Here is a 54659-nt window from a genome sequence, read left to right as displayed (position 1 = left end):
AAACGGCGGCAGCCAGGCCTCGCGCCGGATGGTCCACAGCTCATAGGTCGGCACGAACTGGTCGGGCGCGTCAAGTGTGCCAAGATGCACCTCGACCTCGCCCGGGCTGACGGAAAATACAGATGACCCGCATCGGGGGCAAAAATACCGCCCCCGGTAATCATGGGTTTCGCCCGCGACCGTTACCGCATCCTGCGGAAATATGGCCGAAGCGTGAAACAGCGCGCCATGATGCTTGCGGCAATCCAGACAGTGACAGACCCCAACGCGCAACGGGCGTCCCGATGTCGCGATCCGAACATTGCCGCACAGACATCCACCTGCATGTCGCTCCATGATCCGGTACTCCGCAGCCAGAAAGTCAGAAAAAGCCTCCCCGACGGATCGGAGAGGCTCTGTTCAGCGCCGTGCGCGCAGCTCAGGTGTACTTCTTGATCTCACCCGACTTCAGCCGCGCCAGATAGCTGTTCAGCTCGGCCTTCACGATCGGCATCAGGAAGTAGAGGCCGATGATGTTGACCACCGCCATGGCAAAGATCGCCGCATCCGAGAAATCGATGACCGGGCCAAGATTCGCCGCCGCACCGATGATCACGAAGATGCAGAAGATGACCTTGAACACCAGCTCCTTGGTGTGCCCTTCGCCGAACAGGAAGGTCCAGGCCTTGAGGCCATAATAGGACCAGCTGATCATGGTCGAGAAGGCGAACAGGATCACCGCAATGGCCAGAATGTACTGGAACCATCCAAAGGCGGACGAGAACGCCGCCGAGGTCAGCGCCACGCCGGACACGCCGCCGACGGTCTGGATGGTGGTGCCATCCTCGTTCAGCAGGTAAAGCCCGGTATTCGGGTCGGATACCAGTTGCCCGGTGATGATGATCACCAGTGCGGTCATGGTGCAGATCACGACGGTATCGATGAACGGCTCCAACAGCGACACGAACCCTTCGGTGATCGGCTCCTTGGTGCGCACCGCCGAGTGGGCAATGGCGGCAGAGCCCACGCCCGCCTCGTTCGAGAACGCCGCACGCTTGAAGCCCTGGATCAGCGCCCCGGCCAGACCGCCGGCAACGCCAAGCCCGGTGAACGCACCTTCAAAGATCTGGCCAAAGGCCCAACCGATCTTGTCCCCGTTCATCGCCAGAATGACCAGTGCGGTCGCGACATAGAGGATACCCATGAACGGAACCACCTTTTCGGTGACGCGCGCGATGGATTTCAAACCGCCTACGATCACCGCGAACACGATGGCCGCAAACAGAATGCCGGTGATCCAGCCCGGATACTCACCCACCACGTTCGAGATCTGCGCATGCGCCTGGTTGGCCTGGAACATGTTGCCGCCACCCAGCGCGCCAAGGATACAGAAGATTGAAAACAGCACCGCAAGGATCTTGCCTGCCGGGATGCCGCGTTCCTCGAACCCCTTGGTCAGGTAATACATCGGTCCGCCCGAAACGGTGCCGTCCTCGTATTCGTTGCGGTACTTCACACCCAGCGTACATTCGGTGAATTTCGACGCCATGCCCATCAGACCCGCAAGGATCATCCAGAACGTGGCGCCCGGCCCGCCGATGCCGACGGCAACCGCCACACCGGCGATGTTGCCAAGGCCCACGGTGCCCGACAGCGCCGTTGCAAGCGCCTGAAAGTGGCTGACCTCGCCCGCGTCGTTGGGGTCGGAATAGTCACCCTTGACCAGCGCGATCGAGTGCGGGAATGCCCGGAACTGGATCAGGCCGAAATATACCGTGAAGATCGTCGCGGCCACCACCAGCCACGCCACGATCCACGGAAAGTTTGTGCCCGGAAACGGGCTGAAGATCAGGTTGACGAACCAGCCCGTGGAACTGGCAAACACCTCGTTGACCTTTTCGTCGATGGTCTGCGCCTGCGCCGATGCGGCCATGGCCAACATCGCGGGCGCTGCAAAAGCAAAAGCTTTGAACACGTTTTTCATGACTGTCCCTTTTCTCGCGCTTACGGAACAATTGTGACCGGGACCGGCGCCGCCTGCGCCAGACTTCCCGCGACAGAGCCGAAAAGCCGGGATGACAGGGATGAATGCCCCGTTCGGCCAATCACAAGCTGCGTCGCACCGGTTTCGTTGATGATATCGCACAGCGTTTCCGCGACCTGACCGTATTTCAGGACGGTCGACACAACCACGCCGCTGTCCTGCAAGCTTTTGCGGACAGGTTCAAGCAGCGCATCTTCGGCCCGCTTGAGCTCCTGAGACCGGCGCTTGTGACGCTCTTCGATCTCTTCCGGTGTCAGAAACGAATAGGGCGACCATTCCAGCACGTGGGCGACGACAAGCTCGCATCCACGCGCCTTGGAAAGGTCGACCGCGAAATCAAGAGCCGACTTGGCGCTTGCGCTGTCGTCGTATCCAAGGACGATTTTTTGTGACACTGTTCCCTCCTGTTTGCCACACTTCCACAAGGGAAGTCTTGGCATGATACTCGCAATTCCCCGAAAAACATAAGTTTTCTTGCTTCGGTAGAATTTTCCTGTGCGATACCCTTCACCTGTCGCGCGGCTTTTCCACAACCGCGCCCGGATGGGCAAGCCGCAAATTCGGAAAATCCGTGCACTGGTGAGTTGGCTTTTTACGTAAGGGGAGGGGCGTTCTTTGTCGCAAGAAAGTCCGCCAGTAAATCGAAAACCAGCCGGATCCGGCGACTGGTGCGCAGCTCGCGGTGCGTGGTCAGCCAGACCGGAAAACGAATGGGGGCCATGTCGGGCAGAACCGGTTCCACCTCGGGGAACTTCGCTGCCACGCTTTCCGACATTGCCATGACGCCAAACCCGCTACGCACATATTCCCAGGCAACAATACCGTTCTGCGTCTTCAGGCGAAAGTTCTGGCCCTGCAGGTCGATGCCCAGCGGGGCCATGTACTCGATCATCCGGCCGGTATCGCCGAAACCCACGAATTCCATGCCGGACAGTTCAGCCTTGGTTGCCGGGCGGCCCACCTGATCCAGATAGGACGAGGCCGCATAAAGCCGCGCATTCGCCTCGCCAACAAGTCGTGCGATCAGGTCGGGCTGATCGGGGCGGATGTGACGAATGGCGATATCCGCCTCGCGGCGCATCAGGTCGCGGATGTCGTTGGCAGCGATAACCTCGATTTCCAGCAATGGCGCCTGTTCGCGGATATCCCGCAACACCTCGGGCAGGTCATAGGCCGACAGGATATCGCTTGCGGTGATCCGGACCCGCCCTTCGACCGATTGCGCCTGACCCGAGGCCGCCAGCGCGATCCGGTTGGCTGCCTCTCCCATCGCTCTTGTGTGATCCAGAAGCTCCAGTCCGGCCTGTGTCAGTTCCAGCGACCGGCCGACCCGTTCGAACAGCATCACCCCCAGATCGGCCTCCAGAGCGGATACCTGTCGGCTGAGAGTCGGCTGTGACTGCCCAAGCCGCCGCGCGGCCGCCGACAAGGACCCGGACTGCGCCGTTTCCAGAAAGGCGCGTATGTGGTTCCAGTCGAACTCGCCACGTTTATCCATGCATAAATGTATAAGCGCCCTGCAAATTTCGGCAATTTCTATTTCATATCCGCATGACTATTTTTGCCGCAAAGGAGATTGGTCATGATCGCAGCCGAAAAATTCTGGGATGGGATTGCCGAGAAATATGCCCGCACGCCGATCCGGGACATGGACTCTTATGAGCGTACCCTGACACGGACGGCATCCTATCTGAAACCGTCCGATCAGGTTCTCGAACTGGGATGCGGCACCGGCACCACTGCATTGCGGCTGGCCCCGCAGGTGGCCGGGATCACCGCAACTGATGTCTCGCCAGGCATGCTGGCCGTTGGCACCCGCAAGGCGGCAGAGCAACATCAGGCCAATGTGCGGTTTGTGCAGGCCGAGGCCGGACAACCGCCCGAGGGGCCTTTTGACGTGGTGATGGCGTTCAACCTGTTGCATCTGGTCGAAGATCTGGACGCCACCCTGCACGAGGCGCGCGAAGTGACGAAAACCGGCGGGCTGCTCATCTCCAAGACCTTTTGCGCCCCGTCAACGGGGAGCAGTCTGAAATACCGGGTGATGCGGCTGATTTTGCCGCTGATGCAGCTTGCGGGCCGCGCCCCCCTCGTTCGCTTCATGTCCGAGGCGCAGCTGGATTCGGCGATCGAACGTGCAGGGTTCGAAATCGTCGAGCGCGACAGCTTTCCCGCCAAGGACGCCCGGCGCTTCATTGTCGCCAGAAAGGTTTGACCCGGGTTTTCAGATTTTGCCGAAACCTGATACGATGGTCCCGTCACGCCGGAGGCGTCTGACCCTCTGGCCATGGGGGGATGCATCATGGACAAGGAACGTATCGGAACATTCGCCGCGCACGTCTATCGCGACATGGCCGGGACGATGGCAATCGGAATGGGCTATCTCGGCCTCAAGTCGGGCCTGTTCGAGGCAATGAAGGATGGCGAACCGGTCACAGCAGCAGAGCTGGCAGACCGGACCGGCCTGACCGCCCGCTATGTCAGGGAATGGCTGCACGGCATGACAGCTGCAGGATGGCTGGAGCATGATGAACAGGCCGGGACCTTTTCGATGCCGCCCGAACACGGTTTTCTGCTGGCCTCCGAAGGAACCGATCACTTCATGGGCGGGTTGTTTCTGGCAGGTCCATCGCTGTTGTCACAGGCCCCGGCGGTCGCGCGGGCCTTTCGCGACGGCGGCGGCGTGAATTTCGACGCCTATGATCAGGACTGGATCGATGCGCTCGACCTGATGAATGGCGGCGCCTATCAGCACCGGCTGGCCAGCTATTGGATGAAACAACTGCCCGAAATTGACGAACGCCTCGCGGCCGGTGGCCGCGCACTGGATATCGGCTGCGGTGTCGGCAAGGTCTCGCTGGCGCTGGCCGCAGCCTATCCCGAGGCGCGGATCACCGGGTTCGACCCCGACGGCCCCTCGATTTCGCAGGCTCAGGCGGCGGCGCTGCAAGCGGGCGCGGACAATGTGCAATTCGTGCAGGGCGTGATCGCTGATATCGCACCAGAGCCGGTCTTTGACTTCGCCGGCATGTTCGACTGCCTGCACGATCTGGCAGAACCAAAAGCGACGTTGCGCAATGTCCGCCAACGCATCGCGCCCGGCGGCGTGCTGATGGTGATGGAGCCTCGGGCCGCGGATCGGCTGGCCGACAACACAAACCCGCTTGGCGCCGTCTATTACGGGTTCAGCCTGTTTCACTGCATGACGCAATCTCTGGCACAGGGCGGGCCCGGTCTGGGCACCTGCATGGGGCCGGACAAGGCGATGGCGCTGCTGCGCGAGGCCGGTTTTGCCGAGGTGCAGGAATTGCCGATCAAAAGCCAGACCAACATGTTCTTTGCCGCGCGCGCGTGACGGGTATTGCCAGCCCGGCGCTGCCGGTTTGTCCTGCGGCCCGTTCCCGTGATACACGCGCAACGAGCAAAGGAGATTGCAATGGGTTTGAACGTTTACCTTTCGGGCGAAATTCACACGGACTGGCGCGAACAGATCATCGACGGCGCGCAGGGGCTGGATGTCACTTTCAACAGCCCGGTGACCGATCACGATGCCAGCGACGATTGCGGCACCACCATTCTGGGGGCCGAGCCGAACAAGTACTGGCACGACCACAAGGGGGCGATGGTCAACGCGATCCGCACCCGCAAGGGCATCGCCGATGCCGATGTCGTGGTGGTTCGCTTCGGCGACAAGTACAAGCAATGGAACGCGGCCTTTGATGCCGGGTATGCCGCCGCGCTGGGCAAGTCGATCATCGTCCTGCACGGCCCCGATCACCAGCATGCGCTGAAAGAGGTCGATGCCGCAGCCCTTGCCGTGGCCGAAGAGCCGCGTCAGGTTGTGGATATCCTGCGCTATGTCCTGACGGGCAAGCTGCCGCGCTGATCGCCCCGGACAGCGGACAAGCCGACAGAGTTACGGGGAAAACCGCCGATTCATACCCCTGGACCGCTTGAAACGGTTCTGGGATATGCCATCGAATTCCGCAATTGGGCGTGGAAATCGCCCGCAATGACAGAAGGAGAGGACAGTGGAAGAGGTCATGACACAGGCCGGAGCGTTCGCTCCGCTATTGCTGAGCGCGGTCAAGGCGCTGATCGTACTGGTTTTGGGCTGGATCGTCGCCGGAGCCATCGGCGGCATGGTCCGCAAGCGCATCAACGCGACACCACAGATCGACCCGACGCTGGGCAACTTCATGGCGAGCCTGGTGAAATGGGCGGTCCTGGCGATGGTGCTGGTCGCCGTCCTGGGCATTTTCGGTATCGAGGCCACAAGCATCGTTGCCATCCTCGGTGCCGCCTCGCTGGCCATCGGTCTGGCGCTGCAGGGCACGCTCAGCGATCTGGCCGCGGGCGTCATGCTGGTGGTGTTCCGGCCCTACAAGCTGGGCCAGTTTGTCGATATCGGCGGCACGGCGGGAACGGTGAAGGATCTCAATCTGTTCACCACCGAACTGGTGACCCCGGACAATGTGCAGATCATCGTGCCCAATGGTCAGTCCTGGGGTTCGATCATCATGAACTACTCCGCCCATGACACCCGCCGCGTCGATCTGGTGTTCGGCATCGACTATGGTGACAGCGCCGACAAGGCGATGGAGATCATACTGGACGTGGCCAGGGCCGACGGCCGGATCATGGCCGACCCCGAGCCATGGGTGAAGGTCACCAGCCTCGGCGACAGCTCGGTCGATCTGACCGCCCGGCTGTGGTGTGCGGCGGACGACTACTGGGACGTCAAGTTCGAACTGACCAAGGCCATCAAGGAAGCCTTTGACACCAAGGGCATCTCGATCCCCTATCCGCATTCGGTGGAAATTCAGAAAGCGGGCTAAAGCCTTTCGGGAACACTCGGTATCGCCAATGCACTGACGCGCCCCGCGCCGCGCATTCCGCGCGGCGCAGTTGGTTCATTGAGATACCGTAAAACCCAAACCCAAACCCAAACCCAAAAGCAAACGCGCCGCGCATGAAGCGCGGCGCGTAACAGGGCAGATGTCGCCCCGGCTAAGTTTATACCAGCGACTTGGGGTCGACCACGTCGAGGCCCAGCGCGGTGCCGACCGCTGCATAGGTCAGCTTGCCGGCGTGCACGTTAAGACCGTCCAGCAGGTGCGGATCGTCGGCACAGGCTTTCTTCCAGCCCTTGTCGGCCAGCGACAGCATGAACGGCATGGTGGCATTGCCCAACGCGATGGTCGAGGTGCGCGCAACCGCACCCGGCATGTTGGCCACGCAATAGTGCATGACGCCGTCAACTTCATAGACCGGATCGGCGTGAGTGGTGGCTTTCGAGGTCTCGAAACAGCCGCCTTGGTCGATGGCGACGTCCACCAGGGCCGCGCCCGGTTTCATCGTCGAAAGCTGTGCACGGCTGATCAGCTTGGGCGCAGCCGCGCCCGGGATCAGAACCGCGCCGATCACCATGTCTGCGGTCTCGATCAGCTCGGCCACGGCGCCCGCGGTCGAATACTGGTTCTTGAAGGTGCCGCCAAAAACGTCATCGAGGTAACGAAGGCGCGGGATCGACCGGTCGAGGATGGTGACATCAGCGCCCATGCCGGCGGCAATCTTGGCCGCGTGGGTGCCAACAACACCGCCGCCGATCACGACGACCTTTGCCGGACCAACACCCGGAACGCCGCCCATCAGGACGCCGCGGCCGCCATTGGCCTTTTGCAGGGTCCATGCGCCGACCTGCGGGGCCAGACGGCCGGCAACCTCGGACATCGGCGCCAGCAGCGGCAGGCCGCCATTGCGGTCGGTCACGGTCTCATAGGCGATGCAGGTCGCGCCCGAGGCCAGCAGATCATGGGTCTGGTCCGGGTCCGGCGCCAGGTGCAGATAGGTGAACAGCAGCTGGCCTTCGCGCAGCATCTTGCGCTCGACGGCCTGCGGCTCCTTGACCTTGACGATCATGTCGGCGGTGGCGAACACTTCTTCGGCGGTGTCGATGATCCGCGCGCCGATGGCGGTATAGGCGGCATCGTCAAACCCGGCACCCAGGCCGGCGCCGGTTTCGATGAGAACCTCATGGCCGCGCACGATGGCTTCGTGCGCTGCGTTCGGCGTCATGCCGACGCGAAATTCCTGAGGTTTGATTTCCTTGGGGCAACCGATTTTCATTTTTGCGATCTCCGTTCACAAACTGCCCAAATTATGTGCACTCTTATCTGCAATTTCTGTGAAACTCTGCTCGCGCTTTGAAGATAATTCGGGATAATCTTCGATATCTTGTCATAAATCTGCAATGGATGTGCGTGAATGAGCTTGGACGCAACAGATAGAAAGATTCTCTCGGCCCTCCAGCGCAAGGGCCGCATGTCCAATGCCGAACTGTCGGAACAAGCGAACCTGTCGCCGTCCGCCTGCCATCGCAGGGTGCAGCGGCTCGAGGCCGAGGGGTATATCCGAGACTACGTCGCCCTGCTGGATTCCCGCAAACTCGGGGTTCCCACCACGGTCTTCGTGGAAATCACCCTGCAAGGCCAGGCCGAAGAGGTGCTTGAAGCCTTCGAAAAGGCAGTGGCGCGCATTCCGGACGTTCTGGAATGCCACCTGATGGCGGGCACGGCGGACTACATCCTCAAGGTCGTCGCCGAGAACACCGAGGATTTCGCCCGCATCCACCGGCAATACCTCTCACGCCTTCCCGGCGTGGCGCAGATGCAAAGCTCGTTCGCGCTGCGCACCGTGTTCAAGACCACCGCTTTGCCGGTCTGACGGAATCAGACCGGGGCGGGATAGGTGAACAGGGCGAGATGGGCAAAGTTGAACCCGAAATGCATCGCCACCGGCACCCACAGCCGACCGGTCGCCCAATAGCCCAGCCCACAGGCCGGCCCCAAAAGCGCGGCGAAACCCGCAAGCGCCACGCCACCGCCGATATGCGCAAGGCCGAATAGCCCGCTGGCGGCCGCCACCCCCGCGACCGGCCCCAGCCACCGGATCAGGCCGGTTTGCAGGTAGCCGCGAAAGAAGGCCTCTTCCCCCAGACAGGTCAGCAGCAGGTTGGACAGCGCAAAGATCAGCCACCAGCCGGGCAGGCCCGGCTCGAACCGCAGGGCGCCGGTCAGCAGGGTCAGCAGGAACAGGGCGGGCAGCAGGGCAAGGCCAAGCATCAGCGCACGCGGCCGAAACGGGCTGCCCTGATGCAGGATCACCGGGCAGGCCAGCACAACGGCAAAGAACACCATCGGCTTGTCGATGTTGTAATACAGGGTGAACGTCGCGCTTGCGGGCCCTGACATCACCTCGTCCAGCACCATCAGGTTCCGCACGCCAGGCAGCAGATGTGCCCCCAAGACGAGGCACCACAGCATCAGTGCCGCATGCCCGGCAATACCGGCCCGCCCGCTCAGCCGCCCAAGCCGCGACGCCCCCGCCAGCCCAAGCGCGATCACCCCAAGCGCCAAAGACGTCAGATAACCGAGCGCCACCACCACGCCGCCAAAAAGGCCCAGCAGCACAAGCGCCAGCCCCATGCGCTGCCTCAGCGCCGCGATGAGGGCCGCGAACAGAATGAACCACGGCCAGATCAACGGCAGAAACGATGGAAAAACGGGCATCGATACCTCTTTGGCAAGTTTGCGCCCTTGGTGGCGGCAAGATTGCGGCCGTTCAAGGGGGCAGGCGCTTGTATCTGCCTGAATTGAGGTCCACATTCAAATTTCCAGACATTACACCTCTCAAACCCACAGCGCGCCTCGCCTGTGCCGACGCGGCCGCTGACATGCCGGGGTCACAGAACCCGTCCAGTGTTTGAAAGACGTGAGCATTGAGGAGCAGAGATTGACCTACGAAAAAGAAATTTCACCCGAGGACTGGCTCGAAGCGGAGCTGCAGGACACCTTTGACGAAGATATCGAGATCGAATTCAACGAACCGATGCTGTCGATGGAGGTGCGCAAGATCTATCGCGATCAGCACCCCGAGATGCTCGACCGCCAGACTTATTTCCGCAACCTGCTGCGTCTGCAGGCGGAACTGATCAAGGTGCAGGACTGGGTCGTGCATACCGGCGCCAAGGTCTGCATCCTGTTCGAAGGCCGCGACAGCGCCGGCAAGGGCGGCGTGATCAAGCGGATCACCCAGCGCCTGAACCCGCGCGTCGCCCGCGTGGTGGCCCTCCCGGCCCCCAGCCGCCGCGAACAAAGCCAGTGGTATTTCCAGCGCTACGTGCCGCACCTGCCCGCCGCCGGTGAAATCGTGTTCTTCGACCGCTCGTGGTACAACCGCGCGGGCGTCGAACGGGTGATGGGTTTTGCAACCGAAGACCAGGTGGAACAGTTCTTTCAGGACGTTCCCGAATTCGAGCGCATGCTGGTTCGCTCGGGCATCATCCTGCTGAAATACTGGTTCTCGATCACCGACGAGGAACAGCAGTTGCGATTCCTCATGCGAATCCATGACCCGATGAAACAATGGAAACTGTCCCCGATGGATCTTGAATCCCGCATCCGCTGGGAATCCTATACCAAGGCCAAGGAAGACATGTTCTTCCGCACCAACATCCCCGAAGCGCCCTGGTATATCGTCGAAGGCAACGACAAGAAACGCGAGCGCCTGAACTGCATCGAACACCTGCTGACCAAGATCCCCTACGAGGATGTGCCGCAGGAAAAGGTCACGCTGCCGGATCGCAGATACAACCCGGATTACGAACGCCGGGTGCTGCCGGACGAGCTTTACGTGCCCAAGATCTATTGAAAGGTCCGGGCCGGCGCGCCCCGAAGTCTGCGCGCCGACCCGCGAGTGGTGTTTTGGCCAGAAAGGCGTACGTGAACTCACTCACGTTCTGCTCGATGGTGGTTGCCTGCAATCTTGTCGACAAGGTGCTGCAGGGTCGGTCTCGCTCGCGTCCAACGTCAGGGGGCGGTCCGTTGGTTGCGTATTTCGCGTCGACCTCTGCCAGCATATGTCGTTCGAAACTGCCTGTTACCGATCCAATATGCCTTTTGACACCCCTTTGTTTCCTTGATTCGTGGCGGTATTGAGGCGATGCCGTGACGGATTTGTTGCGGCGTTTGACGTTTGGGGCTTCCCGTAACAACCTATAATTGCGGGAAAAGCCGGAACCGGCCGCCTTTGTGGCTGGATCAAAACCTCTGCGCTGCGGACTGCCACAGCGCAAAACATATCGCAAAATAGCATTTTTTATTGACCAGGTCTGTCCGCGACCACCCGGTCGCCAACATGCAAGACGCCTGATGGCAACCGGTCATTCTCGATCCGGGAACATGCGGATTTCAGATGACCTCAAGCACGCCTTCGCCCTCGAATACCGGGCTTGCCCACGTTGACAACCATCCTTTGCAGGGGATTGCGTGGTTGTTGCTGGCCACGACATTGTTTCCGGTTCAGGACGTGATCATCAAAAGCCTCAGCGGTGACTTCGCCGTGCACCAGATCGTGTTCTGGCGCGGCCTTTTTGCCTTGCCGATCGTGGTTGCGATTGCTTGGTACGAAGGCTCTCTCTGGCCATTGAAGCTGGGCTCGGTGCCGCTGCAACTGCTGCGCGCGGGGTCGGGTTTTTGTTCTTACCTGGTCTACTACATGGCTCTTGCGGCCATTGGCATGGCCGAAACTGCCGCCATTACATTTTCAACGCCGATATTCGTCACCATCTTCGCGACCTTCTTTCTGGGTGAACGGATCGGGCTGTTCCGCTGGTTCGCGGTCGTGCTGGGGCTGATCGGCGTCGTGGTGATCGTGCAACCCGGCGCGTCCGTGTTCGAGCCCGCTGCCGTGCTGGCGCTGTTGGCTGCCGTGGCTTATGCGGTCTCGATCATCTGCACCCGGCGAATCGGAAGCCGCAGCAACGGCGGCACGCTGACGCTGTTTTCGATCCTGTTCTTTATCACGGCGGGCGGCCTCTTGGGGATCGTCTTTTCGATCGTCGACGTCGCATCGCCACATCCGAGCATTGCGTTTCTCTATCGGCAATGGACCACACCCAGCACGACCGACTGGGGTCTGCTGCTGGCGCTGGGCTGTATTTCGGGCGTCGGGTTCTTTGCTCTCAGCCAGGCCTATCGTCTGGCCGAGGCCAGTGTGGTCACACCGTTTGAATACACCTATCTGCCCTGGTCCGTGTTGTGGGGCTATCTCGTCTTTGGCGCATTGCCGGGGCTGACGACATGGGTTGGGCTGGTCCTGATCGTCGGGGCCGGGCTGCTGATCGTCGTCCGCGAAAGCTTGCAGGGCCGCCGCGTGGTGCGCCGCCGTGGGTTGGGTGTGATGCGACAGCGGTGAAACCACCCGGTTTTCTTTTGTACATTTCGTACAATGGGGGTGTGAAAACCGGTACAAAAACGACAAACCCCCGGGGCGGGGCCGCGGGGGTCGTCAAATAGTGTCATCCAAAGCCGGAGGCGGTTTGCTTACAGCAGACCTTCACGCTGGAGTTTCTTACGCGCCAGTTTACGGGCACGACGGATCGCTTCAGCTTTCTCACGCGCTTTTTTCTCGGACGGCTTCTCGAAATGTTGCTTGAGCTTCATTTCACGGAAAACGCCTTCGCGCTGCAGCTTTTTCTTCAGGGCACGAAGCGCCTGATCGACATTGTTGTCGCGAACACTAACCTGCATGTGGTTGTCACCACCTTTCTAGATAGAGTTGCAATGAAATTTGCAGGAGGTGGCCGTATAGCAAAGCGCAAAGAACTTGTCTAGTACTGGGCCCAAGATAAGGAGGCGGCGATGACCACGGCATATGAAGACGCAAAAGAGCAACTGCTGGACGCGGCCCTGTCGCACGTTCCCTTTGACGGCTGGTCCGAAGCCACCTTTCGCGCCGCCATCGCTGATACTGAAATCGATGAAGGTCTGGCGCGCGCAATCTGCCCGCGCGGCGCGGTGGACCTCGCCTTGGCGTACCATGCGCGCGGCGACGCCGAGATGCTGCAGCGGCTTGAGGTCGAGGACCTTAGTGATCTGAAATTTCGGGAGAAAATCGCCGCTGCAGTGCGCTTTCGGCTGGAGGCGGTCGTCGACAAGGAAGCGGTGCGTCGCGGCGTGACGCTGTTCTCTCTGCCCACCCATGCCGCCGATGGGGCCAAGGCGATCTGGGGGACTTGCGATCTGATCTGGACCGCGCTTGGGGACACGTCCGAGGATGTGAACTGGTACACCAAGCGCATGACGCTTTCGGGGGTCTATTCCTCGACCGTGCTGTTCTGGCTGGGCGACGACTCGCCCGGTCATCAGGCAACGCGGGAATTTCTTGACCGCCGCATCGGCGACGTCATGCAGTTCGAAAAGGTCAAGGCGCAGGTCAACAAGAACCCGTTGCTCAAACCATTTCTCGCGGTGCCAAACTGGTTGGCGGGACAGGTGCGCGCGCCTTCGAAATCCGACTCGGATTTGCCCGGTTCGCTGTCCCCCCGGAAATAGACACAGAACGGTCGCTTGCGGCTATGCGGTGCGGTTGCCGCCTGCTAGGCAAGTGCCAAAGGAGATATGCCGATGACCCAAACAATGCGCGCCGTCGAAATCACCACCCCCGGTGGGCCGGACGTTCTGCAATTGACCGAACGCCCGATGCCCGAACCGGCAAACGGACAGGTGGTTCTGAAAGTGGCCTATGCAGGCGTCAACCGCCCCGACGCCCTGCAACGCGCAGGGGCCTATGATCCGCCGCCGGGGGCCTCGGACCTGCCCGGTCTGGAAGCCTCGGGCGAGGTGGTCGCCGTCGGCACCGGTGTCGAAGGGGTGTCGGTTGGCGACAAGGTTTGCGCACTATTGCCAGGCGGGGGCTATGCCGAATACGTGGCCACACCCGCCGCGCACTGCCTGCCGGTGCCAGCGGGAATGAATATGAAAGAGGCCGCCTGCCTGCCCGAAACATTCTTCACCGTCTGGTCGAATGTATTCACCCGCGGCGGGTTGAAAGCGGGCGAACGGTTTCTGGTTCATGGAGGATCGAGCGGGATCGGAACAACCGCGATCCAATTGGCCAACGCTTTCGGCGCACGGGTCTTTGCCACTGCCGGATCGGACGAAAAATGTGATGCTTGTGTGAACCTCGGTGCCGAACGGGCGATCAACTACAAGACCGAGGATTTCGTCAAAGTGATGCGCGGCGAAGGTGGAGCGAATCTGATCCTCGACATGGTGGGCGGGGACTATATCCCGCGCAACGTCAAGGCACTGGCCGAGGATGGGCGACTTGTACAAATCGCTTTTCTGCAAGGGCCGGTGGTCGAATTGAACTTTGCCCTGATGATGGTCAAGCGCCTGACTCTGACCGGCAGCACCCTGCGCCCGCAAAGCGATCTCGCCAAGGCGCAGATCGCACAAGACCTGCGTGAGGCGGTCTGGCCGCTGTTGGATACGGGCAAGGTGGCGCCGGTGATGGACAGCGAGTTTGATCTGGCCGATGCGGCCAAGGCACACGCGCGTATGGAAAGCTCGGGCCATATCGGCAAGATCGTTTTGAAAGTCGCGGGATAGCCCGGCAGGCGGAACGCACCGGCCAAGGGCCGGTGCGCGCTGCGACCAAGGCTCAGGCGATGGCGCGGCGATAGAGGTGCCAAGTCGCGTGGCCCAGAAGCGGCATGACAAAAATCAACCCCAGCAGCAGTGGGATCGATCCAAGCACCAGCAACGCCGCGACGATGAAACCCCAGGTCAGGATGACCACCGGATTGTGGCGCAAGACACGAACCGAGGTGACAACCGCCACCGGAACACCTACCTTGCGGTCAAGCAACAGCGGGAAGCTGACAACACTGATGGCCAGCGCAATCAACGCAAAGCAAAAGCCGACCGCGGTTCCGATGACGATCATCGCCCAGCCTGCGCCCGTCGTCAGGGTGTCGCGGACAAAGGACGACAAAGAGGCCGGCGTTTCCGGGCCAAGAGTGTGCGCATAGATGCTTTGCGCGGTCATCAGCCATACAAGAAACAGCATCGTCAGATAAAATCCGAGAGCGAGGATGGCCCCGAAAGAGGGAGAGCGGAATACGCCAAAGGCGTCCAGCCAGTACACTTCCTTGCCCATTTCCCTGCGGCGGCTGATTTCATAAAGGCCCACGGCGGCAACCGGACCCAGGATCGCGAAACCGGCGACCAGAGGTGCCAGAAGCGGGACCATATTCTTTTGCAGCCCGAGGCCGAATAGCACGATCCCGGCAAGCGGATAGATGATTGCTATGAAAATGGCATCTGCGCGCGTCGCCAGAAAGTCTTCGCGACCTGCGCGAAGAGACGCCTTGAGATCTTGCATCGTCAGTGTCTGCACCATCGGCGGATGCTCGACATCTGTACTGCCGATCTGACCGATGCTGTCAGTCAGGTGATCGCTGGTTGCGCCGAGATTGCGGGCGGCCCAGCTGATCGGATTTCCGATTGTTTTTGCCATGATCATCCCTTTCCTTGGCGGAGATGCGCCTCGGAATGATCCGGCTGACATGACGCTATTGGCCGGACCGACCGGCAGCGCCTACAAACAGTATATCACGGCCAGGCCCAAAACGCGGATCACCTCTTTGCGATCAGAGGATTGTTCAATGTGCAGGGTATGTTAGCCTGAACAAGAGACAGAGGAGGCAGTCATGAACGATACAGCGCGCACCGTGGTCATTCATCAAACAGGTGGACCGGATGCCCTGCGGATCGAGGATCGCGCCGTCGGCGAGCCTGGTCCGGGTGAGATCCGCATTCGCCACCGCGCCTGTGGGTTGAACTTTATCGATGTCTACCAGCGCTCTGGCCTATATCCATTGGCGTTGCCGCACGCTTTGGGGATGGAGGCCTCGGGCGTGATTGAAGCTGTAGGAGAAGGCGTAACTCATCTTGCGCCGGGTCAGCGCGCTGCCTATGCGGCGACCCCGCCCGGAGCCTATTGCAACGCGCGGGTGATGCCGGCCGCACAGGTCTGCCCGCTGCCGGATGAGGTTGGCTTCGATGAAGCGGCGGCTATGATGCTCAAGGGGATGACGGTCGAGTACCTGTTTCATCGCACCACGCCGTTGAAACGCGGGGATACGGTGTTGTTTCATGCGGCGGCAGGCGGAGTCGGTTTGATCGCCTGCCAGTGGGCCAAGTCAGAGGGGATCACCCTGATCGGAACCGCCGGGTCGGAAGAGAAGTGCAAACTTGCCCGTTTTCACGGTGCCGCGCATTGCATCAATTACCGGACTGAGAATTTTGCCGAAAGGGTTCGGGAATTGACCGGAGGTCAGGGGGTTGATGCCGTCATGGACTCTGTGGGCGCGGACACTTTCGAAGGGTCGCTGGATTGCCTCAAACCTTTGGGCATGATGATTTCGTTCGGTAATGCCTCGGGGCCCGTGCCGCCTTTCAACCTGGCGGTTCTGGGGCAAAAGGGCTCGCTAAAAATCACCCGCCCAACGCTGTTTACCCATATTGCCGATCACAGCGTCTGTCAGGCGATGGCGCGGCGCCTGTTCGGCAAGGTCACCGGTGGTGAGGTCAAGATCCGCATAGATCAGCGCTTCCCGCTTGAGCAGGTGGCGGATGCACACCGGGCGCTAGAGGCGCGGCAGACCACAGGCAGCACGATTTTGGAGCTTTAGGATCTGGCCTGGGTAACGATTGGCTGGCGGATAGAGATGGTCGGTTGAGAAAGCGAACGAGGTTTCCGCTGGTTACAGCTTCTTGGAATGAATGAACCGGCGCGGTGGGCGCGCCGGTTCGGGAGGACACCTGCCCCAAATCGGGGAGAGAAGGGCAGGTGATCGAGTTTTGTCAGCCGAAAACGCGGCCCAGAGCGCCGTCAACGGCATCGGTGATCTGATCGATGTCATCCGGCGTCGCAATCAGCGCGGGCGAGAAACACAGGGTGTTGTTGCGGCCCGGCAGCGACCGGTTGGTCACACCGATGATCACGCCCTGCGACATGCAGTCTGCAACTACTGCCTGCGCCAGTTTCTCGTCCACCGGTTCCTTGGTCGAACGGTCGGCGACCAGTTCGGCACCCAGGAACAGGCCCTTGCCGCGCACATCACCGACAACCTTGTGCTTCTCCATCAGTGCCTGCAGGTTGCCCATCATCCGGGCGCCCATTTCGGTGCAGTTGCCCAGCAGGTTCTCGTCCTCGATGATGCGCATATTCTCGATCGCCGCGGCGGGACCGGCGGTGCAGCCACCAAAAGTCGAGATGTCGCGGAAGTAGCCCATCGGATCGCTGGCGTCTTCCTTGAACATGTTGAACACCTCTTCGGTGGTCACCATACAGGCGATCGCGGCATAGCCCGAGGCAACACCCTTGGCCATGGTCACGAAATCCGGCTTGATTCCATATTGCTGGTAACCGAACCAGGTACCGGTGCGGCCAACGCCGCAGACGACCTCGTCAATATGCAACAGCACGTCGTATTTCTTGCAGATTTCCTGCACCCGTTCCCAGTATCCGGTGGGCGCTTCGATCACGCCGCCGCCCGCCGTCACCGGCTCAAGGCACAGCGCGCCGACGGTATCGGGGCCTTCGCGCAGGATCACCTCTTCGATCGCATCTGCCGCTGCACGGCCGAATGCTTCGCCGGACAACTCCTCTTTACCCAGTTCGTGCTTGCGATATTCCATGCAGTGCGGAACGCGTACGAAATCGGGCGCGAACGGGCCGTATTGTGCGTTGCGTTCGTCCTGGCCACCCGCTGACATGGTGGCAAGGGTCGAGCCGTGATAGTCGCGGTCGCGATAAAGGATCTTGGTCTTTTTGCCGCCATAGCGCTTGTGCGCGATTTGGCGAACCATCTTGAAGGCCTTCTCGTTCGCCTCGGAGCCGGAGTTGGTGTAATAGACCCGGCTCATGCCCGGCATCTTGTCGATCAGTTTTTCGGCAAAGATCGCACCGGGGATCGAACCGGCGGAATTGGCGAAATAACACAGTTTCATCAGCTGGTCATAGACCGCCTTGCAGATCGATTCGCGGCCATAGCCGACGTTGACGGTCCACACACCGCCGGAAACGGCGTCAAGGTGTTCCTTACCCTTCTGATCCCAGACGCGCATGCCCTTGCCTTCGACAATGATACGCGGGTCATTGGTTTCAAATGGTTTATGCTGGATCAGGTGATGCCAGATATGAGCGCGGTCGGCTTCGACCACACGGGAGAGATCGTTTTCGTTGAACGTGCCGTCCATGACATGTCCTTTCAAGATGAAGCGGTGCTCGGTCTACGGGGCACAGCCCGCCAGAGCAGATTGTTTTCCATAAACCAGATCACCGCGAAAGGGCACAATTATATAGGGCCAGTTCGTTTGATCACTTATCTCCAGACCGTCGACGCATGGGTATTATTACAGGTTTGTCAGATGCTGTGCTTTGTGCTCAAACTTCGGTTCGAAGATCAGGGAGGAAACGGGTGATGACTTTGCCAAATATCTATGAGCGCCATCTGGACCAGAACCGGGCCAACTACACGGCCTTGTCACCACTCAGCTATCTGGAACGCACTGCGGCGGTATATCCCGACTATCCGTCCGTCGTGTACGGTGATCGGCGTTATACATGGGCCGAAACCTATGCCCGTTGCCGACGTCTGGCCAGTGCGCTTTCGGTCCATGGGATCGGGCAGGGCGATACGGTATCGATCATCGCCGCCAACATTCCCGAGATGTACGAGGCGCATTTCGGGGTGCCTATGGCTGGTGCTGTTTTGAACGCGATCAACACGCGGCTGGATGCCCCCATCGTCGCCTTCATTCTGGAGCACGCCGAGGCCAAGGTTCTGTTGGTCGATCCCGAGTTTTCGGGTGTTGTAAAAGACGCTCTTTCCCAGATCGACCTTCCCGATCTTCTGGTGATCGACATCGAAGACCCGAGTTTCGAGCGTGGCGAAAAGCTGGGGACGCTCAGCTATGAAGCGCTTCTGGCCGAGGGCAATCCGGATTTCGCGTGGGGACTGCCTGGTGACGAGTGGGATGCGATTGCACTGAATTACACCTCTGGAACCACCGGAAACCCCAAGGGCGTCGTTTATCACCATCGCGGTGCTGCGCTGAATGCTACGTCCAACATCCTCACCTGGGGGATGCCGCAGCATTCGGTCTATCTGTGGACCTTGCCGATGTTTCATTGCAACGGCTGGTGCTTTCCCTGGACTATGGCCGCGAATGCGGGAACATCGGTCTGTCTGCGCGCCGTGCGGGACGAACCGATCTTTAATGCTTTCCGGGAAGAGAAGGTCACCCATTTCTGCGGCGCGCCCATCGTGCTGAACATGCTGGCGAACGCGCCCGATCATCTCAAGAATTTTGATTGCCAGATCAAGGCGATGACCGCTGGTGCACCACCACCTGCGGCTGTGATCGAAAAGATGGAGGCGATGGGCGTAGAGGTCACGCATGTCTATGGCCTGACGGAAACTTACGGACCCTCTGTCGTCTGCGCCTGGAAAGAGGAATGGAATCAGAAAGGCGCCGAGGAACGCGCCGCGCTCAAGGTTCGGCAGGGGGTCAAATATCTGGCGCTGTCAGGTCTGATGGTGGCCGACCCCGAGACAATGGAACCGGTCCCGGCCGATGGCGAGACCATGGGCGAGATCTTTATGCAGGGCAATATCGTGATGAAGGGGTATCTGAAGAACCCCGATGCCACCGATAAGGCATTCAAGGACGGCTGGTTCGCGTCGGGCGATCTGGGGGTGATGCACCCTGACGGGTATATCGCGCTCAAGGACCGGTCCAAGGACATTATCATTTCGGGGGGCGAGAATATCTCTTCGGTCGAGGTCGAGGGTATTCTTTACAAGCACCCCTCGGTCATGGAAGCAGCGGTGGTGGCGCGACCGGACGAAAAATGGGGAGAAACACCCTGTGCTTTTGTCGAGCTGAAACCCGGGCGCGAAGCGACGGAGGCGGAATTGATTGCGTTCTGCCGGGACAACATGGCCCATTTCAAGGCACCCAAAACGGTTGTGTTCGGTGCATTGCCGAAGACATCGACCGGCAAGATACAGAAATTCATCCTGCGGGATCAGGCGCGGGCACTGACTTAGTCGTCAAAGCCGTCGAAGATCGACAAATCCAGGTCCAGCATTTCGCCCATCCAGATTGCCCGATCCCGGTGATCGGCCAGATGGTCGCCGGTTTCCGGGTGTGTGAAAATGGTCAGACCCTGCCGGTCGAGCATCAGCCACGGAATCACCCGGTCGAAGGCTTCGGGGCCGAAAGCCAATTGGCAACTCCATCGCGGGTGGGGTCCGACGTTTTTTGAATGCACGCGGCCCATCTTGACCGGAAACAGGCGCGTAGCCTCTTCGCAGATTTGTCGGGCGGTTTCTTGTGTTTTCTCGTCGAAATAGACGTGGGCATGATAGCCGGTGATGTCGGGCATAACGTTCTCCTGGACCAGGTCAGAGAAGACTATCACCCAAGCCAATTCTGGCAATTCATCGCCACCAAACAGATCGTGTGCAACCGTGCGGGCGCGTTTGGCGACGATAAGAAAACGGTTCACAATGGCTCTATTCTCCCTTAGAACGCACCATTCTCTTAAAGTCTGGCCAAGATCATGTCACAGAACCGATCCGAACTGCTGATGCCTGCGGGCAACCTGCGCAAGCTGAAGATGGCGATCCTATACGGGGCCGATGCCGTATATCTGGGTACGCCGGATTTGTCGCTGCGCACGAAATCTGAGTTTTCGCTGGATGAAGTGATTGAGGGCGTCGAATTCTGCCATGAACATGGTCGGCGGGCGTATCTGACGCTGAACCTGTTTTCGCACAACAAGGATATTCCCAAGCTTGATGAATACATTGACACGGTGCGCAAGGTTAAGCCGGACGGCCTGATCGTGGCCGATCCGGGCGTGTTCCAATACGTGCGCGAACGCGCGCCGGAACTGCCGCTGCATGTCTCTACTCAAAGCAACATCTGTTCGTGGCTGTCGGTAAAATTCTGGCAGGATCAGGGGGCCGAGTTGTGTGTTTTGGCGCGTGAGGTATCCTTTGCGGAACTCAAGGAGATCCGCGAAAAATGCCCGAATATCAAGCTTGAGGCCTTTGTGCACGGGGCCATGTGTATGACCTATTCAGGCCGCTGCCTGTTGTCGAATTTCATGGCCGAGCGCGGTGCCAACCAAGGTAACTGCGCCAACTCCTGCCGCTGGAACTATTCATTCCGCATGCGGATGAAGGACGGCACGGTGCAAGATCTAAACATCACGGACGAGAATGCCGATTTGTTCGAGTTTTTGCTGGAAGAAGGGTGCCGCCCCGGCGAGTTGATGCCCATCGAGGAGGATGGGCGGGGATCGTATATCCTGAACTCCAAAGACCTTTGCATCATGCCCAGACTCAACGAGTATCTTGAGATCGGCGTAGATAGCCTAAAGGTCGAAGGGCGTGGCAAGTCGGAATACTATGCCGCCATCGTCGCGCGGGCCTATCGCATGGCCATCGACGACTATTATGCCGATCCCGAGAACTGGGACCCCAAACCTTACATGCGCGAGTTGGAGGCGGTCGGAAACCGGGGGTACACGCTGGCCTTTCATGATGGGCGCCTGTCAAACTATTCGCATGGCTATGAACACACCGCCTCGCTTGCCCAATGGGAATATGCAGGCGTTGTGACCGAGGTGACTGATGATGCATTCCTTGTTGAGGTGAAGAACAAGCTTGAGGCCGGCGAGGTGCTTGAGTTTGTCTCGCCCATCGCGCGTGAAACGGTATTGTTGAGGGCCTACGATTTTGAACGTGCCGAAGATAGCGAGCGTTTGGATGTGATACACGGAAGCACCAAGACCGTGATCCGTCTGCCGTTCACGTTGTTCGATCACGAGGACATCGACGAACTGCGTGGCCGCTTCCCGGTGTTTTCGGTTTTGCGCAAGGAACGTGCCCTGACAGACGAACAGTGGAACAGGGTGCGTTTCGACAAGTTGACGCAAGGTCTGGAAATATCGGGTCGCGACAATCCGAAAGCTTATGAGCGCCGCCGCGACGCACTGGTCGACAGCATCGGCGAAGGGGCGAATGACCGGCGGTTCAAGACCAACCGGGTCGGTACCGAAGGGTGCTGCGGTCGAGGCTGCAACGGATGCCTGATCTTTTGGCAAGACGATCAATATGCTCAGGCGCGCGAGGTTTTGATGAAGCGCAAACAAGGCGAACAGCTTTCCCGCGCCGAAGCGTCGAGCTTGCGCCAGGTTGAAACCGCACGCTAGAGGCTTTTGATCATTTCCAATGACGTGAATTGGAACCGCTCGGGCATAGTGGCCGAGCGGTTTTTTGTCTGGCCCATGGTAACAGAATTTCATTCTTGACAAAAATAATAAGGAAAAATATCCCCTGCCTTCAGACGGAGGCCGCGATGTTTTTTCACCTCGACAGTTTGAGAGCATTTGGAGACCACCCATGTCTGGTTATGGGCGGGGAAAAGGTGACGACCTATGCCGATCTTGCTGACATGGCAGAGGCATTCGGTCGGCGTTTGCCGACAGATCGTGGCGTGATCGCTATCGAGATGACGGCAACGGCGGAGGTCATCGCGGCCTATATCGGTGCATTGGCGGCGGGGTATGCTGTCATGCCTTTGCCTGATGGCGATCTTGAGACAGCGCGCAACCTTGAGACCCGGTTTCACCCGACGGCGAGCTTTCGCTTGACGGGTGGGCGCAGGCGCCTTTTCATGCATGATTGGCAACTGACCGACCTGCATCCCGACCTAGCATTGTTGTTGCAAACGTCCGGCAGCACCGGACATGGGCGCGGGGTTCGTCTGTCGTTTGGCGCGATCGAGGCCAATGCCAGAGCCATCGCTGAATATCTGGAAATCGGGCCGAAGGACCGTGCGGCGCTGGTTCTGCCGCTGCACTACTCCTATGGCCTGTCTGTCCTGCATTCACATCTGGCAAGCGGGGCCAGTCTGTGGCTTGCGCCGGGTTCAATACTGGACGTGGGGTTTTCCGAGCAATTGTCGCAATCCTGTGCGACTGGCCTGGCGGGCGTGCCGCATCATTTCCGTTTGTTGGAAAGCGCCGGTCTCGGAGATACGCTTCCGTCGATTGTCAGGACCCTGACCGTTGCGGGTGGCGCCATGCCACCTGCGCAAGTGTTACAATGGAACGCCAGGATGCAGCGGCGCGGCGGACGGTTTTTCGTGATGTATGGTCAGACCGAAGCTACCGCGCGTATCAGCTGGCTGCCGCCAAAGCTGGCAGCATCGCATCCTGACAGCATCGGCATGGCCATTCCAGGCGGTCGGATGTTTTTGCGAGATGTTGACGGCCTTGAGGTTTCCGAGGCGGAAACCGAAGGGGAACTGGTTTTTACAGGTCCGAACGTGATGATGGGTTATGCCCGCGATTATTTGGACTTGGGCAAACCGGCAGAGTTGGACGCGTTGGCGACTGGCGACCTGGCATGTTGTGGTGCAGATGGGGTATTCCGAATTACTGGACGGCTGTCGCGCATTTCCAAAATTGCTGGGCTGAGAATTGGTCACGACGCGTTGGAAAATGCGTTGGCGGAACTGGGGTTCGAGGTTGCGGTTTGGGGGGATGACAGCTCAATCCGGATTGCCGTTTGTGGTGCGTCTACAGGAGTTGCCGACAATGCGGCCCGCTTGGCCGGAATTGGCAGTCAGCATTTTCAAGTTGTTCATGTCAGGGCGTTGCCGCGGCGACCGAACGGCAAGATTGACTATCCTGAACTAAAGGCCAAGGCAGCGGCAAGCGATGAACCGCAGGATCGCGGAGTTCTGGTTGCATTCCAGGCTGCATTTGCGCCCAAGATCGTGGGTGGGAACGACAGTTTTGCCTCACTCGGGGGTGACAGCCTGTGCCATGTGGAACTGTCGCTGGCTCTTGACACCTGCCTTGGCGGCGCTCCGGACGGCTGGGAAAAGATGCCGGTCCAAGAGCTTGAGAGAACCAGGCCCAATCGTTCGCCCTACGTGCCGACCGAGATCATGGCCCGCGCGCTGGCCATTCTTGCAGTTGTGACGGCACATCAGACCCTATGGCCGGTCTATGGCGGGGCGGCCGCGATGGTGATGCTGATGGGAATGAGTGTTGCCAGCTATCGCTGGGATGCCTTGAAAACAGGAGACCTGCCCAGTTTCCTGACCCCGATGATCGCAGTTCTGGTTCCGTATTATCTGATCCTTGCAGTCTATGCACTGGTCTGGGGTCAGGTCCCCTGGGCATCGGTCTTTCTGGTCGGGAACTTTGCGTGGACCACACCAGAAACACATCTGATGCTGCCGTACCTTTATTGGTTCGTCGAAGCCTATGTGCAGATGACCCTGTTGCTGGCCGCTCCGTTTCTGTTTCCACCGCTGCGCAACTGGCTGGCACGACAAAGTCGATTTGCGATCGGTCTTGGGTTGTTGGGAATCGCCGTTGGCCTGCGCGTTACGATACCCGAGCTATTCCCGATGCATGGGCGGGCGCAATTCACGGTGCCATGGGTTTTTTACCTGTTCGCGCTTGGGTGGTGCATCGTATCAGCCCGCACAAGGACTCAGCGCCTGATCCTGCTGGTGGCTGCTTGTCTGATCATGCCGCTGGCCGCGTATCTGGGTGGCAACTGGTACGGAGGCTGGATCAAATACTTGAGCCTTCTGGCCCTTGCCGCCCTGTTGGTATTTGTACCGCGCATTCCTGCGCCAAAGGGTTTGGTTCGCCCGATCATGCGGTTGGCGCAAGCGGCGTTCCCCATCTATCTGCTCCACCGCTACGTTCCCGAACTCCTTCTTCCCCTTGCCGGTATTGATGGAGACACGCCGTGGGTCGACGCGCTGGCGATTGCTGGGGGGATCGCGCTTGGTCTGGCGGTTGCAGACCTGCAAAGGCAGATCGGCAATATCGGGTTCGTTTATCGGTCTCGGGAAACCCGCGCCGAGGCGTGAATTCAACGCTCTTTAGTTCGCTGTGGGTGCATTTTCGTCGGGGTGAGCTGCGGCAAAGGCCGGGTGATCCGCGCAGGCGGCTTCGACCGCCAGCAGGCGCGGCAGATCCGAAATCTCAACATCCCAACGGCGGGCGTTGTAGATCTGGGGCATCATGCAGATATCAGCCAGACCGGGTGCAGAGCCAGTGCAATAGGGAGCCTGAGAGTATTCGGACAAGAGTGTATCGAATGCGACCAACCCGGGGCGGATGAAATGGCGCATCCAGTCGCCGGGCATGCCCTCGGCGCCACCGCTCAGCATTGTGGCGTGTTTTGCAACCTGCAGGTTGCAGACGGGATGGATGTCGACCGCAATCGAGTGCGCCAGAGCCTGTGCCTTGGCGCGTTGGGCAGGGTCTTTAGGCAGCAGGTTCAGGCCCCGTGTTTGGTCAAGATAGTCCAGGATGGACAGGGACTGCGTGAGCTTTAGACCATCGATTTCGAGAACCGGGACAAAGCCTTGCGGATTGCGGGCCAGATGTTCGGGGCTACGCTGTTCGCCCTTGGTCAGGTCGATTACAACCGAACGAAAGGCAATCCCCGCCAGATTGAGCGCGATCCGCAGCCTGTAACTGGCTGATGACCGCCAGTAATCATAAAGCACTACATCGTTCATCCTGGTCTCCCAAATGACAAGGCAACCGGTGCGGGGCCGGTTGCCTGTATCGTGTCACCCCTGTCTTCAGAGGTTACTCAGTTCCTTGGCGTGCAGCCAGTCTGCATGTTTGGGTGCCTTCTTGGTCTTTGACCATTCTTCCAGCATCTCCCATTTTACGTCATTCAGCTTGGCCAGCATCTTTTCCTCTTCCGGGTCCGGGCAGGCCAGTTCGATACGGTGGCCGCTGGGGTCGAAGAAGTAGATCGAGTGGAAGATCGAGTGATCGGTGACACCCAGAACTTCGACGCCGTTGGCTTCGAGGTGGTCCTTGAACTTCAGCAACTCATCGCGATCCTTCACCTTGAAAGCGATGTGCTGCACCCATTTCGGCGTGTTCGGATCACGACCCATTTCAGGCTTGGTCGGCAGTTCGAAGAACGCCAGCACGTTGCCGTCGCCCGCATCCAGGAATAGGTGCATGTATGGGTCAGGCTCGTGGGTGGATGGAACGTGATCCTCGGCAATCGCCAGAATGAAGTCCATGTTCAGCATCTTGCCGTACCATTCGACGGTTTCCTTGGCGTCCTTGCATCGGTACGCCACATGATGAATTTTCTCGATTTTCATAGGATTCGCTCCTCCTTGAGCATGGCGGCTTTGATAGCCTCATTCAAAACCGACTGGTCACCGATATGGTTGGCCAGAACCAGAACAAGTCGGGCGTTCAATGCGTCGCTGTCGGCTTTCTCCAGCCCTTCGTGGGCTGCTAGAAGTGCGGCATAGAAATCGTCGGCTTTGTCGATATTGGGTTTCAGGATCAGATCGGCCATGGTCTCACTCCTTGCCGGTGGCCCGGCGGATGGCATGCCGGAACGAGTTTTCTTCGAATGAATCACGACGGGCAGCAACGTGCTGGTCCGGTCGGATCAGGTAGACGCCGCTGTCGGCATCCCCCAGATAGCGGCGTTTGAGTTCCAGCGTCGGATCATCCTTGACCGAAAGCGCCAGACGTTCGACCACGATCCCGTCTTCGTCGATTGTGTCGGGGGCGTCCGCGTCGATGGTGAGCAACGTGAACTTGTCACCGAGCATCGACAGCAAATACCCATCCTTAAGTTTGACGTCCGGGCATGGGGAACCAGGCCGCGTGCGGGCCGGACCGTTCAGCGCATCAGCAGAATTCAGCGGCGAGCCGTCATAGGTGCAGGGCACGCTCAAACGGCCGGAATTTACCAGCGGTCGCGCGAATTCATAACGCTCGCTAAGGTCCAGAACCGCGTCACGCATGATGCGTGACATATCCGATTTCGGTGTGATGAAGTCGGTCGAGCGAGTCGAGTTCATGATGTTTTCGTCAGCACCATGGATGCGTTCATAGTCATAACTGTCCAGCAGGCTTTCGGGGGCCTTGCCCTCAAGCACCAGTTTGAGTTTCCAGATCAGGTTGTCGGTATCCTGCAGGCCCGAATTCGCGCCTCGGGCGCCAAACGGACTGACCTGGTGAGCAGCATCGCCGGCAAAGATCACCCGATCGTGACGGAACTGCTCCATCCGGCGGCATTGGAAGGTATAGATCGAGACCCATTCCAGCTCGAATTTCACATCCTCGCCCAGCATCGCCTTGAGGCGAGGGATCACGTTTTCGGGACGCTTTTCGCGTTCCTTGTCGATGTCCCAGCCAAGTTGCAAGTCGATCCGCCACACATTGTCGGGTTGCTTGTGCAACAGCGCTGATTGGCCTTTGTTGAACGGCGGATCGAACCAGAACCAGCGTTCGGTTGGAAAGTCGGCTTCCATGATGACGTCGGCGATCAGGAAGTTGTCTTCGAACACCCGTCCGACGAAATCCTTGCCGAGCATCGCCCGGATGGGCGAGCCCGCGCCGTCACAGGCGATCAGCCAGTCTGCCTCGAGCGTATAGGAACCTTCTGGAGTTTCCACCTCGACCTTCACGTGGTCGGGATGAGTGCCTACGGCTTCGACCTTGTTACGGCCACGAATTTCGATGGGCGCACCCTCGGCCTGCAACTCGCGGACCCGGTTCACCATGTATTCTTCGAAATAGTATTGCTGAAGGTTGATGAAGGCGGGGCGCTGATGCCCTTCTTCGGGCAGCAAGTTGAAATCATAAACCTGCCGGTCGTCAAAGAAGACCTTGCCGATGTTCCATTCGACGCCCTTGTCGACCATCGGTTGGCCACAGCCGAGCCGGTCGAGGATTTCCAGCGGACGTTTGGCATAGCACACGGCGCGGCTGCCAAAGCTGACCTTGTCGTTGTCGTCCAGCACGACGACCTCGATCCCCTGCTGGGCCAGATCGATGCCGGCGGCCAGACCGATCGGGCCGGCACCGACGACAATCACTTTGTGGCGTACCGGGGCGGACGCATCCTGGTCGGGACTGCGCTCATAGGCATAAAGCGGCACTTCGAAGATTTTGTTCACGGGCTCTCCTCCCATTTGCTCTGCGCAAAAGGCGCAATTCTCCTTTCCTCCGCCACGAGCGCGCCGAAGGGTCTGGTTTATCGTCTCATCGTTTTCAACAGGGCGACACGATCTGGATCAAAGTCGCCCACGACAAGGTCAGCCCTGCAGGGCCTCCCACATCTCCAGATCACGTTGGGCGGTCCAGATGCGTGGGGTATCAATGCCGCGTGCCTCGTCATAAGCGCGCGCTACGTTGAAGGGCAGGCAATGTTCGTAAATCGCGTAGTCGGCGAATTTCGGGTCGCATTCGGCGCGCACTGCGTCCCATGCCTCTTTGAGAGACCCGCCTCGCGCCGCGACCCTGGCTGCCGGGCGGTAGGTGCTTTCGACGAAATCGCGGGTGTTTTCGATGGCGGCATTGACCATGTCCTTGCCAACCAGCGCATCGCCTCGTCCCGGTGCGATGGCGTCGACATCGAACCACTTGATCTCGTCGAGAGTGTCGCCCCAGTCGCTGAAATGCCCGTCGCCGCAATAGCAGGCCGAGTGGTATTCAACGATGTCGCCAGTGAACATCACGTTCTGGTCTGGCACATGGATCACGATATCACCGGCGGTATGCGCGCGCCCCAGATGCATCAGGTCGATCCGGCGGTTGCCCAGATAAACGGTCATCGTGTCGCTGAAGGTGGTTGTGGGCCAGGTCAGGCCGGGGATGCTCTCATGGCCTTCGAAAAGACGCGGGAAACGTTGGAATTCGCTGTCCCAGTCTTCCTGACCGCGTTCGACCACCATGGCGCGGGCCATGTCAGACATCAGGATCTGTTGCGCGCCAAAAGCGCTGGCGCCCAATACCCGCACCGCGTGATAATGGGTCAGCGCCACATGGGTGATCGGTTTGTCGGTCACAGACCGCACGCATTCGATCACCTTGTTGGCTAGACGCGGAGTCGCCTGCGCCTCGACGATCATCACGCTGTCATCGCCGATGATGACGCCGGAGTTCGGGTCGCCCTCGGCGGTGAAAGCATAGAGCCCTTCACCCACTTCGGTGAACGAGATTTTCTTTTCCGACATGTCCCCCTGGGACGCGAATGCTTTGGCCATGGTGAGTTCCTTACCGTGCGTAGGCGTTTTCAAGGGCGGGAAGGATGGTTCCGACGCAATCACCGAAACCGATGGTGTAACCGTCGCCTTTGGCAGAGCCCTTCAGAGTCAGTGTGTCGCCATCCTCGATGAAGCTGCGGGTTTCTCCGGTGTCCAGCGTCAGCGGCTCCTTGCCGCCCCAGCTGAGTTCCAGAAGTGAGCCGCGTTCGGGTTTGGCCGCACCTGAAATCGTACCGGACCCCAGAAGATCACCCGCATTCATCGGGCAACCCGAAGTGGTGTGATGGGCCAGTTGCTGCGCTGCGGAGTAATACATTTCCTTGTAATTCGTCCGCGCGATGGTTGTGGCGTCCTTGCCTTTCGGCGCCATGGTTATTTCGAGATCGATGTCATACAACATCGGGCCACAATCCTTGAGGTGGTCCAATAGCGCGAACTCGCGGGCTGGCGTGTCACAGCGGAACGGCTCAAGGGCTGCTTTGGTCACGATCCAAGGGCTGATCGAGGTTGCGGTTGCTTTGGCTTGAAACGGACCCAGTGGCTGGTATTCCCATGCCTGGATGTCGCGCGCCGACCAGTCGTTCAGCAGGACGTAACCAAAGATGTGGTCATCCGCTTCCTGCACCGTGATCGGGCCATCCGAGGGCGTGCCGACGATCGCGCCCATCTCAAGTTCGATATCGAACCGGCGGCAGGGCAAAAAGGCGGGCAGGTCCTGATCGGGGGATTTCAGCTGTCCCCAAGGGCGACGGATATCCGTTCCGGACACCACGACCGAGGACGCCCGTCCGTTATAGCCAATCGGAATGTGCAACCAGTTCGGCGGCAGCGCGTTTTCCGGGCCACGGAACATGGTGCCCACATTAAACGCATGGTTCCGACCCGCGTAGAAATCGGTGTATTCGCTGACCGCAAAAGGCAAGTGCATCTCGGCTTCGGCCATTGGAACAAGCAGCGCTTCGACCTTGTCCTGTTCTGCTGATCCTTCGCCTAGCAGGGCGATCAGGCGCTCTCGCAGCGCTGCCCAGACGGCGGGGCCTTCTTCCATCAGATCATTCCAGTAGGGCACGTCGAACAGCGGAATCTCGGCCAGGGCGATCAGACCTTCGGCTTCTGCTTCGGTGACGTCCAGGATCATGTCGCCGATGGCGACGCCGCAATGGGGCTCTTCGCTGGCAGTTGAAAAAACCCCATAGGGCAAGTTGTTCAGCGGAAACGGGTGGTTGGCATCATTGGCCGAAGCTACCCAGGATTTCATCAAAGGCATATCATTTCCTTGTCGTGGTGCGACGGAGGCGAACCCGCCGTCCTCATTTCTTTCCAGGTGCGCCGTCGAACTTCTTTTCAAGCGACGTCCAGCAGTCGATATAGTCATCCTGCAGCGGTGCCTCGTTGGCGGCAAATGTTGTCAAATGCTGCGGAAAACGGGTTTCGAACATGAAGGACATGGTGTTTTCCAGCTTGTCCGGCCCAAGGTTCGAATTCGACGCCTTTTCAAAGGCTTCTTTGTCAGGCCCATGCGGCAGCATCATGTTGTGCAGGCTCATCCCGCCGGGCACAAAGCCCTGCGGCTTGGCGTCATACTGACCATAGATGTTGCCCATCAGTTCCGACATGATGTTCTTGTGATACCAGGGCGGGCGGAACGTGTCCTCCATCACCATCCAGCGTTCGCGGAACAGGACAAAGTCGATATTGGCCGTGCCCGGCTGACCTGAGGGTGCAGTCAGGACGGTAAAAATCGACGGATCTGGATGGTCAAACAGGATCGCGCCAACCGGGCAATAGTTGCGCAGATCGTATTTGCATGGCGCGTAGTTGCCGTGCCAGGCCACCACGTCCAGTGGGCTGTGTCCGATTCTGGTGGTGTGAAACTGACCGCACCATTTTATCGTGACTGTGGATGCAACCTCGCGGTCTTCGAACGCGGCGACCGGCGTCTTGAAGTCGCGTGGATTGGCCATGCAGTTGGCACCGATTGGACCTCGCCCGGGCAGTTCGAACTTCTGACCATAGTTCTCGCAGACAAAACCACGGGCCGGACCTTCCAGTATTTCGACACGGTACAAAAGCCCGCGTGGGATGATGGCGATCTCTTTGGGTTCAAGATCGAGGATGCCCAGTTCCGTGGCAAAGCGCAGGCGTCCCTCCTGCGGAACCACCAGCAATTCGGAATCGGCGGAATAGAAATAATCATCGGCCATCGAATCGGTGATCAAATAGATATGGCTTGCCATGCCTACCTGCGTATTCACGTCTCCGGCCGTGGTCATAGTACGCATGCCCGTCAGCCATGTCAGGCCTTCGTCCGAATGCGGGACCGGATCCCAGCGGTACTGGCCAAGGCTGACTACGTCCGGATCTACGCATGGCGCGGATTTCCAAAAGGGTAGGTCGATCTTTTCGTACCGATGCGAATGCTTGACCGAAGGCCGGATGCGATAGCACCAGGTCCGCTCGGGATGCGGCGCGGTAAAGGCCGTTCCGCTGAGCTGTTCACCATATAGTCCATAGTTACATTTTTGCGGGCTGTTCATACCCTGCGGCAGGGCACCAGGCAGGGCCTCGGTTTCAAAGTCGTTTCCAAAGCCGGGCATATAGCCGGGATGCGTGCCCACAGGCGTACTGGCCTGGGTCATTTCGTGCGGGTCAGCCGGACGGTTCATTGCGCGTTCCTCCGTTTACTGCTTGTCGGATAATAGTTGATTTTGTAACTAACAAGCATGACAAACGAGAAAATCACCGAAAAAGATGACTTCGACCTGCGAAATTTCCTGCCTTTCCTGCTGAATCAGGCGGCTGAGGAAAGTTCGTTGGAGTTTCAGCGAGTCTACAAGAATCGCTATGGCATGTTGCGTACCGAATGGCGGGTGCTGTTTCACCTGGGCATTCACGGCGAGATAACGGCCAAGGAAATCGGCGAACGCGCCAAGATTCACAAGACCAAGGTCAGCCGCGCCGTCCACAAGCTTGCACAGAGGCGCTATCTGACACGGGAACGCGACGACAAGGACCGGCGGGTAGAGCGATTGGCGCTGACGACAGCCGGTTTTGCAGTTTATCGCGAGCTGCGCGGAATAGCAGAGCAATATGACGCGAAACTGGCATCTCACTTCACCAAGGGAGAGGCGGCGTTGCTGCGAATGATGCTTCGCAGACTGGCAGGGATGGAGTGAGAGGCTGGCAATATGCTGCTATCGTCACCACATGGGCCGTATCATGCCTGAGTTATTCATGTCAAAATCCCTGCATTCCGGCGATAGCGATCGCCTTGTCCGCTGGCTCATGGATCGGGGCCTGGAAGGCGCAGGGCAGCGAGAGATCCTTGAAGGATATTGCGAGCGGCTGGTCGAATTAGGCATTCCGCTCATGCGCTTTCACGCAGCGCAAAGCGCGTTTCATCCGATTTATGGAGGAACAGGGTTCAGTTGGAACCGCGATCTGGGCAGTGAACTGGAAAACTACGAACACAGTGATACGCCGCAGGAGCGATGGACGCGCAGCCCACTTTATGAGTTGCTCCGGTCCGGCGCCGGCGAATTGCGCGAACGTCTGATTGACCGGAACGAACCCAGCCGGTTCCCTTTTCTCAACGACATGTATCAACGCGGGGCAACTGACTATTTTGCGATGGGGTTGATCCTGGAAAAGACGGAACCGGGTGCTGTCATCGACCCCGAAAACACGCCCGAAGGTGTATTGCTATCCTGGACAACCGACGACGCCGAAGGGTTTCGGGACGCCGATCTGGATGTAATCCGGAGAGCCTTGCCACACTTGGGACTTGCCCTGAAATCCGCCGCAAATCGCAAGATGGCGCAGGATTTGTTGCGGGTCTATCTCGGCCGGGATGCAGGGCAGCGCGTTTTGTCCGGTGAAATCAGGCGTGGATCGCTGCAAGAAATCGACGCAGTGATCTGGAACTTCGATCTGGCGGGTTTCACTAGCCTGTCGGAGCGCATTCCCGGCCCTGACATCATAGCGATGCTGAACGACTATCTGGCGGTGGCGGTTGGTGCTGTGCATGACTGTGGTGGCAACATCCTGAAATTCATGGGTGATGGCCTGATGGCAATCTTCGACGTGGGTGATAGTCGCGAAGATGCCTTGGCGGCACTGCAGGCGGTTGCCCTGTTGCAGAACAGGATGGATGAAATGAACATGGAGCGGGCCGAGGCGGGGCTGCCGACAACTAGTTTCACTCTTGCACTGCATTCAGGACAAGTCCTTTACGGCAACATCGGTGCTGAAAGCCGACTGGATTTTACTGTAATCGGGCCTGCCGTGAACCAGACGTCAAGGATTGCCGGGATGCATCGTGCGCTGGATCAAAGCATTTTGATGTCCGACGACGTCGCCCGTGCCGCCGAAGGTTGCGAGCATGAACTGGTTTCACTGGGCCGCTACATGCTGCGTGGGGTGACCGAGCCGAAGGAACTGTTCACGTTGTTCCGGAAACCGGATTAGAAGTCCACTTCGACGCCGGGCAGGTTCAGTTCTCGCATCATGTCGCGCAGTTCCTGACGCGCAGCGATGTTCGAGATGTTGAGCTGCTTGACGCCAATGTCCTTTAGGTCCAGCAGGGTCAGGCCGCGCGGGAACAATTCGCGGAAAATGACCCGCTCGGAAAAGCCCGAAGCGATGCGGAAGCCGATGCGCTTGGACAGCATCTCGATCGCGCGCTGCATCTTTTCCTTGTTCACCATGCGCTGGGTGCCGACGCGGTTGCGCACCACCACCCAGTCGATGGGTTTCAACCCTGCCTGTGCCCGCAACTGTCGCGCGTTCCACACCATCTCGGAATAAACCGACGGACCGAGTATCTTTTCCCCTTTGCTGTCGATACGCGCCAGAAGATCGAAATCGATGAAACTGTCATTGAGAGGGGTGATCAACGTGTCGGCCAGTGAATGCGCCACTTGGCTGAGACGGGTGTGCGAGCCAGGGCAATCGATCAGAATGAAATCGCTGTCTCCCTCCAGTCTGGATACGGCAGCCGACAGGCGATGGTCATAGATGTTTTCTCCGGGCTTCAATGTGGCCGGGTCGATTTCGGGTAGATCGTGATGGTCCGGGCTCGGCAGCGCCAGCGTCTCGCCGTTCAGAAAGTTGCGCCGGTTTTCGAAATACCGGCCCAGGCTACGTTGGCGGAGGTCAAGGTCCAGTGTCGTGACCGAGTGGCCAAGACGGGCAAGCGCCGTAGCGACATGCATCGAAACCGTCGATTTACCCGCGCCACCTTTTTCGTTCCCGACCACGATAATGTGTGCCATGCCTGTCCTTCTCGTCTCCCACGCCCTTGTCGGCGAATTGTTGCCGCACACTATATGTTGTGTGAATGGCGAAGGGAAGCAGAGTCACCTGTACTTCGTGTCGAATTTCCGCCTTGCGGAAACCTATGCAAGCGCCCCTGCGGCAGGACAGAAACCCTTGGCTCCACGTAACGGTCGGAAAAGGTTTGCCAATGCGGCCATCGCGGGTAGATTTCCTAAATCTTATCGTCAACAAGAAAGGTTTTCAGATCATGGCAGGGAAATTTGAGCTTTACACGGATAAGGCCGGTGAATTCCGTTTCCGACTCAAAGCAGGCAACGGACAGGTCATTCTGGCGAGCGAAGGTTACAAGCAACGCGCCAGCGCTGAAAACGGAATCGAGTCTGTGCAGAAGAACGCACAAGATGACGCGCGATTCGAGCGCAAGGATACCAGCAACGGCAAATGGATGTTCAACCTGAAAGCTACCAATGGTCAGGTCATAGGCACCAGCGAAGTCTATGAAAGCGCTGCTGCGCGGGACAACGGCATCGAGTCGGTCAAGAAAAACGCGCCTGATGCAGACACGGTGGATCTTACCTGAGCCGGGGTCGGGAAAAAGAAAAGGCCGCCTTTTTCGGGCGGCCTTTGTTTTGAGAAGGTGACGGGATTAGAAGCCCAAACCTTCGTATTTCTTCTTGAACTTCGAAACGCGACCGCCCGCGTCCATCAGGCGCGACGAACCGCCGGTCCATGCCGGGTGCGACGAGGGGTCGATTTCCAGGGCCAGGGTATCACCCTCGGAGCCCCAGGTGGATTTCATCTGAACCACAGTGCCGTCGGTCATCTTGACGTCGATGATGTGGTAGTCGGGATGGATGTCTTTTTTCATCTTTCCGCTCCTTACGCCTCGGCGCCAGCCTTGGGCTTGTAGTTGGTAACTTCTGCGATCCGGGCCGATTTGCCGCGGCGCGAACGCAGGTAATACAGTTTGGCGCGGCGGACTTTACCGCGGCGAACGACGGTGATGCTTTCGATGTTGGTCGAATACAACGGGAACACACGTTCCACACCTTCGCCGAACGAGATTTTGCGAACGGTGAACGAACCGGCAATTCCGCTGCCGTTCTTACGCGAAATGCAGACGCCTTCGTAGTTCTGTACGCGGGTGCGCGAGCCTTCGGTCACCTTGTATCCGACGCGGATGGTGTCGCCGGCTTTGAAGTCGGGGATCTCTTTCCCCAGGGCGGCAATCTGTTCCGCCTCGAGCTGTGCGATCAGGTCCATCGCAATTCTCCTATCTGCTCGTGGTTGGTCCACGAAGTTGAGAACGGCCTGAGAGCTCTTGGTCTTCATCGGGTTCCGCGTGTGCAGCCCGCCAGAGGTCAGGTCGAATGTTTCCTCGGTTCAGCCTGCCCGCAAGTGCCCGGGCTGAAGAAAGCCGGACGAAAGGATGCGAAACAAACCAAAACACCGGAGTCGCAAAAAGCGATTCCGGATTGCGGTCGTTTACGGAATTACGCGCTTGGATTCAAGCCCTCATTCGTGGTGGTGGATCGGCGAATTTCCAACTTTCATGAACTTGGAATGTTGTCTTTCCACGCAGAACGCGCATCCTGTCAGCCTGAGGCAAATAGCACTAATAACATTTGAGTCGGAGCAGTCCAATGCGTCTTCTATTGCCGATTTTATTATCTCTTTTTGTCATTGCATCATGTGGGCGGCGCGTACCTGAATCTGAACCCAACCTGCAAACTGACTATTCAGCCATGGCCCTGACCCTGGAGACCTATCCCGAATTCGGCGATGCCGACCCGCATAGTTGGGAAGGACGCGGCCCAGAGTCCTTTCCTATTCATGGCATAGATGTGTCCCGCTGGCAGGGAGATATCGATTGGCCCACCGCCAGATCTGCGGGCGTAAATTTCGTGTTCATCAAAGCGACCGAGGGCGGCGATGTAGTTGACCCTATGTTTGACAACCACAGGCGCGGGGCGCAGGCGGCAGGGGTGCCTTGGGGGGCCTATCACTATTTTTACTTCTGCCGCCCTGCAGCAGAACAGGCGCGTTGGTTCATTCGTCATGTCCCCAAAGGAGCGGATCTGCCGCATGTGCTGGACATGGAATGGAACCACCGCTCGAAAACCTGTCCACTGCGGCCGGATGGCACCAAGATCAGAGCTGAGGCGGAACGTTTCCTGACCATTCTCGAAGCGCACTATGGTCGACGTCCTATTGTTTATACCACTGTCGATTTCTATCGAGACACCGGAATCGGAAAGCTGCATGGAACGGATTTCTGGCTACGTTCCGTGGCTGGGCATCCGCGTCAGGTGTATCCCGGGGCATTCTGGAGGTTTTGGCAATATACTGGAACGGGTCTGGTTCCAGGTGTGAACGGAAAGGTCGATATCAACGTCTTTCGCAGCGGGCCCGAAGTCTGGTTGCGATGGAAGGCGGGAGAGATCGGATAGGGATTCGGGCAAGGCAATTGCATGTTCTGTTGTGCGCAATGCAAGCCGCAAATATGCCGGGGTAAGTCACTTTTTCACGACGGTGTCGAAGTTTCACGCTGACAGCCCTCGTAGAAGCTTGACATAGCTCCGTTTTCACAATGTTAACAAATACGCGTCGTCTTTTTGACACCGGTCGGGCAAAAGTTGACGCCAAGTAAAAGGGAAGGGCAACATGGCAGAAATCTACTGGGCGCGGACCGACAGCAACACGGCCAATAACGCTAACTTGAACCTAACGGGTGCTCCGGCCGTTCAGATCGAGTTTCTCGACCAAACGCTCGGCGGAGCTGATGGGGATTTCGTACTTGAGGGCGATGCCGTGACGCCTGACCCCGATACTGTGGTGTCTATTGGGGGGCAGGTTTACAGTTTCTCGCTGGACATGGTCGCAACGCTTCCCACATTGAACAATCAGGGGGCTGGTCAGGTTCCAGACCAGTTCGAGGGCGATCCGGTCTACACTATCGTCGTTTATGACTATCCGACTGCTGGCGAAACAACCCGTCTGACATTCCTGCCGGAAAGCGACGCGACGCAGGCCGAAATGGATGCTTTTGGCAATGGTGCCATCGAAGTTCAGAACACTGACCTAAATCCGCCTCCGACACCTCTGTGTTTTGCTGAAGGAACGAAGATTCTGACGCCTCGGGGAGAGGTATCGGTTGAGGAAATGCAGGTTGGGGATACTGTTCTGGTCGCAGACGGCGCCCCGATGGCCATCCGTTGGATTGGTGCAAGCCGTTATGAACTGTCGAACGCAGACCAAAACGTGGCCCCGATCAAGATCGAAACCGGCGCATTCGGAGCGGATCTTCCTTCGCGGCCGCTGATCCTGTCACCGCAACACAAGATTGCCGTTTCCGGAGCGGGGCTAGAGATGCATTTCGGTGTGGACGAAGCCCTTGCGCCTGCGTGTGGCTTTGTCGGCCATCCGGGCGTAACGGTTCTGGAAGGGCAAGAAAGCGTGACCTACTACCATATCCTGCTGGAAAAACACGCGCTGGTCTATGCTCACGGGGTCGCGTCGGAGAGCTTCTATCCGGGTGAAATGTCGATGACCCTTGTAAGCGCTAACCAAAAACTACGCCTTTCACGCGTGTTGACCCGGATGGGCGTGCGTGGCGGGGAAGGATTCGGACCAACCGCGCGCGCATCGCTTACTAGGCGCGAAATCGAGCAGCTTGTCGCGACAGGATCAGTTCGTGTGTTGGGGTATGAAGAATACGACGCGCCAAGTGAAGCGTTGAGTGCATAGCAAACCGCAAAAATTTGCATCCGTGGTACTGACGAATAGCTCGGATATCAAAATCAAATGAGGGCAACACGAGGATGTTTGCCCTCATTTAGAACCGGATCAGTTTTTTGCTGGATTTTTCTCCCGTTGGTATGTCTCCCAAAGGTCCGGCCTGCGGGTCCGGGTAATTTCTTTCGACTGATCGTGTCGCCACTCGGCCACTTTACCATGGTGACCTGACATTAGCACGTCGGGGATGGGCCGATTCTTCCATTCGGCGGGGCGGGTGTATTGCGGGTGTTCCAACAGGCCCGAAGAAAAGCTCTCTTCCTCTGCCGAAGCCTGATTGCCCAGAACGCCGGGGATCAGGCGAACAGTGGCGTCGATGAGAGCCTGCGCAGCGATTTCGCCGCCGGTCATCACGAAATCCCCGAGACTGACTTCCTGAACGCCATAGTGTTCTAGAACGCGCTCGTCGACGCCTTCGAACCGACCGCACAGAAGGGTCACGCCTTCGCATCGTGCAAGGTTCTCCATCAGTGGCTGGTCCATCCGTCGTCCGCGTGGGCTGAGATAGATCAGGGGCCAATTACCCCGAACGCCGTCCATCGCATGTTCGATTGCGGCACCCAGAACATCGGCGCGCAACACCATGCCCGCCCCGCCACCCGCTGGTGTATCGTCGACATTTCGATGCTTACCGATGCCGAACTGGCGCAGGTCGATAGTTTCGAGTTGCCACAGCCCTTCCTGCAGCGCCTTACCAGTCAGGCTTTCGCCGAGCACGCCGGGAAAGGCCGACGGGAACAGCGTGATGATCTTGGCCTTCCAGACACCGTGCAGATCGGGTGTCGGCTCGATAAGCTCACGGGGTTTCAGAGACGGGCGAATGGCCTTTCGGCCATGCGAACGGGCGGGAGCGTCGGTCATGTTTCAAAACAACCCCTCTGGCGGGTCGGCAATGATGCGGCCAGAAGTCAGATCCACAGTTGGAACCGCAGCCATTGTGAACGGTAAAAGTACGGTGTTTTTTAACTCCGGCCCCTGAATTTCTAGTAGGTCGGACGCACCGTGGTTCTGGACTGATTTGACCTTGCCCAGTACCGCCCCGCCTGTGTCGACCACTTCAAGCCCGATCAGATCCGCATGATAGAATTCGTCATCCGGCAACGAAGGCAATTGATCGCGGCGCGCGAACAGGCGCAAGCCCTTAAGTGCGTCGGCTTGTTCCTTGGTTTCGACCCCACCCAGACGGGCAGAGAAACCACTCTTGATCGCGCGAGTAATGATGAGGGGGTAACGCTCCGAGCCGCCTTCATCGGTCAGAGGGGAGTAGGTTTCGATATCCTCGGGATTGGCGCAGAAGCTCTTCAGGCGCACTTCGCCCCGCACCCCAAAAGAGCCCGCAACCGTGCCGACGCAAATCAGGTCGCTCATCTTTGCCCTCCTTCACATAGTCTGGACACAACACGCCCCCCGGCATCAAGGCATCTTTCCGCATGAGCATTGCGTTCGTACAATACTCCGACAACAAAGGCGATTGCCATGAACAGAACTAGTCGGATGGGCCTGAACATATGCTTCTACCGTGTTCGGACTGTCAGTTGCTGGTCACGTGCTTCCCAGCCTGCGGTTTCCAGTTCTGGCGTGTCGGATTCTTCGTGCGGCCAGCCCAAACAAAAATATCCGATAAGTCGCCAATTTTCCGGCACGTCCAGATCGCGGTTCAGCCGATCAGGGTCAAGGATCGAAACCCAACCCAGTCCCAGCCCTTCGGCCCGCAAGCTGAGCCAGAACAGGGTGATCGCCGCAACGACGGAATAGTGCCGCATCTCGGGCATCGTGGCCGCGCCCAGTCCCTGTCCCTTGTCAGTCGCATCATCACAGAATACCGCCAATTGAATTGGGGCGTCTTTCATGCCCGACAGTTTCAGCCGACTGTATGTCCGGGCACGTTCGCCGGAATAGCCAGACAGCGCTTCGGCGTTAGCGGTTTCGAAATTCTCAAGTGCAGCTCTGCGAGCCGCTTGGGTTTCGACGCGGATCACGCGCCAGGGTTCGCTCAATCCTACCGATGGGGCTAGCCGAAATGCGTCGAGGCAGTGCGCCAGCACTGCCTCGTCCACAGGATCGGTGCGGAACCGGCGCACGTCGCGCCGGAGCCGCAACAACAGGTCGAACTGCGTGCGGAAATCTGCGCTGAAGACCTGATCCTGCACGCGCGCCCTGCTTATTCTTCGGTCGGTGCGGCGGCTTCAGCGGCCTTCGCTGCTTTCTCTTCGGCACGCTCCTGAGCTTTCTTGCCCGGAGTGCCTTTTTTCGGATTGCTGCGTTCGGCCTTGTCTTTGGCGCCAGCGGCTTCGAGCATGCGCGCGATACGGTCGGTAGGCTGCGCGCCCTGATCCAGCCAGTATTGGACCCGCTCCATATCCATCTTCACGCGTTCTTCGCTGTCTTTCGGCAGCAGCGGGTTATAGGTGCCCAGCTTTTCGATGAAGCGGCCGTCGCGCGGCATGCGGCTGTCAGCCGCCACGATGCGATAGAAGGGGCGCTTTTTCGAGCCGCCACGGGCCAGACGAATTTTCATTGCCATTGTGTGTCTCCTTTGATGGCGTTGACGGGACGCATCCCGTTATTCCTGGTGTTTCTTGTGGTGTCTGATGACTTCCTGAATGATGAAATTCAAGAAAGCCTTGGCGAAATCGGGGTCCAGGTCGGCCGTTTTCGCCAGATCTTCTAGTCGTGCGATCTGTGCCTCTTCGCGGGCTGGATCGGACGGGGGAAGGTCGTGTTCTGCCTTGAGCTTGCCAACGGCCTGCGTGTGCTTGAACCGCTCGCCCAGCGTATAGACAAGTATCGCATCCAGGCGATCGATGCTTTCGCGGTGCTCTTTCAGCAGTTCTGCGGCGCGTGCTACGGGATCGGATATGGGTTCAGTCAAGGGCCCATCCTTTCGGTTTGAACAGTGGGTCGGCATAGTGTCCGATCTCCATCTCGATACCATGCGCCAGCTGCGAGCTGCGCAGCTTTTCCGGCGACGGATGGCGATAGACTGCGTCGCTGCCGTCGATCGTCGCTGCCTCGTGATCCTTTTGGGCCCCGAGCCGTTCCGCAAGACGGATCGAGTCGAGGTTTTTCGGATCGATATAGCTTACGGCGGTTTCCCAGCCGAGTATGTCATAGAAGTAGCGCCGCGCCGCGTGGGTGGCTTCAAGCGCATAGCCCTGACCCGCCGCATCCGGCCAGATCACCCAGGCGATCTCGGCCTCGGGCCAGCCCGCCGGTTTCCATCCGCCGGCCATGCCATAGGTCTTGTCGGTTTTTTTGTCGTGGATCATCCACATTCCATAGCCGCGAATCTGCCAATGGCCGATCTCGGCAGCATAGAGCATCCACGATTCATAAGGGTTCAGCGGTCCACCCATGAAGCGGGCGCGATAGCTGGTGAACGTGGCCTTGAAATTCGGGTAATCCTCGGGCTCGGGTCCGCGCAGAATCAGTCGTTTGGTTTCGAGGGTCGGGATGGAGTTGGTCACGCGTAGGCCTCCACGCCGCCATTCACCAGATCAGCCGGGGCGGGATGTCGCCAGATTTCCGTAGTGCCGAATTTTGGGTGTTCATAGTGGCAATCGAACTCTGCACCCAACCGTTTGGCGACAGCTTTGCTGGCCAAGTTTGCCGGATCGATCAGCGAAATTGCGGTTTCCCAGCCTAATACGTCATAAGCATAGCTGCGCGCGACCAGCGCGGCCTCGGTCGCATAGCCTTTGCCAGTGGCATGGCTCATCAGTGTCCAGCCGATTTCGGGCTCTGGCCAGCCTTCGGGAAACCAAAGACCGATCCGGCCTACGTAAGCGCCGGTGTCTTTTTCTTCGGCACCCCAGAAACCAAAACCGCGAATTGCCCAGTGGCCCAGCAACATGGCAATCGATCGCCAGGTTTCATCCTTGCGCAGTGGCCCGCCGACGAACCTTGCCGCGTCAGAGGCGAAAAACTCGGCCTCCGCTTCTAGATCGTCAACAGACGGCGCGCGCAGGATCAGGCGCTCGGTTGTCAGAGTGGGAATTTGAAGGTCGATCATGCGTATGCCTCCATCCCGCCGTTGGAGTCACTCGGAGAATGGCGATACACATGAATGGGTTCGTCGAAGGCAGTTTCAGCTTGCGTGTCGCGCAATGCCCCGACACGGCGGGCCACTGCCGCAGAGCGGGCATTGTCCGGGTCAACATAGCTGACCAAAGAGGGCAGATCGTGGATTTTCAGCGCAAAGCTGCGCGCGGCGGCAACGGCTTCTGACGCGACGCCCCGACCTTCGGCGGTGGCGGTCAGCATATAGCCCAGTTCATGCTCATGATCGCCAAACTCCATGGCGACCGAAACAAAACCCATGACGATTCTGGTGGTCTTGTCCTCTATCGTCCAAACGCCCGCGCCGCGCAGCATCCAACCTGCAACGTATTGTGTGAAATCCTGCCACGCGCCCTTGCGGTCAAACGGGCCGTCCATATAGCGCGCGCGGTTTGACACCAGAATTTCGGCATAATCCTCGAAATCCCGCAACTCGGGCGCGCGCAGGATCAGACGCGCGGTCTCGATGCGCGGCACCAAAGCACCCAACTGCGCAGCCAGCGCGGCTGCGGGGCCGGTGGCCGGAGCCTCCCAGGGATATGCCGATGGGGCGTTCATTACTTCTTCTTGCCAAACCCGCTCAGGCCCTGAGGAAGACCCATGCCGCCGCCCAGACCGGGCAGACCGCCGGGCATTTTGCCGCCCATCGCCTTGGCCGCCTGTTCCAGAGCCTTGGGGTCCATGCCGGCTGCCATGTCTTCGGGCGAGGGGCCGCCTTTGCCGAACATCCCTTTCATGGCCTGTTTCAGCATGCCGCCCTTACCCATCTTGCCCATCTTTTTCATCATGTCCGACATCTGCCGGTGCATCTTGAGCAGCTTGTTGAGGTCGCTGACCTCCATCCCCGAACCGGCTGCAATCCGTTTCTTGCGGCTGGCTTGCAGCAGTTGCGGGTTGGCGCGTTCGCGTTTTGTCATGGACTGGATCAAGGCGATCTGCTGGCGCAGGATCTTGTCGTCCAGACCCGCCTGATCCATTTGCTTGGCCATTTTTCCCATGCCCGGCATCATGCCCATCATGCCCTGCATGCCGCCCATCTGGATCATCTGTTCCAGCTGCATCTTCAGGTCGTTCATGTTGAACTGGCCTTTGACCATGCGCTTCATCATGCGCTCGGTCTGTTCCATCTCCATCGTTTCCTGGGCTTTTTCGACCAGGGCAACGATGTCGCCCATACCCAGAATACGTCCGGCGATCCGGTCCGGCTCGAAGGTCTCCAGCGCGTCCATTTTTTCGCCCAGACCGACGAAGCGAATGGGCTTGCCAGTCACCGCGCGCATCGACAGCGCCGCACCACCGCGTCCGTCCCCATCCATCCGGGTCAGGACCACGCCCGAGATGCCGACCTTGGCGTCGAATTCTTCGGCTACTTCAACGGCGACCTGACCGGTCAGGCCGTCAACCACCAGTAGGGTCTCGCGCGGGTCAACCACATTGCGGACCTGCTCGACCTCGTCCATCAGCACTTCGTCGATATGCAGGCGACCGGCGGTATCCAGCATATAGACGTCATAGCCGCCCAAAGTGGCCTGCTGCTTGGCGCGCTTGGCGATGTCGACAGGTTTCTGGCCCGGTACAATCGGCAGCGTATCAACGCCGACCTGCGCGCCCAGAACCGCCAGCTGGTCCATCGCCGCCGGGCGATAAACGTCGAGCGAGGCCATCAGGACCTTCTTGCCCTCTTTCTCTTTCAGGCGCTTGGCCAGCTTGCCGGTGGTGGTGGTCTTACCCGAACCCTGCAAACCGACCATCAGGATCGGGGCGGGCGGGTTGTCGATCTTCAGCTTGCCGGGGTCTTCCTCGCCGCGCAGGGTATCGACCAGCGCGTCATGCACGATCTTGACGACCTGCTGACCGGGGGTGATCGACTTGGTCACCGCCTGACCGGTCGCCTGGCCCTGCACTTTCTTGACGAATTCACGCGCCACCGGCAGCGAGACGTCGGCCTCAAGCAGGGCAACGCGGACCTCGCGCAGGGCGGTCTTGACGTCTTCCTCGGACAGGGCACCCTGTTTGGTCAGCCGGTCAAAGACGCCGGAAAGGCGTTCGGATAGATTTTCAAACATGCCTTCGGCCTCCTTAGCCGGTTTAGATGTGGCACTCCCTAGCTAGGTCGCGCCGGTTAAATACACAATTGCCCCCACGGGCGAAACTCGCTGGTGGGGGGCGATCCCTGAATGTCTCAAGGGACCGGAAGGTTTCACACTTCCGGATGTTTGCGCGGGCTTAAGCCGATTTACCGTCTGAGTCAACCTCCCGGGCGGGAAGCCAGTCATTGACGGCCGTGACAAGCCGGTGCGAGCCTTGTCCGCTGGAAAATGTCTCGACAATTGGGTGCCTGCCCTTGCTCATACCGCCGCGTAGAACCAGAACGGGGCGATAAACCGTCGTTGTTCCATTGTCGCGTTTGGCGGTCGTGCTTTCGATCTCTGCATGAGACAGGTTCGACAATATGTGTTCGACCGCTTCGTAGCCAAAAACCGACTGGCGGCGGATGGTGATGCGGTTGCGGTGCCGGTCCAATATCACCTGCACTCGCCGAATAAAGACGCAAAAGGCGGCAATCCCCAATCCACCCCCCATGACGGCAAACGCCAAGCCAAACCAGATGTTCTCACCACCGGTGCTCATCAACAGAATACCGGGGCCGACGAAGGCCAGAATAAAGAAGATCAGCATGATGCCAATGAACCAGGGTGTGTCGGCAAGGATCAGTTGTTCGGGAGTATTTCGCGTGATTTTCATGACCAGAGGTTAACACCGGTTTGACCGCGTGGATCAAGCGGTTGCATTGCGCGACCTGTTGCGTCATGAGCATTTCGCGATTTCAGGAGGGTTTCATGGACGCATCATCAGCATTTCAGGACAGTCTCCCGCTCAGTTCCGACGCGTTGCTGGAACAGCTTGCGGCATGGGAGATCAACTACAAATTGCACAAGCATATTCCCCTGCGCACTGTTGAGGAGTCGAAGGCCGTTGAAGATCAATTCATGGTTCCGGACGAAAACGCCCTTCGGATCAAGAACCTTTATCTGCGCGACAAGAAGAAACGCAACTATTTGGTGACGCTGGAGCAAAACCGCGAAATCGACCTGAAGGCACTCGGAGCTGAGCTGGGCGTCGGGAACCTGTCCTTTGGCTCTGCTGATCGCCTGATGCAGAATTTGGGCATTCGACCCGGAGCGGTCAGTCCGCTGGCGATGATCAACGGCGTTGAAAACGGGGTCAGCTTCTTCATGGACACGGCTGCGAAAGAGGCCGAAGTTATTTATATGCATCCTCTGGTCAATGACCGTACGCTTGCCATGTCCCGAGATGATGTCATGGCGTTCTTTGAGCGGATCGGGTGTACCGTGAACTGGTTGACATGACATGACGCGCCTTTCGGCGCGTGTTTGCGACGGGAGTATCAATTAAAAGATGAAGGCTGGTCGCTCAATCGTCGGCCAGCGCCTCTTGGAGCGCTGATGCGACATGGGCGGCAGAAGGGTTGATGAACAGGTGCCCACCGGCTTGGAAGCTCGGGTCATCCAAGTTTTCGGGAAAGGCCAGTGGCAATTCGGTGCAGGCCAACAGGATTGCAGTGCCTGGTTCGGCGTGGCGGTCGCAATATGCCAAAAGCCTGTCGCGGGCCGTCTTAGACGCGCCGCCGTAGAAATCGCTGTCAATCATCGCCTGCATTTCGGCGATATCAGCGTCGGACAGGGGCGCATTTGCCGAGATGTTTTCCCGCGAGAGCCTGTCCGCGTAATCTCTGGCCTGCATCGTGACGGAGGTTCCAAGAACCAGCGCGGTCTCGGCTTTTGTGGCTGCAGTGGCTTTGGCAGTGGCGTCGAAGATGCTGAGGATAGGGATATCGACACCCCGTCGAATGGCATGCAGCCGGGCGTGTGGTGTGTTCGAGGCGATGATAGCGAAATCACAACTCGCGTTTTGCAAAACCAGCATGGCGTTGCGAAAAACGGCATCGAAACCGGCCCAGCTTTCTTCATCGCCGGGCTGACCGCGCAGCGCACGGGTGTGGGCCTGAGTTACAGATTCGATGGTCATTGGTGGCACCGGAAGCGGCGAGCCATGCCCGAGTTTGGCAAAATGCCGACCTGCTCCTTCGGAAATGGCCCGGTAGTAGTCCACCGTCGAAGCCCAGCCGACGCCGCCGAGAATGCCGATCTTTTTCATGAACCCGTCCAATCCGATTGATGAAACCAGAGTTCAGATTGGACGGTAAAGCCGACCTTGGCCAGCGGAGATATCAGGCCGCCAGTTTTGCAACCGCTTCCTGGGCGGATTTCAAAGCTATTTCCGGAGCAATCGCCATCTTGTCGGCGGCGATGATGTCAATGTCATTTATTCCGATGAACCCCAGAACGTGGCGGATATAACCGGTGGCGAAGTCGATTTCCGAGTCGACAGCGGTGCCACCGGAAGCGATGGCAAGAATGGCCCGCTTTCCGTCCAGAAGCCCACGAGGGCCGGAGTCGCTGTAGGCAAAGGTAAGACCGGCGCGGGCAATCAGGTCTACCCATGCCTTGAAGGCGGCGGGGACCGAAAAATTGTAGATCGGCAAACCTATGACAATAGTGTCAGCGGCCTGCAATTCACTGACTAATTCATCCGAAAGGGACAGCAAGTCTTGCTGAGTTGCGCTGCGATCGTCTTTCGATGTGAAGTTGGCGTCGATCCAGTCTTCGGTCAGAAGCGGCAAAGGTGTCGCCAGATCGCGACGGATGATACGCTGGGCACCGAGGTGCTTGACGATACGGTTTGAAAGATCGCGCGTGGTTGAGCCGGTGCGGCGGGCCGAAGCGTCGATGTGGAGAATTGTGCGGGTCATTTCGTGATATCCAGTGGTTGGCGAATTCATGTGATACGCCTCATATGTTTGTTGCATCAGCGAACAAAACTCAGATATATTAACAGCTATTGTTGGAATTCGCACATTGGAAAGCACGTATCATGGACAATTGGGACGAAGTGCGCACCGCGTATCAGGTGGCTCGCATGGGAACCGTCAGCGGTGCGGCCGATGTGCTGGGTGTTCATCATGCCACGGTTATTCGCCACATAGACGCGATCGAGGCGCGATTGGGTGTCAAACTTTTTCAGCGGCACGCGCGTGGCTACACGCCGACCGAGGCCGGAGAAGACCTGTTACGGGTGGCGCAGGCAACCGAGGATCAGTTCAATCAGCTGGCCGGCCGGATGAAGGGGCGTGGCGATGATGTGTCGGGTGAGTTGGTGGTTACGTCTTTGGCGTCGCTGGCGCCGTTGATCGTGCCGGTTCTTTCAGAGTTCAGGGCTCTGCATTCCGGCCTGATCGTGCGCTATCTGACCGGCGACAGGTTGTTTCGTTTGGAATATGGTGAGGCTCATGTTGCGATCCGTGCAGGGGCGGCCCCGGATCAGCCGGACAATGTCGTGCAACCCTTCATCCCGCAGGATGTCGGCCTTTATGCCAGCCAATCCTATTTGGGTCGCAATGGATTGCCAAAGGATATATCTGAATTTGCAGACCATTCTTTTGTCGGATACGACGATGAAAACAGTCGCGCGCCCTTTGCCATTTGGCTGCGCCAGAACGCGCCGAATGAGGCGATTGGTTTTCGGTGCACGAACAACTATTCGGCTCGTGAGGCAGTGCTGGCCGGGGCAGGCATCGGTTTCATGGCGCGATGGGATGCGGCCCGATATCCTGAGTTGGTCGAGGTCATGGAGCCTCTGCCCGAATGGTCAGGCAAACTTTGGTTGGTCACGCATGTCGATCTGCACCGGACGACAAAGGTTCAGGCGTTCCTGAAGTTCATCAAACAACGGGCCAAGGACTGGAAAACATGAGCCCCGAGACCCGCGGCCATCTGGCCATGCTGGCGTTTTCGGCGCTGGTCGCGGGCAGCTTTTCGTTGGGATCGATGATCGCAAACGAGATTTCGCCTGCCGCTCTGAATGTTGCGCGTTTTGTCATTGCCGCTGTCGTTATCGGAGTGGCGGCCGCAATGACGACCGGCCTTCCGATTGGTGCAGCCAAGGCCCCTTGGCGATATTTCGTTCTGGGCGGGTTGTTTGCGGCGTATTTCGTGCTGATGTTCGAGGGGCTGAAAACCGCGCCACCTGTCAGTGCTGCGGCCGTGTTTACCCTGACTCCGATCCTGTCGGCACTCGCGGGCTGGGTATTGTTGCGGCAGATTACCACAAGCTATATGGCAACGGCGCTCTTGATCGGTGCCATCGGCGCGCTTTGGGTCATCTTTCGTGCGGATTGGCTTGCATTCAAAGCTTTTGAAATCGGGCAGGGCGAAGTCATCTATTTCTGGGGCTGCGTGGCCCATGCGATCTATACCCCAATGGTGCGCAAATTGAACCGGGGAGAGCCGCCGGTGGTGTTTACCTTTGGCATGCTGCTGGCGGGATGCTGCCTTCTCACAGCATATGGTTGGTCGGATCTGGTTGCTACGGATTGGCTGGCTCTGCCTGCCATCGTGTGGATTGGCCTTTTCTATGTCGCCATCTGTGCCAGTGCGGTCACTTTCGTGCTGTTGCAATATGCGACGCTTCACCTGCCGTCGGCCAAGGTGATGGCTTATACATATCTGACGCCAAGCTGGGTGATCCTATGGGAAATTGCTTTGGGCAAAGGCGTTCCGGGGCCGCTGGTGCTGGTCGGAATCGCGCTGACCGTATTGGCTTTGCTGCTCTTGTTAAAAGGACGCACGTCGGTTCAGGCAGGCTCGATCAGTATTCCGGATTGAGGCTTGAATTTGTTGGGGGATATGGCAGCGTTGCGGTCATCATGCGAACAGGCAATCGGGGAAGGGCAAACATGAAGGCATATGGTATGACGCTGATATTGGGCGTCGTTGTGGCGTGTGGATCGACGAGCAAGCAGGAACAGTCGGCGCTGCAGGAAAGTTGTGAGGCGCTGGTCGCAGCAGAAAGCGTTACACGGCCAAGCGGTGTCGAGACTGTTTCGATTGACGCGGATTCAGCGGGAACCTCACTGACTGTGAGTGTTGTGGGATCCACGACGCTTTGGCGGTGTCGGGCGGACGCGTCCGGCGCCATAGTCTCGGTTGAGGCAATTCAAGGCGTATAGCCTAGCCCTGTTCGCCGGGCTGTTTGTCCAGTTCAGTTCTCAGAAAACGTTCAAATGCATCCAGATTCACTGGTTCGAATTGCCCGAACCCTTGCATCCAGACCGAAGCATCGCGCATTGCGTCCGGTTCCAGTTTGCACCATTTCACCCGCCCGCGTTTTTCCTGTGAGATCAGGCCGGCGCGGGTGAGGATCATCAGATGCTTCGAGATCGCGGCGAGCGACATTTCGAATGGCTCGGCCACGTCCGTCACGGCCATGTCGTCCTCTAGCAGCATCGCCAGAATGGCGCGCCGGGTGGGGTCGGCAAGGGCCGAGAATATGGTGTCGAGATCATCGTTCATGCTCTGGCAGAACCACATGCGTGTATTATCGTCAACCATTTGGTTGAATATGTGGAATCCAGGTATTTGGCGCTAACAGAGCGGCGGGCGTCAAAGGTCGACAGGTGCGATTTTTAAAAAAATCATTTAATAATAGTTTGTTATGGTGATTCATCTGCCGCAATCAACAGCGTTGACTCTGCCCCGTCGCGCCCTTAGCACCATGTCCAAGACTGTGCGAAGGAAACGCCTGTGACCGAAGATGACCAAAAGCAGCGTATGGCGCAGCTTGAGGCCAAGATCGACGCGGCAAAAAAGGCCAAACAGCCCAAGCCTCGCGCGGACGCTGACATATCCGGCGGCGAACTTGCCTGGAGGATGGTCATCGAAATGGTATCCGGTCTCGGGATCGGATTTGGCATCGGATACGGGTTGGATAGCCTGTTCGGGACAATCCCGATTTTTCTGGTGCTCTTCACATTGCTGGGCCTTGCCGCCGGGGTGAAAGTCATGCTCCGCAGCGCGCAAGAGGTTCAGGCGAAACAGAAAGCGGCCGATGCTGAGGCCGGCAAGGACGAGAGGGACTGAACGTGGCGACCGAGACCACCACAGCACACGGAGCCGAAGGCGCGGAACACGCCGCAGAAGGCAGCAGCCTGGTTTTCCACCCGATGGACCAGTTTATCGTCAAGCCGCTGTTTGGCGGTGACGCGATTGCCTGGTACACGCCGACCAACGTGACGTTGTGGATGTTCTTTGCGGTTTTGGCGATCATCGGCCTGCTGGTGCTGAGCACTTCCAAGCGCGGTATCGTCCCGACGCGGATGCAGTCGATTGCCGAACTGGCCTATGGCTTCATCTACAAGATGCTTGAGGATATTTGCGGCAAGGAAGGCGTCAAGTACTTCCCTTATGTCATGACACTGTTCATGTTTATCGTCACCGCGAACTTCCTGGGGCTGATCCCGACCTCTTTCACGACGACATCACATTTCGCTGTCACCATTCCGTTGGCACTATCGGTGTTCCTGACCGTGACTGTCCTGGGTTTCGTCAAGAACGGCGCAGGCTTTCTGAGCTTGTTCTGGGTGTCCAGCGCGCCATTGGCGCTGCGTCCGATCCTGGCGGTTATCGAGCTGATTTCGTACTTCGTGCGCCCTGTCAGTCACTCCATTCGTCTTGCCGGTAACGTCATGGCAGGCCACGCGGTGATCAAGGTGTTCGCAGGTTTTGCCGCTGTCGCTGTGATCTCGCCGGTCTCGATTTTGGCGATCACCGCAATGTACGGTCTCGAAATTCTGGTGGCCTTCATCCAGGCCTACGTATTCACCATTCTGACCTGTGTGTATCTCAAGGACGCTCTGCATCCGCATCATTGATCAGGGGCTACCCTGAACACAGGAACGATAACCTAACATCGAAACTTCCAAATCGTAAGGAGAACTCATCATGGAAGGCGATCTCGCACACATCGGCGCAGGCCTGGCAGCAATCGGTTCCGGCGCAGCCGCAATCGGGGTGGGCAACGTTGCAGGCAACTTCCTGGCCGGCGCCCTGCGCAACCCTTCGGCAGCTGCTTCGCAGACTGCAACCCTGTTCATCGGTATCGCATTCGCAGAAGCGCTGGGGATCTTCGCATTCCTGGTCTCGCTGCTGCTGATGTTCGCCGTCTAATCTGCGGAACCTGATCCTTACGCGCAGGTGGGCCCAGGCCATAGCGGCCCACCTGTTGTAAAGACAACGTTCCGACGGAGGACAACATGGCGACTGAACCCATTGCCGAAGAAATTGTAGGCGCATGCGTGGATTCCCATGGCTCGGCCATCGGGATGCCGCAGCTCTGCTTTGACTGGTTCCCGAACCAGATCTTCTGGCTCGTCGTTACGCTGGTCGTCGTCTTTCTGGTCCTGTCGCGCGTGGCTCTGCCCCGTATTGCGGCAATTCTGGCCGAGCGGACGGGAACCATCACCAACGATCTCGCCGCAGCCGAAGACCTGAAGGCCAAGGCGGTCGAGGCTGAAGATGCCTATAACAAAGCGCTGGCCGATGCCCGGACTGAGGCACAGCGTATCGCTGCCGAGGCCCGTGCGGAAATCCAGGCCGATCTGGATGACGCCATCGCCAAGGCAGATGCGGAAATCGCAGCCAAGGCGGCTGAATCGGAAAAGGCGATCGCCGAAATCCGTGCCGGTGCGCTGGAGAGCATTCAGGTGGTTGCCAAGGATACGGCGGCCGAGCTTGTTGCCGCTCTGGGTGGTCAGGCCGATGCCGGCGCTATCGCTGGTGCCGTCGATACACGAGTGAAAGGATAAGAGTCATGCGCAACATTCTTGCCCTTATCCTGACTACAGGCGCAGCCAGCCCGGCCTTTGCTGCCACTGGCCCGTTCTTCTCACTGGGCAATACCGACTTCGTGGTGCTCATCGCGTTCCTTGTGTTCATTGCGGTCCTGTTCTACTTCAAGGTGCCTTCGATGATCGGTGGCGCATTGGATAACCGTGCCGCGGGCATCCAAGCGGAACTGGACGAAGCACGCGCACTGCGTGAAGAAGCCCAGACGTTGCTGGCCTCGTACGAGCGCAAGCAGCGTGAAGTGCAGGAAAAGGCCGACGCCATCGTCGCCGCAGCCAAGCAAGATGCTGTTCTGGCCGCTGAGCAGGCCAAGGTCGATCTTGAGAAGTCCATCGCCCGCCGTCTGGCTGCTGCGCGTGATCAGATCGCTTCCGCCGAGGCCTCGGCCATCAAGGAAGTGCGTGACCAGGCCGTTTCGGTAGCCGTGGCCGCAGCTGGCGAGGTTCTGGCCAAACAGATGACCGCCGCGCAGGCCAACAAGCTGATCGACGCGTCCATCGCGGACGTCGAGGCGAAGCTGCATTGATTGGAAACGGCCTTCGGGCCGTTTCTTTATTGCCAAATCTACCCGCATTGCTAGAGTTTGGCTGTCATAGATGTTGTCGCAATCTTTAAATATTATTGGCGTGGTACGAGACGGTGGTGATGCGCTGGTCAAAACGCTTGCCCGGATCGACGATTTGTGCGGACGACTGGATCAAAGCCGGATAGTAATCGCGACGAATGACAATTCCGATGGAACGGGAAAGGTTCTTGCAAGCTTTGCTAACCGCTTGCCGCAAGCCGAAATCCTCACACTTGATGGCTTGTCGAATGAAATACCGAACCGGGTGGAACGGATTACGTTTGCTCGAAATGCGGTTTTGGAGCGGTTGTTTTCTGTGCAACCTCTCTACGATGCGACGCTGATTCTCGACCTTGATGGACCCAACACGCACCTAAGCGCGGATTCTGTTCTGAGGGCGTTGGAGCGTGGAACGCCAAATTGGGATGGCGTGTTCGGGAACGCTTTACCGGCATATTATGATCTTTATGCTTTGCGATGCGCTGGTTGGTGTGAGGAAGACGTCTGGCAACGTATTCATTCTTCGAGAAAACCGTTGTTTCATCGCCGCCGGTGGCGGCAACAACTACTGAAGGATGTAATTTTCGGTCGCCAGTATCACATACCCATAGAGGCCCAGATGATCCCGGTTCAAAGTGCGTTCGCCGGATTGGGCCTCTATCGCACTAAGAGGCTTGAGGGGTTGAAATACGATTGTCGAGATGGTGACGGCCGTTTAGTTTGCGAACATGTCATGCTGCATCAGCTCATGTTGTCTCGCGGAGCGCGGCTTTATATCGATCCGGGATTGACGACAGTTGCACCCTCTGAACATCTGGGAGAGGGAAGCGGGGCGCCTCTTCCAGCCCATCTACCCATCGAAATGAATGGACAAGACTGAGCATGCCCAAATCTCCGCTGACAGGTCAGGAAGGATCATTTCTGTTCAATCAGAAGGTCATTGGGCGTCACGAGGCGAACTATTTTTTGGATAACAGCTGCGGTTACATCTGGGTCGAAGGCCCGCATTGGCTGGATGAGGCTTATAGCGATGCGATTGCCCTGACCGACACGGGGATTCTGGCACGCAATCTTGCAAACATCCGTATCGTGTCCACCGCCATAAGAGCCAATGGGCTGGATGAAGCCAGAGGAATTGATATTGGAGCCGGCTATGGGCTTCTTGTCCGCGGACTAAGGGACAACGGGTTGAATTTCCACTGGTTGGACCCGTATGCCGACAACTTGCTTGCACGCGGTTTTGAAGCCGATGGAGGGAAGTATCAAGTGGCGGCGGCGTTCGAAGTGCTCGAGCATTTGCCAAACCCGCTGGATTACCTTCGGGATGCGCGCAAGCAGTTTGGTTTCGATACGTTGTTTTTTTCGGCAACTTGTTTTGATCCGACCGCCATTCCTGAGACTGATTGGTGGTACTGGGCTTTTGAAACGGGCCAGCACATCAGTTTCTTTTCTGAACAGTGTCTGGATTTCATCGCCGACGAACTGGGGATGAAAAAAATTCGGATCAAAGGTGATGTCTACGCTTTCACGACATTACCTAGCCTCAAATGGCCGAATGGTTGGAAGCGGCGGAGGTTGGACCGCCAGTTCCGGAAGTCCAGTCTGGGAGAGCAGGACTACAACGAAATGAAAAAGCGCGTTTTTAAGTAAGGGATTGTGTCCAGAGGGTTATGATACTCCGGTCTCATGCTGCAAGCGCTGCCGCGCAATGGCTTCGTTCTGTTCAGCCTTCTGTTGGTCAGCAAGGCACTGCTGCACAAAACTGAGGTGCCGCTCGATTGCGTTGCGTGCACCGTCTGGATCTCGAGCCTGCAGGGCGGCGTTTATGGCCCTGTGCTGGCCCAGGATTGCTTCTCGCGTTGTGCGCTGATGGAACATGATTTTTCGATTATAGAATACGCCCTGGCGCAGCAGATCGAACATTGACCGCATCATGTGCAGCATCACGACGTTGTGGCTGGCCTCGATGATGGCCATGTGAAACTGTGCGTCCAACTGAGCTTCATCGTCGCCCGCGCGGTGTTTGTGAGCGGCTTCCATCTTGTCCAGAATTGTCTGGATCACCTTCAGGTCGCTGTCCGATCCCAGCCGCGCGGCGCGTTCAGCGGCCAAGCCTTCCATATCCTTGCGAAAGGACAGATAGTCGAACACCGCCTCGTCGTGGGTGCCAAACA

62 protein-coding genes (2 of these 62 running past the window's edge) are annotated in these 54659 nt (G+C 58.4%); 28 read left to right on the top strand and 34 right to left on the bottom strand.

Annotation, left to right across the window (positions count from 1 at the left end; all coding sequences use genetic code 11):
- The 4 genes from AC2FLX_RS04770 to AC2FLX_RS04755 all read right to left on the bottom strand — a co-directional run.
- Positions 1-336, bottom strand: the 5' portion of a protein-coding gene (locus tag AC2FLX_RS04770; protein ID WP_496810312.1) for a GFA family protein. The gene continues 42 nt to the left of window position 1, outside the view; 336 of the gene's 378 nt are visible here — the first part of the coding sequence; it begins with the start codon at positions 334-336; the stop codon falls past the left edge of the window.
- An 82-nt stretch (positions 337-418) separates the two neighbouring features.
- Entirely contained in the window at positions 419-1963 is a 1545-nt protein-coding gene (locus AC2FLX_RS04765) for an alanine/glycine:cation symporter family protein (RefSeq protein WP_496810311.1), read from the bottom strand.
- 20 nt (positions 1964-1983) lie between these two features.
- Positions 1984-2418: a universal stress protein gene (locus AC2FLX_RS04760; RefSeq protein ID WP_480750718.1), complete on the bottom strand. Its 435-nt coding sequence runs from the start codon at positions 2416-2418 to the stop codon at positions 1984-1986.
- Positions 2419-2615: 197 nt separating this feature from the next.
- A complete protein-coding gene (locus AC2FLX_RS04755; protein ID WP_496810310.1) occupies positions 2616-3521 on the bottom strand; it encodes a LysR family transcriptional regulator in 906 nt (301 codons plus the stop codon).
- Between the two features lie 84 nt (positions 3522-3605).
- Between AC2FLX_RS04755 and AC2FLX_RS04750 the strand changes: the two genes are divergently transcribed.
- The 4 genes from AC2FLX_RS04750 to AC2FLX_RS04735 all read left to right on the top strand — a co-directional run bounded on the left by AC2FLX_RS04750 (position 3606) and on the right by AC2FLX_RS04735 (position 6861).
- A complete protein-coding gene (locus tag AC2FLX_RS04750) occupies positions 3606-4238 on the top strand; it encodes a class I SAM-dependent methyltransferase (RefSeq protein ID WP_496810309.1) in 633 nt (210 codons plus the stop codon).
- Between the two features lie 87 nt (positions 4239-4325).
- Positions 4326-5378: a class I SAM-dependent methyltransferase gene (locus tag AC2FLX_RS04745; RefSeq protein WP_496810308.1), complete on the top strand. Its 1053-nt coding sequence runs from the start codon at positions 4326-4328 to the stop codon at positions 5376-5378.
- An 81-nt stretch (positions 5379-5459) separates the two neighbouring features.
- Positions 5460-5909 carry a YtoQ family protein gene (locus AC2FLX_RS04740; protein ID WP_480750714.1) on the top strand — a complete coding sequence of 150 codons (450 nt, stop codon included), beginning with the start codon at positions 5460-5462 and terminating at the stop codon, positions 5907-5909.
- Positions 5910-6066: 157 nt separating this feature from the next.
- Entirely contained in the window at positions 6067-6861 is a 795-nt protein-coding gene (locus AC2FLX_RS04735; protein ID WP_496810314.1) for a mechanosensitive ion channel family protein, read from the top strand.
- Positions 6862-7039: 178 nt separating this feature from the next.
- Here the strand turns inward: AC2FLX_RS04735 and ald are convergent, their stop codons facing one another.
- Positions 7040-8152, bottom strand: coding sequence for an alanine dehydrogenase (gene ald, locus AC2FLX_RS04730; protein WP_480750713.1), 1113 nt, complete (start codon positions 8150-8152; stop codon positions 7040-7042).
- A gap of 138 nt (positions 8153-8290) precedes the next feature.
- On the opposite strand from ald, the gene AC2FLX_RS04725 reads away from it, so the two are divergent.
- Positions 8291-8749: an Lrp/AsnC family transcriptional regulator gene (locus tag AC2FLX_RS04725; protein WP_496747349.1), complete on the top strand. Its 459-nt coding sequence runs from the start codon at positions 8291-8293 to the stop codon at positions 8747-8749.
- Between the two features lie 5 nt (positions 8750-8754).
- On the opposite strand, the gene AC2FLX_RS04720 is transcribed toward AC2FLX_RS04725, so the two are convergent.
- On the bottom strand, positions 8755-9594 hold the full coding sequence (locus tag AC2FLX_RS04720; protein ID WP_496810307.1) for a CPBP family intramembrane glutamic endopeptidase: 840 nt from the start codon (positions 9592-9594) through the stop codon (positions 8755-8757).
- A gap of 223 nt (positions 9595-9817) precedes the next feature.
- Between AC2FLX_RS04720 and ppk2 the strand changes: the two genes are divergently transcribed.
- Positions 9818-10735, top strand: coding sequence for a polyphosphate kinase 2 (ppk2, locus tag AC2FLX_RS04715; RefSeq protein WP_480750710.1), 918 nt, complete (start codon positions 9818-9820; stop codon positions 10733-10735).
- Positions 10736-11278: 543 nt separating this feature from the next.
- A complete protein-coding gene (locus AC2FLX_RS04710) occupies positions 11279-12280 on the top strand; it encodes a DMT family transporter (RefSeq protein ID WP_480750709.1) in 1002 nt (333 codons plus the stop codon).
- 128 nt (positions 12281-12408) lie between these two features.
- Here AC2FLX_RS04710 and rpsU read toward each other — a convergent pair whose 3' ends face one another.
- Positions 12409-12615, bottom strand: coding sequence for a 30S ribosomal protein S21 (gene rpsU / locus AC2FLX_RS04705; protein WP_024088814.1), 207 nt, complete (start codon positions 12613-12615; stop codon positions 12409-12411).
- 111 nt (positions 12616-12726) lie between these two features.
- Between rpsU and AC2FLX_RS04700 the strand changes: the two genes are divergently transcribed.
- Together AC2FLX_RS04700 and AC2FLX_RS04695 are read left to right on the top strand one after the other, a co-directional pair.
- Positions 12727-13419 (top strand): COQ9 family protein, encoded by a 693-nt coding sequence (locus AC2FLX_RS04700; protein ID WP_496810306.1) that lies wholly within the window; start codon positions 12727-12729, stop codon positions 13417-13419.
- A 72-nt stretch (positions 13420-13491) separates the two neighbouring features.
- On the top strand, positions 13492-14478 hold the full coding sequence (locus tag AC2FLX_RS04695) for an NAD(P)H-quinone oxidoreductase (protein ID WP_496747357.1): 987 nt from the start codon (positions 13492-13494) through the stop codon (positions 14476-14478).
- A 52-nt stretch (positions 14479-14530) separates the two neighbouring features.
- Here AC2FLX_RS04695 and AC2FLX_RS04690 read toward each other — a convergent pair whose 3' ends face one another.
- Positions 14531-15388 carry a DUF2189 domain-containing protein gene (locus AC2FLX_RS04690; RefSeq protein WP_496810305.1) on the bottom strand — a complete coding sequence of 286 codons (858 nt, stop codon included), beginning with the start codon at positions 15386-15388 and terminating at the stop codon, positions 14531-14533.
- A gap of 193 nt (positions 15389-15581) precedes the next feature.
- Here AC2FLX_RS04690 and AC2FLX_RS04685 point away from each other — a divergent pair, with 193 nt between their 5' ends.
- Positions 15582-16565 (top strand): quinone oxidoreductase family protein, encoded by a 984-nt coding sequence (locus tag AC2FLX_RS04685; RefSeq protein ID WP_480750705.1) that lies wholly within the window; start codon positions 15582-15584, stop codon positions 16563-16565.
- Between the two features lie 172 nt (positions 16566-16737).
- Here AC2FLX_RS04685 and AC2FLX_RS04680 read toward each other — a convergent pair whose 3' ends face one another.
- Entirely contained in the window at positions 16738-18135 is a 1398-nt protein-coding gene (locus AC2FLX_RS04680) for an aminotransferase family protein (RefSeq protein ID WP_480750704.1), read from the bottom strand.
- A 224-nt stretch (positions 18136-18359) separates the two neighbouring features.
- Here AC2FLX_RS04680 and AC2FLX_RS04675 point away from each other — a divergent pair, with 224 nt between their 5' ends.
- Positions 18360-19991 (top strand): acyl-CoA synthetase, encoded by a 1632-nt coding sequence (locus AC2FLX_RS04675; RefSeq protein WP_480750703.1) that lies wholly within the window; start codon positions 18360-18362, stop codon positions 19989-19991.
- On the opposite strand, the gene AC2FLX_RS04670 is transcribed toward AC2FLX_RS04675, so the two are convergent.
- Positions 19988-20452, bottom strand: a complete 465-nt coding sequence (locus AC2FLX_RS04670; protein ID WP_496875384.1) for a DOPA 4,5-dioxygenase family protein — start codon at positions 20450-20452, stop codon at positions 19988-19990. The genes AC2FLX_RS04675 and AC2FLX_RS04670 overlap by 4 nt on opposite strands.
- Before the next feature lie 54 nt (positions 20453-20506).
- Here AC2FLX_RS04670 and AC2FLX_RS04665 point away from each other — a divergent pair, with 54 nt between their 5' ends.
- Positions 20507-22165 carry a U32 family peptidase gene (locus AC2FLX_RS04665; RefSeq protein ID WP_496810304.1) on the top strand — a complete coding sequence of 553 codons (1659 nt, stop codon included), beginning with the start codon at positions 20507-20509 and terminating at the stop codon, positions 22163-22165.
- A 146-nt stretch (positions 22166-22311) separates the two neighbouring features.
- Positions 22312-24852: an AMP-binding protein gene (locus tag AC2FLX_RS04660; protein ID WP_496810303.1), complete on the top strand. Its 2541-nt coding sequence runs from the start codon at positions 22312-22314 to the stop codon at positions 24850-24852.
- A gap of 12 nt (positions 24853-24864) precedes the next feature.
- On the opposite strand, the gene maiA is transcribed toward AC2FLX_RS04660, so the two are convergent.
- From maiA to hmgA, 7 genes are all read right to left on the bottom strand, one after another.
- On the bottom strand, positions 24865-25509 hold the full coding sequence (gene maiA / locus AC2FLX_RS04655; RefSeq protein WP_480750699.1) for a maleylacetoacetate isomerase: 645 nt from the start codon (positions 25507-25509) through the stop codon (positions 24865-24867).
- Positions 25510-25575: 66 nt separating this feature from the next.
- Complete coding sequence (locus tag AC2FLX_RS04650) at positions 25576-26118, bottom strand: VOC family protein (protein WP_480750698.1); 543 nt, start codon at positions 26116-26118, stop codon at positions 25576-25578.
- Positions 26115-26321 carry a DUF2783 domain-containing protein gene (locus AC2FLX_RS04645; RefSeq protein ID WP_496810302.1) on the bottom strand — a complete coding sequence of 69 codons (207 nt, stop codon included), beginning with the start codon at positions 26319-26321 and terminating at the stop codon, positions 26115-26117. Before AC2FLX_RS04645 ends, AC2FLX_RS04650 begins: the two co-directional genes overlap by 4 nt.
- 4 nt (positions 26322-26325) lie before the next feature.
- On the bottom strand, positions 26326-27936 hold the full coding sequence (locus AC2FLX_RS04640; protein WP_480750696.1) for an FAD-dependent oxidoreductase: 1611 nt from the start codon (positions 27934-27936) through the stop codon (positions 26326-26328).
- 138 nt (positions 27937-28074) lie between these two features.
- Complete coding sequence (locus AC2FLX_RS04635) at positions 28075-29025, bottom strand: MBL fold metallo-hydrolase (protein ID WP_480750695.1); 951 nt, start codon at positions 29023-29025, stop codon at positions 28075-28077.
- Between the two features lie 10 nt (positions 29026-29035).
- The gene (gene fahA / locus AC2FLX_RS04630) at positions 29036-30292 is read right to left on the bottom strand and encodes a fumarylacetoacetase (RefSeq protein WP_496810301.1); all 1257 of its coding nucleotides are present in this window, start codon (positions 30290-30292) and stop codon (positions 29036-29038) included.
- 43 nt (positions 30293-30335) lie between these two features.
- Positions 30336-31691 (bottom strand): homogentisate 1,2-dioxygenase, encoded by a 1356-nt coding sequence (gene hmgA, locus AC2FLX_RS04625; RefSeq protein WP_496810300.1) that lies wholly within the window; start codon positions 31689-31691, stop codon positions 30336-30338.
- Between the two features lie 57 nt (positions 31692-31748).
- Between hmgA and AC2FLX_RS04620 the strand changes: the two genes are divergently transcribed.
- Together AC2FLX_RS04620 and AC2FLX_RS04615 are read left to right on the top strand one after the other, a co-directional pair.
- Positions 31749-32201 carry a MarR family winged helix-turn-helix transcriptional regulator gene (locus AC2FLX_RS04620; RefSeq protein WP_496748287.1) on the top strand — a complete coding sequence of 151 codons (453 nt, stop codon included), beginning with the start codon at positions 31749-31751 and terminating at the stop codon, positions 32199-32201.
- Between the two features lie 58 nt (positions 32202-32259).
- Complete coding sequence (locus AC2FLX_RS04615) at positions 32260-33492, top strand: adenylate/guanylate cyclase domain-containing protein (protein WP_496810299.1); 1233 nt, start codon at positions 32260-32262, stop codon at positions 33490-33492.
- Here AC2FLX_RS04615 and AC2FLX_RS04610 read toward each other — a convergent pair.
- The gene (locus tag AC2FLX_RS04610) at positions 33489-34298 is read right to left on the bottom strand and encodes a division plane positioning ATPase MipZ (protein WP_480750690.1); all 810 of its coding nucleotides are present in this window, start codon (positions 34296-34298) and stop codon (positions 33489-33491) included. The genes AC2FLX_RS04615 and AC2FLX_RS04610 overlap by 4 nt on opposite strands.
- Positions 34299-34549: 251 nt before the next feature.
- Between AC2FLX_RS04610 and AC2FLX_RS04605 the strand changes: the two genes are divergently transcribed.
- A complete protein-coding gene (locus AC2FLX_RS04605) occupies positions 34550-34882 on the top strand; it encodes a YegP family protein (RefSeq protein ID WP_480750689.1) in 333 nt (110 codons plus the stop codon).
- A gap of 66 nt (positions 34883-34948) precedes the next feature.
- On the opposite strand, the gene rpmE is transcribed toward AC2FLX_RS04605, so the two are convergent.
- Positions 34949-35170: a 50S ribosomal protein L31 gene (gene rpmE / locus AC2FLX_RS04600; protein ID WP_480750688.1), complete on the bottom strand. Its 222-nt coding sequence runs from the start codon at positions 35168-35170 to the stop codon at positions 34949-34951.
- 11 nt (positions 35171-35181) lie between these two features.
- On the bottom strand, positions 35182-35565 hold the full coding sequence (gene rplS / locus AC2FLX_RS04595) for a 50S ribosomal protein L19 (RefSeq protein WP_480750687.1): 384 nt from the start codon (positions 35563-35565) through the stop codon (positions 35182-35184).
- A gap of 482 nt (positions 35566-36047) precedes the next feature.
- Between rplS and AC2FLX_RS04590 the strand changes: the two genes are divergently transcribed.
- Both AC2FLX_RS04590 and AC2FLX_RS04585 read left to right on the top strand, forming a co-directional pair.
- The gene (locus AC2FLX_RS04590; protein WP_496810298.1) at positions 36048-36752 is read left to right on the top strand and encodes a glycoside hydrolase family 25 protein; all 705 of its coding nucleotides are present in this window, start codon (positions 36048-36050) and stop codon (positions 36750-36752) included.
- 214 nt (positions 36753-36966) lie between these two features.
- Positions 36967-38049: a Hint domain-containing protein gene (locus AC2FLX_RS04585; protein ID WP_480750685.1), complete on the top strand. Its 1083-nt coding sequence runs from the start codon at positions 36967-36969 to the stop codon at positions 38047-38049.
- Positions 38050-38148: 99 nt separating this feature from the next.
- On the opposite strand, the gene trmD is transcribed toward AC2FLX_RS04585, so the two are convergent.
- The 10 genes from trmD to AC2FLX_RS04535 all read right to left on the bottom strand — a co-directional run bounded on the left by trmD (position 38149) and on the right by AC2FLX_RS04535 (position 44901).
- Positions 38149-38958 (bottom strand): tRNA (guanosine(37)-N1)-methyltransferase TrmD, encoded by an 810-nt coding sequence (trmD, locus tag AC2FLX_RS04580; protein ID WP_480750684.1) that lies wholly within the window; start codon positions 38956-38958, stop codon positions 38149-38151.
- A 3-nt stretch (positions 38959-38961) separates the two neighbouring features.
- Positions 38962-39465: a ribosome maturation factor RimM gene (gene rimM, locus AC2FLX_RS04575; RefSeq protein WP_496810297.1), complete on the bottom strand. Its 504-nt coding sequence runs from the start codon at positions 39463-39465 to the stop codon at positions 38962-38964.
- Between the two features lie 146 nt (positions 39466-39611).
- Positions 39612-40247 (bottom strand): 5,6-dimethylbenzimidazole synthase, encoded by a 636-nt coding sequence (gene bluB, locus AC2FLX_RS04570; RefSeq protein WP_496745972.1) that lies wholly within the window; start codon positions 40245-40247, stop codon positions 39612-39614.
- A gap of 11 nt (positions 40248-40258) precedes the next feature.
- Positions 40259-40621, bottom strand: a complete 363-nt coding sequence (gene rpsP / locus AC2FLX_RS04565) for a 30S ribosomal protein S16 (RefSeq protein ID WP_496810296.1) — start codon at positions 40619-40621, stop codon at positions 40259-40261.
- Between the two features lie 39 nt (positions 40622-40660).
- On the bottom strand, positions 40661-40969 hold the full coding sequence (locus tag AC2FLX_RS04560) for a chorismate mutase (protein ID WP_496745974.1): 309 nt from the start codon (positions 40967-40969) through the stop codon (positions 40661-40663).
- Positions 40962-41564 (bottom strand): GNAT family N-acetyltransferase, encoded by a 603-nt coding sequence (locus AC2FLX_RS04555; protein ID WP_496745976.1) that lies wholly within the window; start codon positions 41562-41564, stop codon positions 40962-40964. Before AC2FLX_RS04555 ends, AC2FLX_RS04560 begins: the two co-directional genes overlap by 8 nt.
- On the bottom strand, positions 41561-42109 hold the full coding sequence (locus AC2FLX_RS04550; protein WP_496745978.1) for a GNAT family N-acetyltransferase: 549 nt from the start codon (positions 42107-42109) through the stop codon (positions 41561-41563). Before AC2FLX_RS04550 ends, AC2FLX_RS04555 begins: the two co-directional genes overlap by 4 nt.
- Positions 42106-42714 carry a GNAT family N-acetyltransferase gene (locus AC2FLX_RS04545; protein ID WP_496810295.1) on the bottom strand — a complete coding sequence of 203 codons (609 nt, stop codon included), beginning with the start codon at positions 42712-42714 and terminating at the stop codon, positions 42106-42108. Before AC2FLX_RS04545 ends, AC2FLX_RS04550 begins: the two co-directional genes overlap by 4 nt.
- On the bottom strand, positions 42714-44222 hold the full coding sequence (ffh, locus tag AC2FLX_RS04540) for a signal recognition particle protein (protein WP_496810294.1): 1509 nt from the start codon (positions 44220-44222) through the stop codon (positions 42714-42716). Before ffh ends, AC2FLX_RS04545 begins: the two co-directional genes overlap by 1 nt.
- Positions 44223-44382: 160 nt before the next feature.
- On the bottom strand, positions 44383-44901 hold the full coding sequence (locus AC2FLX_RS04535; RefSeq protein WP_480750675.1) for a hypothetical protein: 519 nt from the start codon (positions 44899-44901) through the stop codon (positions 44383-44385).
- 95 nt (positions 44902-44996) lie between these two features.
- On the opposite strand from AC2FLX_RS04535, the gene AC2FLX_RS04530 reads away from it, so the two are divergent.
- Positions 44997-45527, top strand: coding sequence for a prolyl-tRNA synthetase associated domain-containing protein (locus AC2FLX_RS04530; protein ID WP_480750674.1), 531 nt, complete (start codon positions 44997-44999; stop codon positions 45525-45527).
- A gap of 64 nt (positions 45528-45591) precedes the next feature.
- Here the strand turns inward: AC2FLX_RS04530 and AC2FLX_RS04525 are convergent, their stop codons facing one another.
- Positions 45592-46335 carry an aspartate/glutamate racemase family protein gene (locus AC2FLX_RS04525; RefSeq protein ID WP_496810293.1) on the bottom strand — a complete coding sequence of 248 codons (744 nt, stop codon included), beginning with the start codon at positions 46333-46335 and terminating at the stop codon, positions 45592-45594.
- 73 nt (positions 46336-46408) lie between these two features.
- A complete protein-coding gene (locus AC2FLX_RS04520; protein ID WP_480750672.1) occupies positions 46409-46990 on the bottom strand; it encodes an FMN-dependent NADH-azoreductase in 582 nt (193 codons plus the stop codon).
- Between the two features lie 122 nt (positions 46991-47112).
- Here AC2FLX_RS04520 and AC2FLX_RS04515 point away from each other — a divergent pair, with 122 nt between their 5' ends.
- Both AC2FLX_RS04515 and AC2FLX_RS04510 read left to right on the top strand, forming a co-directional pair.
- Positions 47113-47991, top strand: a complete 879-nt coding sequence (locus tag AC2FLX_RS04515) for a LysR family transcriptional regulator (protein WP_480750671.1) — start codon at positions 47113-47115, stop codon at positions 47989-47991.
- On the top strand, positions 47988-48902 hold the full coding sequence (locus AC2FLX_RS04510; RefSeq protein WP_496810292.1) for a DMT family transporter: 915 nt from the start codon (positions 47988-47990) through the stop codon (positions 48900-48902). The genes AC2FLX_RS04515 and AC2FLX_RS04510 overlap by 4 nt, the downstream gene beginning before the upstream one ends.
- A 345-nt stretch (positions 48903-49247) precedes the next feature.
- Here the strand turns inward: AC2FLX_RS04510 and AC2FLX_RS04505 are convergent, their stop codons facing one another.
- The gene (locus AC2FLX_RS04505) at positions 49248-49589 is read right to left on the bottom strand and encodes an ArsR/SmtB family transcription factor (protein WP_480750669.1); all 342 of its coding nucleotides are present in this window, start codon (positions 49587-49589) and stop codon (positions 49248-49250) included.
- Between the two features lie 231 nt (positions 49590-49820).
- Between AC2FLX_RS04505 and AC2FLX_RS04500 the strand changes: the two genes are divergently transcribed.
- The 7 genes from AC2FLX_RS04500 (at position 49821) to AC2FLX_RS04470 (ending at position 54135) form a co-directional block, all read left to right on the top strand.
- Positions 49821-50156 (top strand): AtpZ/AtpI family protein, encoded by a 336-nt coding sequence (locus AC2FLX_RS04500; protein ID WP_480750668.1) that lies wholly within the window; start codon positions 49821-49823, stop codon positions 50154-50156.
- 2 nt (positions 50157-50158) lie between these two features.
- Positions 50159-50947, top strand: a complete 789-nt coding sequence (locus AC2FLX_RS04495; RefSeq protein ID WP_480750667.1) for a F0F1 ATP synthase subunit A — start codon at positions 50159-50161, stop codon at positions 50945-50947.
- A 70-nt stretch (positions 50948-51017) separates the two neighbouring features.
- Positions 51018-51242, top strand: a complete 225-nt coding sequence (locus AC2FLX_RS04490) for a F0F1 ATP synthase subunit C (RefSeq protein WP_005981269.1) — start codon at positions 51018-51020, stop codon at positions 51240-51242.
- 86 nt (positions 51243-51328) lie between these two features.
- A complete protein-coding gene (locus tag AC2FLX_RS04485; RefSeq protein WP_480750666.1) occupies positions 51329-51880 on the top strand; it encodes a F0F1 ATP synthase subunit B' in 552 nt (183 codons plus the stop codon).
- Positions 51881-51885: 5 nt separating this feature from the next.
- Positions 51886-52446, top strand: coding sequence for a F0F1 ATP synthase subunit B (locus tag AC2FLX_RS04480; RefSeq protein WP_480750665.1), 561 nt, complete (start codon positions 51886-51888; stop codon positions 52444-52446).
- A 70-nt stretch (positions 52447-52516) separates the two neighbouring features.
- Positions 52517-53365, top strand: coding sequence for a hypothetical protein (locus AC2FLX_RS04475; protein ID WP_480750664.1), 849 nt, complete (start codon positions 52517-52519; stop codon positions 53363-53365).
- A gap of 2 nt (positions 53366-53367) precedes the next feature.
- Positions 53368-54135, top strand: a complete 768-nt coding sequence (locus tag AC2FLX_RS04470; RefSeq protein WP_496810291.1) for a class I SAM-dependent methyltransferase — start codon at positions 53368-53370, stop codon at positions 54133-54135.
- 18 nt (positions 54136-54153) lie between these two features.
- Here AC2FLX_RS04470 and AC2FLX_RS04465 read toward each other — a convergent pair whose 3' ends face one another.
- A protein-coding gene (locus AC2FLX_RS04465) for a FadR/GntR family transcriptional regulator (RefSeq protein ID WP_496810290.1) crosses the window boundary here: on the bottom strand, positions 54154-54659 show its 3' portion. Its footprint extends 265 nt past the window's final position; only the last 506 of its 771 coding nucleotides appear in the window; its start codon lies off the right edge, out of view — the gene reads right to left on this strand; the stop codon is at positions 54154-54156.

It is taken from the genome of Ruegeria sp. YKSF57 (assembly GCF_059612585.1).
Note: the sequence above shows the minus strand (reverse complement) of the source record. Positions and strands in the feature narration are given on the sequence as shown.

Bases quoted from the DNA above. Each gene is read 5' to 3' on its own strand.
- AC2FLX_RS04765 (WP_496810311.1), bottom strand. From the start codon at position 1,963: ATGAAAAACGTGTTCAAAGCTTTTGCTTTTGCAGCGCCCGCGATGTTG.
- AC2FLX_RS04755 (WP_496810310.1), bottom strand. From the start codon at position 3,521: ATGGATAAACGTGGCGAGTTCGACTGGAACCACATACGCGCCTTTCTG.
- AC2FLX_RS04750 (WP_496810309.1), top strand. From the start codon at position 3,606: ATGATCGCAGCCGAAAAATTCTGGGATGGGATTGCCGAGAAATATGCC.
- AC2FLX_RS04745 (WP_496810308.1), top strand. From the start codon at position 4,326: ATGGACAAGGAACGTATCGGAACATTCGCCGCGCACGTCTATCGCGAC.
- AC2FLX_RS04740 (WP_480750714.1), top strand. From the start codon at position 5,460: ATGGGTTTGAACGTTTACCTTTCGGGCGAAATTCACACGGACTGGCGC.
- AC2FLX_RS04735 (WP_496810314.1), top strand. From the start codon at position 6,067: ATGACACAGGCCGGAGCGTTCGCTCCGCTATTGCTGAGCGCGGTCAAG.
- ald (WP_480750713.1), bottom strand. From the start codon at position 8,152: ATGAAAATCGGTTGCCCCAAGGAAATCAAACCTCAGGAATTTCGCGTC.
- AC2FLX_RS04725 (WP_496747349.1), top strand. From the start codon at position 8,291: ATGAGCTTGGACGCAACAGATAGAAAGATTCTCTCGGCCCTCCAGCGC.
- AC2FLX_RS04720 (WP_496810307.1), bottom strand. From the start codon at position 9,594: ATGCCCGTTTTTCCATCGTTTCTGCCGTTGATCTGGCCGTGGTTCATT.
- AC2FLX_RS04710 (WP_480750709.1), top strand. From the start codon at position 11,279: ATGACCTCAAGCACGCCTTCGCCCTCGAATACCGGGCTTGCCCACGTT.
- rpsU (WP_024088814.1), bottom strand. From the start codon at position 12,615: ATGCAGGTTAGTGTTCGCGACAACAATGTCGATCAGGCGCTTCGTGCC.
- AC2FLX_RS04700 (WP_496810306.1), top strand. From the start codon at position 12,727: ATGACCACGGCATATGAAGACGCAAAAGAGCAACTGCTGGACGCGGCC.
- AC2FLX_RS04695 (WP_496747357.1), top strand. From the start codon at position 13,492: ATGACCCAAACAATGCGCGCCGTCGAAATCACCACCCCCGGTGGGCCG.
- AC2FLX_RS04690 (WP_496810305.1), bottom strand. From the start codon at position 15,388: ATGGCAAAAACAATCGGAAATCCGATCAGCTGGGCCGCCCGCAATCTC.
- AC2FLX_RS04685 (WP_480750705.1), top strand. From the start codon at position 15,582: ATGAACGATACAGCGCGCACCGTGGTCATTCATCAAACAGGTGGACCG.
- AC2FLX_RS04680 (WP_480750704.1), bottom strand. From the start codon at position 18,135: ATGGACGGCACGTTCAACGAAAACGATCTCTCCCGTGTGGTCGAAGCC.
- AC2FLX_RS04675 (WP_480750703.1), top strand. From the start codon at position 18,360: ATGACTTTGCCAAATATCTATGAGCGCCATCTGGACCAGAACCGGGCC.
- AC2FLX_RS04665 (WP_496810304.1), top strand. From the start codon at position 20,507: ATGTCACAGAACCGATCCGAACTGCTGATGCCTGCGGGCAACCTGCGC.
- AC2FLX_RS04660 (WP_496810303.1), top strand. From the start codon at position 22,312: ATGTTTTTTCACCTCGACAGTTTGAGAGCATTTGGAGACCACCCATGT.
- maiA (WP_480750699.1), bottom strand. From the start codon at position 25,509: ATGAACGATGTAGTGCTTTATGATTACTGGCGGTCATCAGCCAGTTAC.
- AC2FLX_RS04650 (WP_480750698.1), bottom strand. From the start codon at position 26,118: ATGAAAATCGAGAAAATTCATCATGTGGCGTACCGATGCAAGGACGCC.
- AC2FLX_RS04645 (WP_496810302.1), bottom strand. From the start codon at position 26,321: ATGGCCGATCTGATCCTGAAACCCAATATCGACAAAGCCGACGATTTC.
- AC2FLX_RS04635 (WP_480750695.1), bottom strand. From the start codon at position 29,025: ATGGCCAAAGCATTCGCGTCCCAGGGGGACATGTCGGAAAAGAAAATC.
- fahA (WP_496810301.1), bottom strand. From the start codon at position 30,292: ATGCCTTTGATGAAATCCTGGGTAGCTTCGGCCAATGATGCCAACCAC.
- hmgA (WP_496810300.1), bottom strand. From the start codon at position 31,691: ATGAACCGTCCGGCTGACCCGCACGAAATGACCCAGGCCAGTACGCCT.
- AC2FLX_RS04620 (WP_496748287.1), top strand. From the start codon at position 31,749: ATGACAAACGAGAAAATCACCGAAAAAGATGACTTCGACCTGCGAAAT.
- AC2FLX_RS04615 (WP_496810299.1), top strand. From the start codon at position 32,260: ATGTCAAAATCCCTGCATTCCGGCGATAGCGATCGCCTTGTCCGCTGG.
- AC2FLX_RS04610 (WP_480750690.1), bottom strand. From the start codon at position 34,298: ATGGCACACATTATCGTGGTCGGGAACGAAAAAGGTGGCGCGGGTAAA.
- AC2FLX_RS04605 (WP_480750689.1), top strand. From the start codon at position 34,550: ATGGCAGGGAAATTTGAGCTTTACACGGATAAGGCCGGTGAATTCCGT.
- rpmE (WP_480750688.1), bottom strand. From the start codon at position 35,170: ATGAAAAAAGACATCCATCCCGACTACCACATCATCGACGTCAAGATG.
- rplS (WP_480750687.1), bottom strand. From the start codon at position 35,565: ATGGACCTGATCGCACAGCTCGAGGCGGAACAGATTGCCGCCCTGGGG.
- AC2FLX_RS04590 (WP_496810298.1), top strand. From the start codon at position 36,048: ATGGCCCTGACCCTGGAGACCTATCCCGAATTCGGCGATGCCGACCCG.
- AC2FLX_RS04585 (WP_480750685.1), top strand. From the start codon at position 36,967: ATGGCAGAAATCTACTGGGCGCGGACCGACAGCAACACGGCCAATAAC.
- trmD (WP_480750684.1), bottom strand. From the start codon at position 38,958: ATGACCGACGCTCCCGCCCGTTCGCATGGCCGAAAGGCCATTCGCCCG.
- rimM (WP_496810297.1), bottom strand. From the start codon at position 39,465: ATGAGCGACCTGATTTGCGTCGGCACGGTTGCGGGCTCTTTTGGGGTG.
- rpsP (WP_496810296.1), bottom strand. From the start codon at position 40,621: ATGGCAATGAAAATTCGTCTGGCCCGTGGCGGCTCGAAAAAGCGCCCC.
- AC2FLX_RS04550 (WP_496745978.1), bottom strand. From the start codon at position 42,109: ATGATCGACCTTCAAATTCCCACTCTGACAACCGAGCGCCTGATCCTG.
- AC2FLX_RS04545 (WP_496810295.1), bottom strand. From the start codon at position 42,714: ATGAACGCCCCATCGGCATATCCCTGGGAGGCTCCGGCCACCGGCCCC.
- ffh (WP_496810294.1), bottom strand. From the start codon at position 44,222: ATGTTTGAAAATCTATCCGAACGCCTTTCCGGCGTCTTTGACCGGCTG.
- AC2FLX_RS04535 (WP_480750675.1), bottom strand. From the start codon at position 44,901: ATGAAAATCACGCGAAATACTCCCGAACAACTGATCCTTGCCGACACA.
- AC2FLX_RS04530 (WP_480750674.1), top strand. From the start codon at position 44,997: ATGGACGCATCATCAGCATTTCAGGACAGTCTCCCGCTCAGTTCCGAC.
- AC2FLX_RS04525 (WP_496810293.1), bottom strand. From the start codon at position 46,335: ATGAAAAAGATCGGCATTCTCGGCGGCGTCGGCTGGGCTTCGACGGTG.
- AC2FLX_RS04520 (WP_480750672.1), bottom strand. From the start codon at position 46,990: ATGACCCGCACAATTCTCCACATCGACGCTTCGGCCCGCCGCACCGGC.
- AC2FLX_RS04515 (WP_480750671.1), top strand. From the start codon at position 47,113: ATGGACAATTGGGACGAAGTGCGCACCGCGTATCAGGTGGCTCGCATG.
- AC2FLX_RS04510 (WP_496810292.1), top strand. From the start codon at position 47,988: ATGAGCCCCGAGACCCGCGGCCATCTGGCCATGCTGGCGTTTTCGGCG.
- AC2FLX_RS04505 (WP_480750669.1), bottom strand. From the start codon at position 49,589: ATGAACGATGATCTCGACACCATATTCTCGGCCCTTGCCGACCCCACC.
- AC2FLX_RS04490 (WP_005981269.1), top strand. From the start codon at position 51,018: ATGGAAGGCGATCTCGCACACATCGGCGCAGGCCTGGCAGCAATCGGT.
- AC2FLX_RS04485 (WP_480750666.1), top strand. From the start codon at position 51,329: ATGGCGACTGAACCCATTGCCGAAGAAATTGTAGGCGCATGCGTGGAT.
- AC2FLX_RS04480 (WP_480750665.1), top strand. From the start codon at position 51,886: ATGCGCAACATTCTTGCCCTTATCCTGACTACAGGCGCAGCCAGCCCG.
- AC2FLX_RS04475 (WP_480750664.1), top strand. From the start codon at position 52,517: ATGTTGTCGCAATCTTTAAATATTATTGGCGTGGTACGAGACGGTGGT.
- AC2FLX_RS04470 (WP_496810291.1), top strand. From the start codon at position 53,368: ATGCCCAAATCTCCGCTGACAGGTCAGGAAGGATCATTTCTGTTCAAT.